The 56,547-nt window shown below is 55.2% G+C and carries 50 protein-coding genes and 1 pseudogene; 23 read left to right on the top strand and 28 right to left on the bottom strand.

What is annotated here, in order from left to right; translation table 11 throughout:
* A pseudogene (locus tag JUK32_RS04130) lies at positions 1-116 on the bottom strand (photosystem II q(b) protein); the annotation flags it as partial.
* A gap of 332 nt (positions 117-448) precedes the next feature.
* Between JUK32_RS04130 and cofG the strand changes: the two are divergent.
* Together cofG and JUK32_RS04120 are read left to right on the top strand one after the other, a co-directional pair.
* A complete protein-coding gene (gene cofG / locus JUK32_RS04125) occupies positions 449-1,453 on the top strand; it encodes a 7,8-didemethyl-8-hydroxy-5-deazariboflavin synthase subunit CofG (protein ID WP_204137582.1) in 1,005 nt (334 codons plus the stop codon).
* A gap of 71 nt (positions 1,454-1,524) precedes the next feature.
* The gene (locus tag JUK32_RS04120; RefSeq protein ID WP_204137581.1) at positions 1,525-2,175 is read left to right on the top strand and encodes a YdcF family protein; all 651 of its coding nucleotides are present in this window, start codon (positions 1,525-1,527) and stop codon (positions 2,173-2,175) included.
* A gap of 8 nt (positions 2,176-2,183) precedes the next feature.
* Here JUK32_RS04120 and JUK32_RS04115 read toward each other — a convergent pair whose 3' ends face one another.
* The 4 genes from JUK32_RS04115 to JUK32_RS04100 all read right to left on the bottom strand — a co-directional run bounded on the left by JUK32_RS04115 (position 2,184) and on the right by JUK32_RS04100 (position 7,465).
* Positions 2,184-3,509, bottom strand: a complete 1,326-nt coding sequence (locus tag JUK32_RS04115) for a DUF4335 domain-containing protein (RefSeq protein ID WP_204137580.1) — start codon at positions 3,507-3,509, stop codon at positions 2,184-2,186.
* Positions 3,510-3,574: 65 nt separating this feature from the next.
* Positions 3,575-4,141 carry a DUF3038 domain-containing protein gene (locus JUK32_RS04110; RefSeq protein WP_309224484.1) on the bottom strand — a complete coding sequence of 189 codons (567 nt, stop codon included), beginning with the start codon at positions 4,139-4,141 and terminating at the stop codon, positions 3,575-3,577.
* A 271-nt stretch (positions 4,142-4,412) separates the two neighbouring features.
* Positions 4,413-5,129 carry a phosphonate metabolism transcriptional regulator PhnF gene (gene phnF / locus JUK32_RS04105; protein ID WP_204137579.1) on the bottom strand — a complete coding sequence of 239 codons (717 nt, stop codon included), beginning with the start codon at positions 5,127-5,129 and terminating at the stop codon, positions 4,413-4,415.
* A 248-nt stretch (positions 5,130-5,377) separates the two neighbouring features.
* Positions 5,378-7,465, bottom strand: coding sequence for an acyltransferase family protein (locus JUK32_RS04100; RefSeq protein WP_204137578.1), 2,088 nt, complete (start codon positions 7,463-7,465; stop codon positions 5,378-5,380).
* Between the two features lie 275 nt (positions 7,466-7,740).
* Here JUK32_RS04100 and JUK32_RS04095 point away from each other — a divergent pair, with 275 nt between their 5' ends.
* Positions 7,741-8,244, top strand: coding sequence for a hypothetical protein (locus JUK32_RS04095; protein WP_204137577.1), 504 nt, complete (start codon positions 7,741-7,743; stop codon positions 8,242-8,244).
* Between the two features lie 26 nt (positions 8,245-8,270).
* Here JUK32_RS04095 and JUK32_RS04090 read toward each other — a convergent pair whose 3' ends face one another.
* Positions 8,271-9,080, bottom strand: coding sequence for an SGNH/GDSL hydrolase family protein (locus JUK32_RS04090; protein WP_204137576.1), 810 nt, complete (start codon positions 9,078-9,080; stop codon positions 8,271-8,273).
* Between the two features lie 413 nt (positions 9,081-9,493).
* Between JUK32_RS04090 and JUK32_RS04085 the strand changes: the two genes are divergently transcribed.
* Positions 9,494-10,102: an adenylate/guanylate cyclase domain-containing protein gene (locus JUK32_RS04085; protein ID WP_204137575.1), complete on the top strand. Its 609-nt coding sequence runs from the start codon at positions 9,494-9,496 to the stop codon at positions 10,100-10,102.
* A gap of 11 nt (positions 10,103-10,113) precedes the next feature.
* Here the strand turns inward: JUK32_RS04085 and JUK32_RS04080 are convergent, their stop codons facing one another.
* Positions 10,114-11,841 (bottom strand): ATP-binding cassette domain-containing protein, encoded by a 1,728-nt coding sequence (locus JUK32_RS04080; RefSeq protein WP_204137574.1) that lies wholly within the window; start codon positions 11,839-11,841, stop codon positions 10,114-10,116.
* Between the two features lie 208 nt (positions 11,842-12,049).
* On the opposite strand from JUK32_RS04080, the gene yidD reads away from it, so the two are divergent.
* The 3 genes from yidD (at position 12,050) to JUK32_RS04065 (ending at position 13,650) form a co-directional block, all read left to right on the top strand.
* Positions 12,050-12,382, top strand: coding sequence for a membrane protein insertion efficiency factor YidD (yidD, locus tag JUK32_RS04075; protein WP_204137573.1), 333 nt, complete (start codon positions 12,050-12,052; stop codon positions 12,380-12,382).
* Between the two features lie 66 nt (positions 12,383-12,448).
* On the top strand, positions 12,449-12,733 hold the full coding sequence (locus JUK32_RS04070) for a hypothetical protein (protein WP_204137572.1): 285 nt from the start codon (positions 12,449-12,451) through the stop codon (positions 12,731-12,733).
* Between the two features lie 179 nt (positions 12,734-12,912).
* Positions 12,913-13,650 (top strand): metallophosphoesterase family protein, encoded by a 738-nt coding sequence (locus JUK32_RS04065; protein WP_204137571.1) that lies wholly within the window; start codon positions 12,913-12,915, stop codon positions 13,648-13,650.
* 77 nt (positions 13,651-13,727) lie between these two features.
* Here the strand turns inward: JUK32_RS04065 and JUK32_RS04060 are convergent, their stop codons facing one another.
* Positions 13,728-14,921, bottom strand: coding sequence for a DNA double-strand break repair nuclease NurA (locus JUK32_RS04060; RefSeq protein WP_204137570.1), 1,194 nt, complete (start codon positions 14,919-14,921; stop codon positions 13,728-13,730).
* A 254-nt stretch (positions 14,922-15,175) separates the two neighbouring features.
* The gene (locus tag JUK32_RS04055; RefSeq protein WP_204137569.1) at positions 15,176-16,405 is read right to left on the bottom strand and encodes an HhoA/HhoB/HtrA family serine endopeptidase; all 1,230 of its coding nucleotides are present in this window, start codon (positions 16,403-16,405) and stop codon (positions 15,176-15,178) included.
* Between the two features lie 244 nt (positions 16,406-16,649).
* Here JUK32_RS04055 and JUK32_RS04050 point away from each other — a divergent pair, with 244 nt between their 5' ends.
* Positions 16,650-17,705, top strand: coding sequence for a TrkA family potassium uptake protein (locus tag JUK32_RS04050; protein ID WP_204137568.1), 1,056 nt, complete (start codon positions 16,650-16,652; stop codon positions 17,703-17,705).
* A 235-nt stretch (positions 17,706-17,940) separates the two neighbouring features.
* On the opposite strand, the gene JUK32_RS04045 is transcribed toward JUK32_RS04050, so the two are convergent.
* Together JUK32_RS04045 and rpsF are read right to left on the bottom strand one after the other, a co-directional pair.
* Positions 17,941-18,555, bottom strand: coding sequence for a DUF4231 domain-containing protein (locus JUK32_RS04045; RefSeq protein WP_204137567.1), 615 nt, complete (start codon positions 18,553-18,555; stop codon positions 17,941-17,943).
* A 295-nt stretch (positions 18,556-18,850) separates the two neighbouring features.
* Entirely contained in the window at positions 18,851-19,228 is a 378-nt protein-coding gene (gene rpsF / locus JUK32_RS04040; RefSeq protein ID WP_204137566.1) for a 30S ribosomal protein S6, read from the bottom strand.
* A 133-nt stretch (positions 19,229-19,361) separates the two neighbouring features.
* On the opposite strand from rpsF, the gene JUK32_RS04035 reads away from it, so the two are divergent.
* A complete protein-coding gene (locus tag JUK32_RS04035; protein WP_204137565.1) occupies positions 19,362-20,213 on the top strand; it encodes a fumarylacetoacetate hydrolase family protein in 852 nt (283 codons plus the stop codon).
* Between the two features lie 128 nt (positions 20,214-20,341).
* On the opposite strand, the gene JUK32_RS04030 is transcribed toward JUK32_RS04035, so the two are convergent.
* The 3 genes from JUK32_RS04030 to minC form a co-directional block, all read right to left on the bottom strand.
* Positions 20,342-20,845, bottom strand: a complete 504-nt coding sequence (locus tag JUK32_RS04030) for a Tic20 family protein (protein WP_204137564.1) — start codon at positions 20,843-20,845, stop codon at positions 20,342-20,344.
* Between the two features lie 115 nt (positions 20,846-20,960).
* A complete protein-coding gene (locus JUK32_RS04025) occupies positions 20,961-21,158 on the bottom strand; it encodes a hypothetical protein (RefSeq protein WP_204137563.1) in 198 nt (65 codons plus the stop codon).
* A 187-nt stretch (positions 21,159-21,345) separates the two neighbouring features.
* The gene (gene minC, locus JUK32_RS04020) at positions 21,346-22,152 is read right to left on the bottom strand and encodes a septum site-determining protein MinC (RefSeq protein WP_204137562.1); all 807 of its coding nucleotides are present in this window, start codon (positions 22,150-22,152) and stop codon (positions 21,346-21,348) included.
* 123 nt (positions 22,153-22,275) lie between these two features.
* On the opposite strand from minC, the gene tilS reads away from it, so the two are divergent.
* Both tilS and JUK32_RS04010 read left to right on the top strand, forming a co-directional pair.
* Positions 22,276-23,304, top strand: a complete 1,029-nt coding sequence (gene tilS, locus JUK32_RS04015) for a tRNA lysidine(34) synthetase TilS (protein ID WP_204137561.1) — start codon at positions 22,276-22,278, stop codon at positions 23,302-23,304.
* A 231-nt stretch (positions 23,305-23,535) separates the two neighbouring features.
* Positions 23,536-24,174 carry a hypothetical protein gene (locus JUK32_RS04010; protein ID WP_204137587.1) on the top strand — a complete coding sequence of 213 codons (639 nt, stop codon included), beginning with the start codon at positions 23,536-23,538 and terminating at the stop codon, positions 24,172-24,174.
* A gap of 18 nt (positions 24,175-24,192) precedes the next feature.
* On the opposite strand, the gene JUK32_RS04005 is transcribed toward JUK32_RS04010, so the two are convergent.
* Both JUK32_RS04005 and JUK32_RS04000 read right to left on the bottom strand, forming a co-directional pair.
* Positions 24,193-27,645 (bottom strand): PAS domain-containing protein, encoded by a 3,453-nt coding sequence (locus JUK32_RS04005; protein ID WP_204137560.1) that lies wholly within the window; start codon positions 27,643-27,645, stop codon positions 24,193-24,195.
* Between the two features lie 507 nt (positions 27,646-28,152).
* Positions 28,153-28,611 (bottom strand): hypothetical protein, encoded by a 459-nt coding sequence (locus tag JUK32_RS04000; RefSeq protein ID WP_204137559.1) that lies wholly within the window; start codon positions 28,609-28,611, stop codon positions 28,153-28,155.
* Positions 28,612-29,063: 452 nt separating this feature from the next.
* Here JUK32_RS04000 and JUK32_RS03995 point away from each other — a divergent pair, with 452 nt between their 5' ends.
* Positions 29,064-29,231, top strand: coding sequence for a hypothetical protein (locus JUK32_RS03995; RefSeq protein ID WP_204137558.1), 168 nt, complete (start codon positions 29,064-29,066; stop codon positions 29,229-29,231).
* Between the two features lie 148 nt (positions 29,232-29,379).
* On the opposite strand, the gene JUK32_RS03990 is transcribed toward JUK32_RS03995, so the two are convergent.
* The 3 genes from JUK32_RS03990 to JUK32_RS03980 all read right to left on the bottom strand — a co-directional run bounded on the left by JUK32_RS03990 (position 29,380) and on the right by JUK32_RS03980 (position 35,532).
* A complete protein-coding gene (locus tag JUK32_RS03990) occupies positions 29,380-30,516 on the bottom strand; it encodes a PP2C family protein-serine/threonine phosphatase (protein ID WP_204137557.1) in 1,137 nt (378 codons plus the stop codon).
* 442 nt (positions 30,517-30,958) lie between these two features.
* Positions 30,959-32,008: a hypothetical protein gene (locus JUK32_RS03985; protein WP_204137556.1), complete on the bottom strand. Its 1,050-nt coding sequence runs from the start codon at positions 32,006-32,008 to the stop codon at positions 30,959-30,961.
* A gap of 155 nt (positions 32,009-32,163) precedes the next feature.
* The gene (locus JUK32_RS03980; RefSeq protein WP_204137555.1) at positions 32,164-35,532 is read right to left on the bottom strand and encodes a response regulator; all 3,369 of its coding nucleotides are present in this window, start codon (positions 35,530-35,532) and stop codon (positions 32,164-32,166) included.
* Between the two features lie 630 nt (positions 35,533-36,162).
* Between JUK32_RS03980 and JUK32_RS03975 the strand changes: the two genes are divergently transcribed.
* Positions 36,163-36,792 (top strand): GNAT family N-acetyltransferase, encoded by a 630-nt coding sequence (locus JUK32_RS03975; protein ID WP_204137554.1) that lies wholly within the window; start codon positions 36,163-36,165, stop codon positions 36,790-36,792.
* Between the two features lie 376 nt (positions 36,793-37,168).
* Positions 37,169-38,368 carry an FtsW/RodA/SpoVE family cell cycle protein gene (locus JUK32_RS03970; protein ID WP_204137586.1) on the top strand — a complete coding sequence of 400 codons (1,200 nt, stop codon included), beginning with the start codon at positions 37,169-37,171 and terminating at the stop codon, positions 38,366-38,368.
* A gap of 220 nt (positions 38,369-38,588) precedes the next feature.
* Here the strand turns inward: JUK32_RS03970 and JUK32_RS03965 are convergent, their stop codons facing one another.
* Both JUK32_RS03965 and JUK32_RS03960 read right to left on the bottom strand, forming a co-directional pair.
* Entirely contained in the window at positions 38,589-41,042 is a 2,454-nt protein-coding gene (locus JUK32_RS03965; protein ID WP_204137553.1) for a DUF3769 domain-containing protein, read from the bottom strand.
* A 158-nt stretch (positions 41,043-41,200) separates the two neighbouring features.
* Positions 41,201-41,317 carry a photosystem II reaction center protein I gene (locus JUK32_RS03960; RefSeq protein WP_072041312.1) on the bottom strand — a complete coding sequence of 39 codons (117 nt, stop codon included), beginning with the start codon at positions 41,315-41,317 and terminating at the stop codon, positions 41,201-41,203.
* A 213-nt stretch (positions 41,318-41,530) separates the two neighbouring features.
* On the opposite strand from JUK32_RS03960, the gene JUK32_RS03955 reads away from it, so the two are divergent.
* The 3 genes from JUK32_RS03955 to JUK32_RS03945 all read left to right on the top strand — a co-directional run bounded on the left by JUK32_RS03955 (position 41,531) and on the right by JUK32_RS03945 (position 46,657).
* Positions 41,531-44,818: an alpha-mannosidase gene (locus JUK32_RS03955; protein ID WP_204137552.1), complete on the top strand. Its 3,288-nt coding sequence runs from the start codon at positions 41,531-41,533 to the stop codon at positions 44,816-44,818.
* Between the two features lie 42 nt (positions 44,819-44,860).
* Positions 44,861-45,559: a succinate dehydrogenase cytochrome b subunit gene (locus JUK32_RS03950; RefSeq protein ID WP_204137551.1), complete on the top strand. Its 699-nt coding sequence runs from the start codon at positions 44,861-44,863 to the stop codon at positions 45,557-45,559.
* A 198-nt stretch (positions 45,560-45,757) separates the two neighbouring features.
* Positions 45,758-46,657: a D-alanyl-D-alanine carboxypeptidase gene (locus tag JUK32_RS03945; RefSeq protein ID WP_239112304.1), complete on the top strand. Its 900-nt coding sequence runs from the start codon at positions 45,758-45,760 to the stop codon at positions 46,655-46,657.
* 28 nt (positions 46,658-46,685) lie between these two features.
* Here JUK32_RS03945 and JUK32_RS03940 read toward each other — a convergent pair whose 3' ends face one another.
* On the bottom strand, positions 46,686-47,264 hold the full coding sequence (locus JUK32_RS03940) for a Uma2 family endonuclease (RefSeq protein ID WP_204137550.1): 579 nt from the start codon (positions 47,262-47,264) through the stop codon (positions 46,686-46,688).
* 116 nt (positions 47,265-47,380) lie between these two features.
* Here JUK32_RS03940 and JUK32_RS03935 point away from each other — a divergent pair, with 116 nt between their 5' ends.
* The 3 genes from JUK32_RS03935 (at position 47,381) to JUK32_RS03925 (ending at position 48,947) form a co-directional block, all read left to right on the top strand.
* A complete protein-coding gene (locus JUK32_RS03935; protein ID WP_204137549.1) occupies positions 47,381-47,968 on the top strand; it encodes a Uma2 family endonuclease in 588 nt (195 codons plus the stop codon).
* A gap of 63 nt (positions 47,969-48,031) precedes the next feature.
* Positions 48,032-48,205, top strand: a complete 174-nt coding sequence (locus JUK32_RS03930; protein WP_375541550.1) for a transposase — start codon at positions 48,032-48,034, stop codon at positions 48,203-48,205.
* A 307-nt stretch (positions 48,206-48,512) separates the two neighbouring features.
* Positions 48,513-48,947: an anti-sigma regulatory factor gene (locus JUK32_RS03925; protein WP_239112303.1), complete on the top strand. Its 435-nt coding sequence runs from the start codon at positions 48,513-48,515 to the stop codon at positions 48,945-48,947.
* 65 nt (positions 48,948-49,012) lie between these two features.
* Here JUK32_RS03925 and JUK32_RS03920 read toward each other — a convergent pair whose 3' ends face one another.
* From JUK32_RS03920 to clpB, 6 genes are all read right to left on the bottom strand, one after another.
* Entirely contained in the window at positions 49,013-49,399 is a 387-nt protein-coding gene (locus JUK32_RS03920; RefSeq protein WP_204137546.1) for a hypothetical protein, read from the bottom strand.
* A gap of 346 nt (positions 49,400-49,745) precedes the next feature.
* The gene (locus tag JUK32_RS03915; RefSeq protein WP_204137545.1) at positions 49,746-51,221 is read right to left on the bottom strand and encodes a DUF2283 domain-containing protein; all 1,476 of its coding nucleotides are present in this window, start codon (positions 51,219-51,221) and stop codon (positions 49,746-49,748) included.
* Positions 51,218-51,535: a hypothetical protein gene (locus tag JUK32_RS03910; protein WP_309224482.1), complete on the bottom strand. Its 318-nt coding sequence runs from the start codon at positions 51,533-51,535 to the stop codon at positions 51,218-51,220. The genes JUK32_RS03915 and JUK32_RS03910 overlap by 4 nt, the downstream gene beginning before the upstream one ends.
* Before the next feature lie 287 nt (positions 51,536-51,822).
* Complete coding sequence (locus JUK32_RS03905) at positions 51,823-52,206, bottom strand: HEPN domain-containing protein (protein WP_204137544.1); 384 nt, start codon at positions 52,204-52,206, stop codon at positions 51,823-51,825.
* Positions 52,178-52,507: a nucleotidyltransferase domain-containing protein gene (locus JUK32_RS03900; protein WP_239112302.1), complete on the bottom strand. Its 330-nt coding sequence runs from the start codon at positions 52,505-52,507 to the stop codon at positions 52,178-52,180. The genes JUK32_RS03905 and JUK32_RS03900 overlap by 29 nt, the downstream gene beginning before the upstream one ends.
* 92 nt (positions 52,508-52,599) lie before the next feature.
* Positions 52,600-55,218 (bottom strand): ATP-dependent chaperone ClpB, encoded by a 2,619-nt coding sequence (gene clpB, locus JUK32_RS03895; protein ID WP_204137543.1) that lies wholly within the window; start codon positions 55,216-55,218, stop codon positions 52,600-52,602.
* Positions 55,219-55,448: 230 nt separating this feature from the next.
* Between clpB and JUK32_RS03890 the strand changes: the two genes are divergently transcribed.
* From JUK32_RS03890 to JUK32_RS03880, 3 genes are all read left to right on the top strand, one after another.
* A complete protein-coding gene (locus tag JUK32_RS03890) occupies positions 55,449-55,634 on the top strand; it encodes a hypothetical protein (RefSeq protein WP_204137542.1) in 186 nt (61 codons plus the stop codon).
* A gap of 2 nt (positions 55,635-55,636) precedes the next feature.
* Entirely contained in the window at positions 55,637-55,882 is a 246-nt protein-coding gene (locus tag JUK32_RS03885; protein WP_204137541.1) for a hypothetical protein, read from the top strand.
* A gap of 197 nt (positions 55,883-56,079) precedes the next feature.
* Complete coding sequence (locus tag JUK32_RS03880; RefSeq protein ID WP_204137540.1) at positions 56,080-56,436, top strand: nucleotidyltransferase family protein; 357 nt, start codon at positions 56,080-56,082, stop codon at positions 56,434-56,436.
* Positions 56,437-56,547: the final 111 nt, after the last annotated feature.

Here is a 56,547-nt window from a genome sequence, read left to right as displayed (position 1 = left end):
GGGATCATCAACACGCCGAACCAACCCACATAGAGGCGGTTTTCGGTGCTGGTCACCCACTGACAGAACTGTTCCCACAAGCTGGCGCTTTGGCGCTGCTGTAAGGTAGTTGTCATGATGAATAATTCCTTTTCCAAGGTCAATATGAACCCAGAAGTTCAAGAAATATGAACGTCTGTTGTACATATATTAACGGAATTGCTGAGTTTTGTAAAGCTGACTCATATAAAGTTCTCCTTAAAAAGGTTCGGTCGGTGAACTCTCTGAGACTTTCTCTGGAAAGGGATTGAGGGTCGATGGGAGTGGTTTGTCTTTAGTGTGCCGCGAGTCGGTTAATTCTCTGATGACCGAAAGCGACTGGTTACTTAATAAACTATCGGCGGTTTGTTACGTTCCTTAGAGGATGGTGAGCGATCGCTCCACCTCTGATCTCGAAGTTGCGACCTCTATGTCTATCGTTCCTGACCACGTCATCACTTACAGTCCGGCGCTGACGGTGGTGCCCACCTATGAGTGCTTTAACCGCTGCACATACTGCAACTTTCGGGTCGATCCGGGGCAGGATACTTGGCTGTCGCGATCGCAGTTAGCGCAGCAGCTCGCTAAGGCAAAGTCGCAAGGCTTGGTGGAAATTCTCGTGCTCAGCGGTGAGGTGCACCCCAATAGCCCCCGCCGAGCGGCTTGGTTGCGCCATATTGCAGAGATTTGCAACCTTGCCTTGCAGCAGGGATTGTTGCCGCATACCAACGTGGGGCCTTTGAGTGAAGCGGAAATGGCTCAACTCCAAACCGTGAACGTTTCGATGGGGTTGATGCTGGAGCAAATGACCCCCAGTCTGTTGCAGACAGTGCATCGACACGCCCCGAGTAAAGTGCCGGAACGGCGTCTAGCACAGCTCAACCAGGCAGGGCGGCTACGGATTCCGTTCACGACGGGGTTGCTGTTGGGGATCGGGGAATCGGCAAACGACCGGATTGAGACGCTCCAGGCGATCGCTCGAAGCCATGATCACTGGGGACACATTCAGGAAGTGATTTTGCAACCTCACCAACCTGGTAGTCGCCAGCAGCAAGCCCGAGCGGGCTTTAGTGCTGAGGCCTTAGCCGATTTTGTGAAAACGGCCAAGCAACATTTGCCCGCTGAGATTACAGTGCAAATTCCCCCGAATCTGATGGCCGATCATCAATATCTATTGACGGCGATCGCGAATGGAGCGCGTGACCTCGGCGGTTTAGGGCCTAAAGATGAGGTCAATCCTGACTATCTCCATCCCACTCCGGAGAACTTACGGCCTATTTTGTTGGAGGCTGGGTGGCAGTTACGCCCGCGTCTGCCGATTTATCCGCAGTATGATAACTGGCTCTCACCTCAGCTACGACAGACGGTTCAGGCTTGGCGCAGGCGGTTGGTTGCTGACCGGCCCAGGGAGCGGTTGGGGCAAAAGGGCTGTTAAGCGGTGATGTTAATGAAACTGCGACATTGCCTGCTGCTCGGTTGGGTGCCAATGTTCTGGAGTGAGCCGCTGTGACCATAACTATTAATGCGGTTGATGCCGTCTTGATACCGGGGGGCGGCCTGTCGGCGTCCGGTGAGGTCACACCTTGGGTGCAAGCGCGCTTGGAGCGGGCGATCGCGTTGACGCCTCAGCCCCAGTTCTTTATTCCGCTAAGTGCTGGCACCACCCATAAGCCGCCGCCGCTGAATGTTGAAGGTTTTCCGATTTTGGAATCGGTGGCGGCTGCCCATTATTTGCAACAGCGGGGCATTGAGGGCGATCACATTCTGCCGGAGACGGTGTCGCTTGACACAATTGGCAACGCTTATTTTGCACGGGTGCAGCATGTGGAGCCGCTTCAACTCAAACGCCTGCACGTCATCACCTCGGCGTTTCATCTGCCGAGAACGCAAGCGATTTTCACCTGGATTTTTTCGCTACCGCCGTTCACGGAGCCCTGGCAACTGACCTTTGAGGCGGTGCCCGACGTGGGCATGGCTGATGCTGCGTGGCAGGCCCGCTGTGATCGCGAGCACGCTAGTTTGGCAGCATTTCAGCCTCTCAAACTGCGTTTCTCAAACTTGGCAGCGGTGCATCGCTGGTTATATGCCGAGCATGGAGCGTATGCGATCGCCCAGACACCTCGACGACTCAATAACGCCGCCTTAGAGACGTACTAAACCCCTCTCTAGTTGAAGTTGGCCGATTGAAATTCCACCTCACCGTTGGGTTGGAGCAGCAACCGCACCCGCTGGGGATCCCCAGACGGGAGCCCAACCGTGCCAACGGGGGGGATGCCGGTGCGATCGCGATACTCCGCCGCTACAGCGTCGTTGGGGATGACCTCGACTAGGGTGCCGTCAGCGGCAAAGACCAGCGTATACGTCAACGTTTGGGTCAGGTCGGAGGGGGGATTCCAGCGATCGCGAATCTGCTGTACGAGGGCTGCTAATGACCCTGGTGCCGAAGTGTTTGCAGCCCTTTGCGGCGCAGCGTGGCTAAAGGGCTCAGCCGTCTCCTCCGTTAAATTTCCCGCCGCTTCAGAGTTGGCTGGTGGCTGGGCCGGCATGGCGTCGGCGGTAGCCGGGGCGGGTGGGGCGGTGGCCGTTGGTGGCTGTGACTCTGTGGCCCGTTTGGGAGGTGCATTCTCTGAGAGGGGTGCAGCTCCTTCCTCGGCTGGAGGAGTCGGCCCAGGAGTCGGTGCAGAGGGGCGCGGGGGGGGATCGGTGGCCGGGGCTGAGGCGGCGGAATTATCGTTGGTTTCAGGCTCGATACGGGGATTGACGGGAGCGATCGCCGCCGATTCAGCCGCCGCTGGCGATTCATCCGTCCCGTCAGCACTGTCCGATGCTGGCGCGTCAGTGGGGTCGTCCTTGGGTGAGGTGCGGTCTTTGGGGGATAAATCGGGGGATAATGCCGTCTCTTGGTCAGCACTCGGCACGGGCTGAGCCGTTTCCATCCCTTGCTGCGACTGGTAGCTGGGCCACAGCACAGTGGTGACGCCAACGGCGGCAACGAGACCTGCCGCTGCGGCTCCCCATTGCTGCCAAGGAAGCCGTTGACGTGCGGCAACTAAGCTAATGGGCAGCGGTCGCACAGCCTGGTTCAGATCATCAAAGACTTGTTCTAGATCGGCTAGTTGGATGGCCCCCAGGGTGACTTGGGATTGTCCAGCTGTCGTTCGATCGCGACCTAAGTGAAGGGTGTGTTGTGTGAGTCCTTGGGCTTCGAGATATGGGGCTGGGCTCGGGGCTGGGCGATCGCGATCGCCTCCGAGCTGCGCTTGCACATAGGCTTCGATCGCCTGCATAAAAGGGAGAAAAGACGCGCGATCGCCCCGAATTTCAATCGGTGTCAGCTCGCCGCTCAGATCACGAATCTGCAGTTGGTAACGCAGCACCTGCACCACTGGTTTATCTGACCATTGCGACACGGCAGCTGCTCGGGTCATCACTTCAAGCGTGACCGTAGGCGCGTCGTAGCGCAAGGGTGTGAGCTGGGTAGTTGAGGTCATCAGACAATGTGATACTGATGCGGCAAAGGCGGGTCACAGATTTCGGCAAAACTCTGGGGTGGGCATTAGCGCGATCGCTCCAGCAGGGCCAGCCAGAGTTTACGGGTGCCCCCCGCTTGACTGTAAAACAGTAAATCGACTAGGAGTTTGAGGGCTAAATCTCGAAGGATATCGGGGGAGGGTAAGTCATCGGGGGTCATGCGCTCCTCATAAAAGTTGTTGAAAGCATCCAGATAATCACCCAGCAGGGCCACTCGATGGGGGGGCTGTTGTTTGGCGGTGGTGGTTTCCAGCTTAGTGACGGCGGCGCGAATTTTGCCTTGGTGCTGCTGCGCTAAATGCACACTGACCAAAACCAAACCCCGCGCTTCATCCACATCCAGCTTTTTGCGACCCTGGCCTTTGCGGAGGGGGCTGGCCTGTCGCAAGCGCCACAGGGTGACGCGATCGCCCATCCAGGTTTGTAAACCCAGGTGGGCAGCGGCTTCCAACATGGCTTCTGAGCCCAAACCCACGAGAGATTCCAGGGCCAACAGCACCAGATCGAGTTGGGCTTTAATACTCTCCAACTGTTCGGGTGCGGGGGTTGGCCCCAAGGGAGTAGCTGGATTTGCCGACGATGAAGACTCCACAATGACTCGCCAACTCTACGGTACAGATTAACTGGAGATGTCGCGGTTGCGTTACCAGTCTTGAAACCGGATACGAGACTGCCGGGGGAGGCTAATGGCTGTATTCTCGGCAGATGCTTGGCGCAAAAGCTGCGGCAAGCCCCTCTCCGGGGTGCTGGCTTGAAAGTAAAGTACCGGCAAATTGAGTTTCGCCTCCGTTCAACTCTTGACGCTGGCCAGGGGAGCAAACCCGCAACCGATTTGCTCTGGAACCTGAGCAATCCGCAGATCCTTAATCATTTTTGATGAAGAGTTCCATGCGATCGCCGCGAAACTGGGTCACGCCGTACTCAATTACCCGGCCGCGTTGATCCACATTGATGGATTCGGATAGCAAGACGGGCTTGGTCGCAGGCATCCTCAAAATGCGGGCATCCTGGGTACTGGGTAAACGAGCCGATAACCGGGTCGAACGACGAATGTGATCGCAGTCATATTCCGTCTGAAATAGGGCTGAAACTGAATGGTAAGCCTGGCAATGCGCGGGCAAATCAGGAAAAAGCGCCTCTGGAAAGTAGCTCCTCGCGAGGCTCAATGGGGCTTGGTCGGCTAGACTCACCCGCTCATACAGGACAACGGTGGCAGCACTCGCGATTTCTAAACTTTGGGCAATGCGCGTATCAGCGGAAATCTGGGTTACCCGTAAGATTTGCCACTGCGGTTCGACCGACTGCGCCTTCAGCGATTCATTAAATCGGACGCGCTTACCGATGGCCACCGTAATCGGCGCGGCCATGACAAAAGTACCTCTGCCTTGCTCAACCCTGACCGTGCCTTCATGTCGCAACAATTCAATCGCTCGTCGCAGGGTATGGCGATTGACCCCAAACTGCTTGCTTAACTCGGTTTCTGTCGGCAGGCGATCGCCCACCTGAAACACGGCATCTTGGATATTTTGGCGCAACTTATCAGCAATCTGCTGATAAATCGGCAGGGCGTCTTGGCTCATCGTGGGCTCAGGAACAAGAGATCGGCAGCAGCCAGTGCCTACAGCTAAGCTAGCCGACTGATTCTCCCAAGACTGTACGCTAATTAGCGATCGTCGGGCGACTGGCGGGCCACGTAGGCACGGAGTCGGCCTGAAAGAAGCATCTCCCTCCCAGATTGGGACGTCACTGCTAGATTGACCAAGGGAGCCAAGATGGCAGGTGAACTGTTCGTCCGTTGCGGCTATCCGTGGCGCACTTGCAGACAGATCTATGGACTGAGAATGGTCTGGTAAAAATCATGTTCTCGACCAAGTAAAGCCGCTCCTGCTGCTGATAAATGTTGAGCGTCGCGATATAAGGGCACGTTCCCATCATAGGCCTGACAAATGCCCTCTTGGCAAAGTAAGGTTTCTAATCGCAGTACTCGAAATTGCGCTGGTAACGCATCGAGAAATTGGTAGGCTTTGACCCGCTTATCAGACATCTCCGCTGCCAAAAAGTTACAGTTTTGCTGTGAAAGTCCGAGCCACTCAGCGCGAGTAATACAGCGCCCTAAATCCAAATCGTTGGTCGGTGGTGGCGATACCACGATCGGATTAATCCCCAGCCGTTGCAGTTCCTGTAGAGTGGTTTGAAACTGCTGTAAGGCTAATTCTGGACTGGCAAGCGTGACGTCACCATTGCGCAGCAACACTTTATTTTCACTGAGCAAGTATTGACTAAAGGGTGAGGATAAAACCGCATATTTCACTGAATTTTGCTGTAGCCAATCCCTTACCTGCTGGTTAAAGGCTAAACAGTCCTCCGCCCAGCGTTTTGGATAATTAGGTTCCGCAATCGGGGCCACATCAAAAAATGGGCCGCACACGCTTTTGGTCATTTGAATCAGCTTGACCTCAGGATTAGAGGCTAGGATGCCCGGAGCGAGTTGCATCGCAAACGAGTCGCCCCACAGCAAAATTTCTGGGTTGTCATCGGTGCGACATTCGGGTGCCGCAATGGGAGCGCCATCACAGACTGAGTCTAAGCCAAAGACCTGGGCATTTGCTTGCTGTGCCTGAAATTCTGAATCGGCTGAGGCTAGCGGGATTTGTAAAATCGCATTTTCGTGCAGTAGGCGCTCGACAGAATTTTGACGAAGTTCTCTGGTAATTGGTACCGAGATGATGGGAGTGATGGTGTCTGGATGAAAAGTGCGGGCAGCGACGCGATCGCTAAAACCGGCAGTCAAATGTCCCAAAATGCCAATTTCTACAAAGACCAGAGAACCGACCAGCCAAAAGATAAAAAAGGTTTTGCGATTGACTTCGCGATGATTGCGAAATGGTTTTTCGACATATCGCCACGTCAGATATGCGAAGCCAAAGGAGGCGATCGCTAAAATCCCAATAATTGACGGTGCTGGCTGAGTGAGACTGCGATGTCGGGCAAAGACAAAGAGGGGATGATGCCAGAGATACGCGCCGTAACTCAACAAACCAAGGTTGACGAAGACCTGATTACTTAATAAGCGTCCTGTGATGGTTTGAGTGGAGGCAAAGGCCAAAATGAGGCCCGTTCCCACCGTGGGAAATAAGGCGAAAGCACTAGGAAAAGGAATGTTTCCATGCAGCGTGAGCAGACTGACAACAATCAAAATCAGACCCAACATTCCCGACAGTTCTCTCATCAGGACGGCATTGGTATTTTGATAGGAAAATAGCGGATAAGATGACGACTTGTGATTCAGCAAGGCGATGCCAATCGAGGCTCCCAGGGCTAATTCCCAAAGTCTGGAGGGTAAGAGATAAAAATTTGCAGTGGGGAAAGTGTAAGCTCCCCACTGGGCAATCACAAAGCTCAGAATCCCTAACAGGATGGTGAGGGGTAGCAACCAACGCCGACACCAGCGCCACATGAGGATCAGCAGGAGGGGGAAGGTCAGATAAAACTGGGCCTCGATCGCGAGCGTCCAGGTATGGAGTAACGGTTTGAGTTCGCTGGCGGTGTCCCAATATCCGGCTTCTGACCAATACAAAATATTGGAAACAAAGTAGGGGGTGGCGATGAGGCTGTGGGCAAAGCTTTGCATGTCGGCGGGTTGGAGCCAAAACCAGGCGAGGCTCACACAAACCAGCATCACGAGAAATAACGCGGGCAAGATCCGGCGGGCGCGGCGTTCATAAAACCCCAGCAGGGAAAATCGCTGGCGCTGCAAATCAGTCAAGATGGTGAGCGCAATCAGATAACCGCTAATGACGAAGAAGATATCCACGCCCACAAAGCCGCCCTGAAAGGATTTGACTCCAGCGTGAAAGAGAATGACAGCAACGACAGCGATCGCCCTCAGCCCATCAATTTCTGCCCGATACTGCATTCTAGTGCGTCGTTAAGTCCTGAAATATGACCTGAATCTGGGCCAGAGCCAGCGATGACCCAGGCCAAGGTCGCCCAAGTTTATCTGCCCATCATATAAGCAGATCAGGCGAGTGCAACGATTTTGGCTGGTGAAGAATTCGGGCTGAGTGGGCGACTTGGGGAGGGCAGTAACTGCCCCCGACCCAGTGGCATTGGTGAGCCCTGTATCCTAGAAACAGTTCGCCAAATTGCCGAACCAGTGTATAAAGAACGTTGTTTTGCCGTTGACTGCTAATGACAGCGGATAATCCCCGAATTGCTCAGATTCGCGACCAGCTACAGATTTATCAAGCCATTGCCCAAAGCGATTACTCGGTGCCGCCTCGGCAGGCTTTTCCCGTCGCCTCGCGGCCCGACATTGCCTTTCGCCCCAGCTGTTACCAACTTGAGCCCGTCTGGGAACCCACCCAAACGGCTTGGGTTTGGGAAGATGAGATTCTGTACCGCACGCCGGGCTCTTCGCTGGCAACGGAAGATGTCTTGACGGAGTTGGCCGCTTCGGGCGTGTGTCTCATCGGTAGCAACATCCGCAAAATTCCGATTGTGCCGACTGATGAGGTCTTTACGAAGTTTCAAGCGGCAGTGACGGCTACCCAAGTGGTCGAAGAAACTCAGCCCATGGCCCCGACGAATGCTCAACGCTGGAGTCAGCAGTGGGATCTGATTATTTGGCTGGCTTTGCCGTTGTTAGCGATTAGTGCAGTGCTGGTGGCCTTGAGTCGGCGATCGCCGGATTGATGCCAGAGCACTATGACCCTGGAACGCTAATTCAGGACGTCGCCATTGGCCGGCGGCATTGCCTCGCCATCAGGGTTGCAGCGTTCCGCGAGTAGTGTGGTAATGGCGGCGTACCAGGCATCAGCCAGCTTGTCGTAGCCGCCCGCGTTGGGATGCACCCCATCCGCTAAGTCTTCTACGTTCAACACGCTGTACATGTCTACGTAGGTGACTGGGCGACCTTGGTCCGCCCGCTGATTGACGATCGCCGCCACCTCTTGGTTAAAAAAGCGCGCGCGGTCGTCGGCGATGGGATCCTGCAAGGTGGGCACAGACGCCACAATCAGTTCGGCATTGGGGGCGATCGCGGTGATTTGCCCGACGAGAGCATTGAGCCGAGCGGTTGCTCCCGCAAAATTGTGAGCCTCGGGATACAGCACGTCGTTGGTGCCGACCATCAACAAAACGATGTGGGGACGATTGGCATAGAGCCAGCCCCGTACCCCCTCGCGAATGAACTGAATCGCTTTGCCGGGATGCCCCTCATGATTGCCATCAATGGTCACGGGGCCGTTCACCTCGGAGCCCACTAAGTCAATGTTGGGGCGATCGGTGAGCAGGCGATCCCACAGGCGAATGCGATAGCCTCCCGGTACCGTCGCGCCATGGGTAATCGAGTCGCCTAACGGCATGATGCGTAACGTCGTCGCTTCACAGACCGATTCCTGTTGCAGGCGGCTGAGCTGAAAAATCTGGGGTGAGGTGCTCAAGGCCCATCCCGCCACGGGCACCGCTGCTTTGGCAAAACAGGTGAGCCCTAGAAGCGTGAAGAGGAGTTTGGTCAGGTAAGTATTCACAACTGCCAAGAAGTCTTAATCAACGGGATGCAGGCCTCAAGATTATATAGCACACCTGAACTATCCGCGATTCTAGATGTTGCTCTGACGTGTCCTTGAGTGCCTGGGGTGTGTGACCGGGCTAGCAACCGAAAGGTTCCAAAGCTATGGAAGCTCCGCTCCACTTCTCCTGCTTTGACCGGGGTGGGTGCCCGGGCGACGAGGATCGGCATCCGCTCAAGGGATTGTCACCATCCCAAAAACTGGTATTCCCTTGCCTATTTGGGCAAGCTAAAGCTCGTTAGGGTGCGACCGATGCTAAAGAACAACTTTGTCTACTACCACCAGATTTGAGCTTGGCAGATCTGTAACTCTGTCGCCACTGGCTGAATGAGTTAAGCAAAGTTGTGATTGATCAATGCCGGAGTACACCGATGGGAAATTTTGTTGCCACGGGCCATCCTGAAGCGGACGCGCTCACCCAATTATTGCGTCAACGCCGATCGCAGCCAGCCCGGCAAGCGGCGGTCGATGCGGAGATTCGCGATCGCTTTTTGACGACCTGCGCCATTGTGGTGGTGGATATGGCCGACTTTTCGCGCCTGACCCACGCCGAGGGCATCATCGCGACCTTGCAGCAGATTCAAGCGATGCGCGATCTGTCAGTGCCGCTGATTCAAAATCGGGGTGGTCGAATGCTGAAGGTTGAGGCGGATAATCTGTATATCAGTTTTGATCATGCTGAAGCGGCGCTGCGGGCAATGCAAGAATTGAGGGCTCATCTTCAGGTGGCCGACATTGACATCAGCGTCGGTATTGGCTATGGCGAGGTCTTGCGGGTGGGCGATCGCAACCTCTATGGTCATGAGATGAATTTGGCCTCGAAACTGGGCGAAGATCTGGCTAAAGACAACGCAATTTTGCTGACAGAATCAGCCTATCGAGCGTTATCGACTGACCAGAGGCAATTTACCCGCGTCACGCAAGCCATTTCGGATGTCACCTTCACCTACTATCAGCTGCAAGAGAGCCCAGCCAGATAGTGGATCAGGTTTTAAGCCTTGGCGGCTTTGCGACCGGCGGCTTTTTCCTGTTGCTTTTCTTTTTGCCGACGGCGTTTGTCGGACTGTTTGGCCGCCCGTTCGGCTTCGGCGACTTGGCGACGGGCTTCTTCTTTTTCCGCCGCAATCTTGTCCAAATAGTAGTGGTAGTCGCCGCGATAGAGCCGCAGTTCGCCATCCCGAATTTCCACAATTTTGTTCGCCACTTGCGAGATGAAGTAGCGATCGTGGGAGACGATGAGGACAGTCCCCTCATACTGTTTGAGCGCGGCTTCTAGCGTTTCCTTGGCGGGAATATCGAGGTGATTCGTCGGCTCGTCCAGAATCAACAAATTGGCGGGTTGTACCAGCATGGCCGCCATCGCTAACCGCGCTTTTTCGCCCCCGCTGAGGGCTCCGACCTGTTTGAACACCATGTCGCCACTGAAGAGAAACTGGCCGAGCAAGGTTCTGACCTGCTCCATTTTCCAGTCGGGCACAATGTCTTGCACGGTGTCAAAAACGGTTTTATCGAGGTCGAGCGCTTCGGCTTGATTTTGCTCAAAGTATTTGGGAATCACGTTGTGTCGTCCCAGGCTGACTGTTCCTTCGGTCGGGGCTTCGCGACCGAGAATCAGCCGCAACAGCGTTGACTTGCCCGCACCATTGGGGCCGAGAAAGGCGATGCGATCGCCCCGCTGGATCTCTAAATTTGCCCCTAAAAATAGGATTTTTTCGTCGTAACAGTGGGTCAAATCGGTGATGCGTACCACCTCTTCACCACTGCGAATGGCTGGGGGAAACTGAAACTTCAGGGTCCGCACATCCGAGTCGGGGGCTTCAATGAGTGCCACTTTACTCAGCTGTTTTTCGCGGCTCTTGGCCTGGGTGCTGCGGGTGGCACTGGCGCGAAAGCGGTCAATGTAAGCTTGCTGTTGCGCAATCTCTTTTTGCTGCCGCTCGTAAGTACTTTGTTGCGCTAGGCGATTCTCGGCTTTTTGTTCCAAATACCTGGTGTAATTGCCAAGATACGTGGTGGAAACTCCGCGTTCGGTTTCCACAATCTGCGTGCAGAGGCGATCAATGAACTCGCGATCGTGGGAGACAATGACCATCGGCGTTTTTACGCCTTTGAGGTAATTTTCCAGCCATTCAATGGTTTCTAGATCCAGATGGTTGGTGGGCTCATCCAGCAGTAGAACATCGGGATCCTGCAGCAGCACCTTGCCCAGTCCCATGCGCATTTTCCAGCCACCGCTAAATTCACTAACAAAGCGATCGCCATCTTCGGGGTTAAAGCCCATTTCAGGCAAAATTTTCTCGATGCGGGCGTCGAGGCCATAGCCGTCTAACGCTTCAAACTTGCGCTGCTGGCGATCGAGTTCATGGATCAGCTTTTCTAAGGTATCGGGGTCGGCGGCTTCCATGTGATGGGGAATCTCCATCAACTGTCGGTGGAGGGTGTTGGCTTCGTGAAACACCGTCCAAAATTCGTCGCGAACGGTGCGCCCTTCCTCCACTTCAAACTCTTGGTTCAGGTAGCCAATCTTTAAGCTGGCGGGCCGGATGATATTGCCCGTCGTGGGTTCAACATCGCCGCGAATAATCTTCAACTGCGTTGATTTGCCAGCGCCGTTTACCCCCACCAAACCAATGCGATCGCCCGGTTTGACTTCCCAGTTCACATCTTTGAGCACCTCGCCCGTCGGGTAAATTTTCGAAATATTTTCCAGGCGCAACATAGTGAAGAGTCCGATTCGGCAAATAAGGTGGCCATTAGCAGCGTCAGGATGTCCATCAAGCGCAGCCGCCGCTGATCCAGCGAGTTGTGAAAGCTGAAATCTACTGCCAGCACCTTAACATTTCTTAAGGGCGGATTGCACTCCACGTGGGTATCCCCAGTGCTGTAGTCACAAGCTAGGATCAGCTATACCCGTCATTCGCTCTGCTATGAAAACGTGTCTGCTGTGGTGCATTCAAGGCTATCGGCGCTTTGTCTCGCCGCTGTTTCCACCCACCTGTCGGTATACGCCCTCATGTTCGCAATATGCGCTAGCGGCGATACAGCAATACGGAGCCGGACGCGGATCTTGGCTAGCGGGCCGCCGCATTTTACGATGTCATCCTTTTCACGCCGGGGGCTACGACCCCGTGCCCCAAGGGCTGTGGCAAGTGGGGGAGACATCGCTGGCAGAGGCAATGCAGCAGCAATCGGTTGATTCCACACCCTCCACCACGGTAGAGGGGAGAACGTCATCCTCGGCCTCCCAGCGGGAACAATAGGCTATGACGCTGGCCTCAAGAAAACGGAGGGTGCGGCTGGGTGCTTTTCATCTCTGAACAATCTCGATGGTTGAAGTTCTATTAGCGATCGCGATCTTGGGCGCGGCAATCTGGTGGTTAAACCGGCGGAAAACCGCTGGTCGTCGGTTGGTGCCGTCCCGTAGCGGGAGGATGCGTTCCCGGCATGCGGCCGTGCCGGACAAACTCATGCGGCGGCTTGATCGCTTGACCAAGGATCGACGGGTTTCGGAACGTTTAATTGAACGGAACGCCTTTAATCACCCTGATCGTTCTAAACGTTGGTGTGTCGAGAAGGCGATTTACGATATCCAGCGCGATCGCCGCAGCTAGTTGAAAATCCTGACGCTAGCCGATTTTTGCACACCGTTCATTGCCCCTGCTTCTAAGAAGATTTACGGATCCTGACGCGCTAAGTCTGTTAGCTTTAATGAAGCCTGATCACTTTGAGTCATGTGTTCGCGTCGCGCCGCCCCTCGCTCTGTTAATCGTCTGTTGCTTCCCTTTTACCTATGTCTCGACGTATTTTTATCGGCGATATTCATGGCCATTACGTGGGCCTGAGACATTTGCTCGACAAGGTTGCCCCCACGGCCACCGATCAGGTTTATTGCGTGGGTGACCTGATCGATCGGGGACCTCAAAGTGCCAAAGTCGTCAGTTACATTCGCGAGCACGAATTTACCTGCGTCTTGGGTAATCATGAGCAGTTACTGCTGGATGCGTTTGCTAAAACGCAGAACGCTGCTCATATTCTCCAGGCGTGGCTCTACAGCGGTGGGCAATCAACTCTGGCGAGCTACGATCACGATGTGGAGCTGTTGTCGGAGCATATGGAATGGTTCCGGACCCTGCCGCTGCACCTTGATTTAGGCGATATTTGGCTGGTTCATGCGGGCTTAGAGCCCACCTTGGCGATTGACGAGCAAACGGCCAACGAGTTTTGTTGGATTCGCGATGCCTTTCACAGCGCCCCAACGCCCTATTTTCAAAACAAGCTGATCATCACGGGGCACACCATCACCTTTACGTTTCCCGACATTGAGCCGGGCCAGATTGTCGAAGGGCCAGGCTGGCTAGATATCGACACGGGCGCATATCATCCACGGAGTGGCTGGCTGACTGCTCTTGATATTGATCATGAAATTGTGCATCAGTTCAACGTGTTTGAGTCGGTATACCGCACGCGATCGCTGGAAGAGGCTTGCAGCCCCTTTACCCAGGGCCGTCGCCGCGCCACGGTTTCCTAAGTCTGGCGTCAGACTGGCGTCCGTCTCGCCAGAATGGTTCAGCTACCCTCATTGCTGATCGGCTGAACTTGGCACGACTAGGCAATGCTGCCGCGTTTGCGCGCTTCTTTGAAAGAGGTCGTGACGTTTTGCAGGCCCGCGCGAATCATTTCCCGCTCCAGCAGGGCGAAAAAGCGAGTGCGATCGCCCCCTCTGACCACGGCTTGGTTGTGGGCTTCGGCCAGCGCGATCGGGTAACCGTAGCCCTTTTGCACCTGCGTAATCACCATCTCTAGCGCACTGTCGCGGAGGGGCGCACTCAACGCCACCCACTCCGGCATTTCGATCCGCGCCACCTCCGCCCCCACATGTACATAGCAAAAGTAAATATGGTGAGGCCCATAGTCATCCAAGATACCGACGGAACTGCGCCAGAGTGGCCCGCGCTGGCCGGGCTCTAGCTGGGTGGCCCCCAAGGCGACATCTCGCAAAGGAGAAAATACCTGGCAGGGGGCGCGATCGCGGTCTTCGGCACAGTGGGTCTGGCAGTCGGGCACCTCAAAGGGACAACTCTGCAACCGCAAAAAGTTCAGTGCCTCGCCACTGCGGGAGGCACTGACATACCCAACCAGGGGAATGCGCTGACCCTGTAATCGATCCCATGCGGCGAGGATGGGGGGCAGGATGCGATCGCGGGCCTCACGGGGCAACTCTTCTAAAAACCAGTAGATCAGGGAGCCATCCGTCAGAGCCAGCGTCGGTGGCTGGTCGGCTTCAGCTGGGTCAACGGGTAAGCCTGCGGCTAAGTCGGCCAGGGTCTCGGCCTCTGCCACAGTCCGGCGGTGGCCCATCCACTCTTCGGTGCTGATGCCCCACTGGCGCGAAATGTAGAGATCTTCGGGCCGATAGATCACTTCGGGCAAACTATCCAGCAGGGGAAAGCGGCTTTGCCCGTAGTGCAAAATAATGCGCCCCACGTTGAGCAGGTAGCAGTAAGCAATTTCGTGGTGGCTGGGGGAAATTTGGGAGCCGTCGGTGGCGAGCACGGTGTGGGCGTCTGGGGCCGCTTGGATGGGGAGACACGTCGCCAACGGTTCCACGGGACAGGCCATGGCAAAGGGAATGCGATCTCGCCAGGTTTCCCACAATGCCACCAGTTCGTCTTGATGGGTTTGGGCTTGGGCCATGAGTTTGCTGGCGATCGTGACGCGCCGGCCAGCGGCTTCCGCTTCGGCTTTGAGATGCTGACTAATGCCCTGCATTTGTTGGGCCAGCTTCATTAAATCCAACATGGTGATGTTTTATTCCCAAACAGGATGGGAGTTTTGGGGGGGTAGATGGGGCGATTGGAGGAAATCGCGAACGAATAATCACAGTCCACTTTAAACAGTATGCCTGAACTAAGAGCGATTCGACATCGTTTGCTGCGGTGCGTGAAGCGTTTCCCTAAGGGCAGGCGGTCAGGTTCGCCCCATAAAAAAATGGGAGTGTCGCTGCTGACACTCCCACGGTGGTGTGAGTAACACTGAAATTCGGAGCCCAGGGGTTAGCCGTTGGGCAGGGCTTCTGGCTGCACGGTGAGGGTTTCGACGCGACCGTTGCGGCGCACCTGTAGGCTCAGGTCTTGGCCCACCCCGGCGGCTTCGACCAAGTTTTGCACTTCGGCGGCTTCGGTTACGGGCTGGCCCCCGATCGAGACGAGAATATCGCCAGCCTTGAGGCCGGCGCGGGCAGCGGGGGAGTTGCTGACGACATCAGCAACCAAAATGCCCTCTTCGTCCGCTACGTCTAGGCCCGTTTGATCCGCGATCGCCTCTTTATTCTGCTCGGTCAGGGCCACCATGCGGATACCGACATAAGGGTGTGCGACTTCACCGTTAGTCACAAGCTGTTGGGCAATGCGTCCCACATCATTGATGGGGATGGCAAAGCCGATGCCCTGAGCGTTTTGGATGATGGCGGTATTCATGCCGATGACTTCGCCCCGCTCATTGAGCAAGGGACCGCCGGAGTTACCGGGGTTAATCGCGGCGTCGGTCTGGATGAAGTCAACCCGCTTGTCCGCAACGCCGATTTGTCCACTGGTGCGGCCAGTGGCGCTGACGATGCCGACGGTGACGGTATTGTCGAGACCCAGGGGATTGCCGATCGCGATCGCCCATTCTCCCGGCTGCAACTGGTTGGAGTCACTGAGGGGGACGGTGGGCAAATTATCCGCATCAATATCAATGACTGCGACATCGGTCAGCGGGTCGGTGCCGACGACGGTGCCATCCACCACGCGACCATCTTTGAGGGTCACTTGCACGGTATCAGCGCCATCCACCACATGGGCATTGGTAAAGATGGTGCCGTCCGCCGAGACGATGAAGCCAGAGCCGATGCCCTGCTCCACGCGCTCTTGACTTTCGGGTAGGTCGCCAAAGAATTCCTGAAAGAAGGGATTTTGAAACGCTGCTGGTGCGCGGCTGGTGACCGTGCGCGACGCATCAATGCGCACAACGGCTTGTCCCGCGTCTTTTACAATGTCGGCAACGAAACTGGAGGTGCTGGGAGCGTTAACACGAGGGGCGATCGCGAGGGGGTCCGCCGCTTCTTCGGGTTGGCTCTGAACCTGGGGTTCTTCTAAAAAGCTGGGCTGCATCGCTTGCAGGGCGCCCGTGCCTGCGGTGGCTAGTCCTGCACCCGCCAGCATTAACAATAAAGATTGCCCGGTACGCGAAACCCACCGAGCTGGGTGGTGTGAGGAAGCTGTCGATTTCACGTGGTCTCTCATGGGTGTCTTCCCGTTCTGTATAGGGACGTTTGCTGTCTAACACCCTTAGAGTAGACAGTCGGTGTGACAGTCCTGTTGCAGCGGTGTGATAACTCTGTGAAACTTGGCAATTTCTGCACTCAAGGGCGGTTGGGGGCGATCGCGCTGCCATCAATCGGTCGCGGAGAGATTCCGCGATCGTAGCCTGGGCTGCCTTTTTCGGGCGGCAAACTCGCCTACGATACAGGCAGTTTCGGTCACTGCCATGCAAACCTCCTTTCAGCGCATTGTTACCGGCATTGCCACCTTCTTGGTGACGGTCATTATTGCCGTTACCGGCTACGTCAGCGCTGGGTGGACGCTGCTAGATGCCATTTACATGGTAGTAATCACGATTTTTGGCGTGGGCTATGGCGAGGTGCAACCGCTCACCTCAACCACGCTTAAAGTTTTTACCATTCTCGTCATTATTGCGGGTGTCTTGTCCGTGGCCTACACCGTGTCAGGCTTTGTGCAACTCATCACCGAAGGCGAAATTCGCAAGCTCCTCAACGTCAAACGTATGAACAAAGATATTGAGCTCCTCGATGAACACGTTATCATTTGTGGCTTTGGGCGTATTGGTCAGATGGTCGCGCGGCAGCTCAAAGTCGCGCATCAGCCTTTCATAGTGGTGGATAACGACGCCGATCGCATTGAACTAGCTCGCGAACAGGGCTATCTCATGTATCTGGGCAACGCCACCGATGAAATGAATCTAGAAGCGGTGCAAATTCACAAGGCGAAGGTCTTGGCGACCGTACTGCCCAACGATGCCGCGAATGTCTTCATTACCCTCACGGCGCGGGAAATGAACTCAGATTTGATTATCCTGGCGCGGGGCGAAATCCCCTCCACGGAGAAGAAGTTGCGTCTGGCGGGAGCCAATCACGTTGTGCTGCCCGCCACCATCAGTGCGGCTCGCATGGCTCACTTAATCACCAATCCCGCAGCGGTGGATTTTCTAGCTCAACCCGATGGCCAAGCGGGCCTCAACGAACTCTTGGCAGAGCTAGACATCCAAATTCAAGAGCTCATCATTGAGGAATCGCTGGTGGGCGGCACCGTTGGCGATGTGGAAGTGCGGGGCAAAGGGACGTTCATCATTGTGGCGCTGCGCCGAGCTGAAGGCGAAGTGGTTGTGCATCCGGCGCGGAGTCTCTATCTCGCCAAAGGTGACACGCTGATGTTGATGGGGCATCAAGGCGACATGCCCAACTTTGGCCAACAAGCGGCGATGAGACGTGAAATGCGCTATCGGGGAGCGCGGTTGCGGCGGTGATGAAGCGGGGGAATGGCCCCAACCAACGTCGGCGATCGCGCCAAGATACATCCCGATCTGGAGCCAACATTCAATCCTGTTTCTGCAGTTTCCGTTGAACCAAGAGGCATCGGCTGACGAAGCGCTCAGATGAAGCGGAGATCGGTGGCATCGGGTGATCGCTCCGCCCACCATCCATGGCGGTGGGATGATGCGTCAACCCTGCATGGCTGTCGCTGGAGCAGGCGCGAACCCATTACGGTAGCGTGGGATGATCATCCCCAGTGGAGTCGGGCAAATCGTCGATATCCGTGAGGGCACCCGTGACTAATGCCGATGGCTGACTGCTCTCTTCGTCGTTCTTTGCAACTTGAGTGACATAGATCTCAACATCCCGTTGAATGACCTCTTCTACCTGATTCGCAAAGTCTTGAAACGCTATCGTATGGGTGGGGTATTTGGCGTAGCGGCCACTCAACTGCGAGAACTGCCAACCATAGGTTTTGAGCGATTCTACCGTGCGGCGATAGTGATACCAGCGCTCGCCATAGTGAAAGAACTCCTCCACCGCAGCACTCACTGCGACGATCGCGCTCAGACCAATCGTGGCATATTGCAGGGCCTTATCAACTTTGGGGTTGGGCGGATTGATGCCAATCAAGATGGGCACTAGAACACCGAGAATAATGGCTGATAATCGTAGTCGATAGTGGCGATCGCGACACTGATTGGCCTTCTTTTCCATCCACAGCACTTGATCCAACCAGCGGGAGGTCAAAAATTTCCGCTGAATCGGGGTTAATTCCATCTGACCAAATAGATCATTGAAATCTTCTTTCAGAAACTCGACATAGGGATCTTTTCTGGCCATGGTGCGCCCTCTGATTCTGTAGTAGTCGGCAGCGATTGCCACTCTCTTTTTTTAACCGGGATTTCGGTCAGAATTTCCCTTTGTGGCAAATTGTTTATGTTTGCCCGCCGATCCCATCGCCAGTATCAGTCTGCTGGCCTTGCTTTCAGGCCGATGGCAGCTGTTGACGAGACGAAAGATTCCCATCTTGCCCTGGGCACCGCGCCCATTGACACAATCAAACCGCCGCTGCTAATCAGACAAATCAACAGCGGCGGTTTGATCAAACTATGTGGGTTGACGCTTGAGCGATCGCTTAAGCTGCACCAGGCGGCGGAGCCGAAGGAGAGGCCCCAACAGCATCAGCCGTCGGCAGGCTATCAGCGTCCGAAAAGTCTTCGGTCAGAGGCACGTTCAGCGTTAGATAGCGAATGACATTTTCACTCAGACGCATGGCCCGCTCCATCGGCGCAACCACGCCGCCGGGGCCCTGATAGTTCATCTGGATGTAAATGCCTTCACGGTGGTTTTGAATTTCGTAGGCCAGACGACGCTTACCGCGATGCTGGGTTTCCAAAATCGTCGCGCCGTTCTCTTGCAAGATTTCTTGATAACGAGCAATCTCACCATCTACGACCTCTTCTTGAATATCGGGCCGCAGAATGTACATCGTCTCGTACATCATGCTTTTCATAATTATGCTCCTTGTGGACAAATGGCCTTTCCCGGTATAAATGGCCTCAAGCAATGCGCTTGTCGATAGAGCGCTGGGCTATGGGCCGAAAGGCAAGGATTTACAATCATACCACCAGTAGTTGAAGGAATCCATGGCGCAACGGTACGTTCGAGTTCAATCGCAGGCGGGGCCACTCCACTATGGTTTGCTGCAATCTGACCGCACTGTGCGGGTGCTGGATGCGCCACCGTGGCTACAGGGGGAAGTCACCGACACGGTGTTAGAGGCGGATAATTACCAGCTCTTGGCTCCCTGTGCGCCCTCAAAAATCATTGCGGTCGGCAAAAACTACGCCAAACATGCTGCCGAAATGGGGGGCGATTTGCCGGAGGAGCCGCTGCTATTTATGAAGCCGTCCACCGCCGTCATTGCCACAAATACGACTATTCTGTATCCGCCCCAGTCGCAGCGGGTAGATTACGAGGGGGAACTGGCGCTGGTGATTGGCGATCGCTGCATTGACTGCAACGAAGACATGGCCCGAGACAAGATTTGGGGCTACACCATTGCCAACGATGTCACCGCTCGCGATTTGCAAGCCCGCGATCATCAATGGATTCGCGCCAAGGGGTTCGACACGTTTTGTCCCCTCGGCCCGTGGATTGTGCGCGAACTCAACCCTGAGGCCAAATTGCAAACCTTTTTGAATGAAAATCCGGAGCCGGTGCAAAGTGGTGAAATCAGTGACATGATTTTTTCGCCGGAGGCGTTGGTGGCCTACATCAGCCAAATCATGACTTTATTGCCAGGGGATGTGGTGCTGACGGGGACTCCGGCGGGCATTGGCCCCTTGGCGATCGGCGATCGCGTGCGGGTCGAAATTGAAGGCATCGGTTCCCTGGAAAATGCCGTTCAGGCCCGTCCTGTGCCCGCCCAACTGTTCCCCATGGATTCACTCGATTCGGGCGAGGCGATGGACTCGATGGAATCGCAGAGTTGGTAATTCTCGCGGGCGCGGCCAAGAAGCCGACACAGGAAGATTTTACAGGACCAAAAAAAATGGTTCCCCCGCTGTGGAGGAACCATTTCTAACTTAGTTTTAATAGCGAAGGGCGGCGCTGCTGCTGAGACTTAACGCACTTGCATGTGGACAGCTTCAGACAGGGTCGGGATTTCGGGATATTCACCCCGAATGGACTGCACGACCGAGAAGGCGATCGCCCCGAGGATACCCAGCAGCACCACATTCAGAATAGTGTCCACAAAGAGTCCGGTTCCCAGGGTCGGTACCAGCACTAAATCCAGAATGATCTGCCCCAGAATCAACAGAATATCGAGCAGGATGGCCTGCATCGTATTGAAGCGAATGAAGTGGCTGATGTTGGTATTCCGCACGACTAGCGTCAACAGCAGAATAAACACGATCAGCCCGGCAAATGGGAAGCCAGTGTAAATGCGAATCAGAGGACTGAGGGGCACCAAAATCAGGCCTAAAGCCGGAAACTGAGAAAAGAGTCCGATCCCGGATCTGACGGCAAACGACATCCCCAGCAAAGAAACTTCGATGAGGGGCAGTAAATAGGGCAAGCAAGCAAAAAAGCGATCTTGTGCTGTGATAGTGCCACGCCAAGTCATAGAAAGCGCTCAGCCTCCGCGAACAGATAACATTACATATGCTAGCCGACAAATCGTGCGCGAGCAGAGGCAACGGCTGACTTTTGCTGAACTCTAATGCCTCAAAGTGGCTCAGTTAGCTGATATCCGCAATTTTGAAGCCCATTTGACATTCATACTGGGGCGGCTGTCCTGCTTGCAGATTTGTCAGGGAACGCCCACAGGTTAGGCGACCGTGATGAAACCGGGGTTGCCCCCCTTGGTCGGCCATGAGGCAGGTTTGGCACACAGCGTTGGGGGCAAGGAGTTGATCCTTCATCATGACAACCAACATTAGATTTGCCTCCCAGAATGCTTTAACGAGTTCTCATTAAATCTGAGTTCTCTATGGCTCTATTCTAGGCGAGGGCTCCCCGTAAGTTGTGTGCAAAAATACACACCTTAATGGCTGTTGTGCCTGATGTGGGGCAAGTCATCAGCGGGCACCAGGGGCGATCGCGCCTATTTTAGAGACTGCCAACCTATGCCTGATGCTCGGTCAGCCAGCGGGCGAACTCCTGCGCCGGGGCAATGCGAATTCCCCCCTCACCGATGTAAGCGACTTCGGGCAAATATTCAGCAGGCGGATGTTCGGGCGGACGGGCGACCTTGTCGGCAATGCGGAGCTGAGTCGGCTCCATATGCAGGGTCATGATGCGACATTGGCGATTGCCTTTGGCACCCGCGTGGGCCAAGCCTTTGAGGCGACCCCACACGACAATATCCCCTTCAGCGATGAGGCTGCCGCCAGGATTCACATCCCCCAAGATGATCACAGTGCCCGCATGGCGAATTTCCATGCCGGAGCGAATGGTGCTTTGCAGATAGAGCGGATCGTCGAGGGTCGTGCCGGGTTGGGGGGCGGCTTGGGTGAGATGGCTCAGGGAATTTTGTTGTTCAACAGAGTAGCCCAACGTGACGGCGGCGACTGCCGTTTGGCGACGGCTGGTGTAGATCCGCTTAAGCGTCAGGTTGGCCTCGGTGAGGGCGTCGGCAATGATCTGGAGCTGACGGGCATCGAGCAGGCGATCGCGAGCCATGAGATGTATGGCGGTTTGCGGTTGCCAAAATCGCTCACCCGCCGCCAACCGATGTTTGAGCTGTTCCCACATTTCTTCCCAGGGGGAAACGGTACTCTCTGTCGGTTCGGGGGGGAGCAGGAGCAAAGTTTTGCCATTTTGAGTTTTGAACCGCACCTGGAGCGCGGGGTCAACCTCAACTTTGGCGGGCTCTGGAGTGGTCTCGGTAGACTCAAGATCCACAGTCTCTGGGGTAGAATCCAAACTCATAGTTGGCGACAGCGTCACGATAGGGCAGTCTCGTCATGCCATCTTAGAGCAGGATGTCTGTACTGTGTTGCCCGATCGCAAAGTTATTGACGGCAGTTGAGAGGGGGGTGGGAGTCCACTGCTATGACGCCCTGGAGTCCTTTACATGCGCAGTTGCACCAGACCTTGCGATCGCACCGGGTCCCGCGTGAGTCGAGTCTGCATCCCATGCCTACGGGTCTGTTGCCGCAGCAGGCACGGCTATTAGTGGCGGTTTCCGGGGGACAAGATTCGCAGTGCTTGTTACGGTTACTGGTCGATTTGCAGACCCAATGGCAGTGGCAACTGCATACGATTCACGGCAATCACCGCTGGCGTGAGGATGCCGATGCCAATGCCCACTTTGTGGCACAGTGGGCGGCGGAGTTGGGCTTGCCCCACACGGAGAAGGTTGCGACCCAGCCTTTGGCAAGTGAGGCGGCGGCGCGGACGTGGCGATATCAAATGTTGGCGGAGACGGCGATCGCGTTGGGCTGTACCCATGTGGTGACGGGACACACCGCCAGCGATCGCGCTGAAACTCTACTGTTCAACCTGCTGCGCGGCAGTGGTTTGGATGGCTTGCAAGCGCTGACCTGGTGGCGATCGCTCACGCCTGAGACGCCTCACATTGCCCTGGTGCGTCCCTTGCTGGAGATCACTCGCGAGCAAACCGGCAAATTTTGCCAGGACTTCCACCTACCCATTTGGGAAGATGAGACGAATCGCGATCGCACCTTCCGCCGCAATCGCCTCCGCCTCGATGTTTTGCCAACTTTACGCACGCATTTCAATCCCCAGGTAGACGCCACGCTGGCCCAGACTGCCGAAATCTTGGCGGCGGAGGTGGCCTACCTGCAGGCGGCAGCCAGCCGGGTTTATGCGCAATGTGTGGTGGGTGAGCAGGTGCAACGGCGATCGCTGCGTACTGAGCCCCTGGCCTTGCAACGCCGCGTCATTCGCCAATGGCTCAGTGACCGGTTCGCGATTTCGCCCCAATTCGCCCATGTGGAAAAAGTGATGGCGTTGCTCACGGCCCCCAATCGCAGTCAAACCGATCCTTTTCCGGGGGGGGCGATCGCGATCGTTGATGATCCCTGGATTCGGTTGCAGCGCTCATCATCCCGTGGTTAGGGATGCGCGGGCAATTAAAGTACCGACTCCAGACCCGCACCTGACCCAGCCACCCAGCCACCCAAGCACTGCCGTTACCGGGATGTTATTTTCCCGCCGATCCCTTAGCGCTGGCGATCGCCGCCATGCCTGAGTCTAGATGCCCGCTGTTCATCCCTTCCCGGCTTGTGCCTCATGGGTGTCGCCTTAGCCCGGTATACTGACGGGGGAGACACAGGAGCACCGAAGGCTTTGGGCGTTGATCTGCGCAGCTACGTATATATCGACAATCTGCAACCGCAACACGCCGCTTTTATGGGAACGGTGTCAGTTGGTTTCTTGCCCTTGCCGGGCGATTCCTCCCTGTGGCTCGAAATTGCGCCGGGTATTGAAGTGCACCGCCTGATGGACATTGCCCTCAAGTCGGCGGTGGTGCGACCAGCGGTGCTCATGGTTGAGCGCCTGTACGGCACGTTAGAAATTCACTCCAGCAGTCAGGCCGAAATCCACGCGGCTAGTCAGGCGATGCTCGATGTTTTGGGGGTCGATCGTCGCGATTGCCTACGCCCGCAGATTAAATCGAGTCAAGTCATTCGCAATCTGGATTCGCATCATGTGCAGCTGATTAATCGCACCCGTCGTGGCAACATGATCGTGGCGGGGCAGACGCTCTATGTGTTTGAGGTAGAGCCTGCGGCCTACGCCTCGCTGGCGGCTAATGAGGCGGAAAAAGCGGCGTTGATCAATATTCTGCAAATCACCTCGGTGGGCAGTTTTGGCCGGCTGTATCTGGGGGGCGAAGAGCGGGATATTTTGGCCGCGCAGCAAGCCGTCTTAGACGTGATGGAACGGTTGCCGGGCCGCGATCCACTCAGTCTACGAAACGAATAGAGGCCGACTGCGGAACGCCTAAGTGGTACCCTGCTGAATTGGAATCGTGACGTGGAATGTGGTGCCTTGACTAAGTTGGGATTCACAGGTCAAGGTGCCGCGATGCTGTTCGGTCACGATTTGATAGCTGATGGAGAGGCCGATGCCGGTGCCTTTACCAATGGGCTTGGTGGTGTAAAACGGTTCAAAAATGCGTCGCTGCTGCTCGGCGGGAATGCCTGCCCCATTGTCAGTAATGCTGATGCGGACTTGATCGGGAGTTAATTGCGTGGTGGCGATCGCCAATTGCGGGGGCGCGAGTTGTTCACCCGCTGCCAGTTGCTCGTCCAGCGCATCGATCGCGTTACTCAGCAAATTCATAAATACCTGGTTGAGCTTGCCCGCGTAGCATTCCACCAGGGGCAGTTCGCCGTAGTGACGCGCTAGCAAAATTTGGGGGCGATCGCCGTGGGCCTTGAGGCGATGCTGCAAAATCATGATGGTGCTGTCGAGCCCGTCATGCAGGTTTACCGCTTTAATTTCGGCTTCATCCATGCGCGAAAACGTGCGCAGTGACGCCACAATACTTTTGATGCGCTCCGCCCCAATTCGCATCGATTCCAGCAGTTTTGGAAAATCTTCTGCCAAAAAATCTAAATCCACGGCGTCCATGGCTTGTTGCAAGGCGGGCGGCGGGTCAGGATAGGTTTGCCGATAGTGAGCAATCAAGGCGAGCAAGTCTGCGGTATATTCCGCTGCATGCACTACGTTGCCATCGATAAAACTCACGGGGTTGTTGATTTCATGGGCCACGCCCGCCACGAGTTGTCCCAAGCTCGACATCTTTTCCGTCTGGACGAGTTGTGATTGGGTGCGCTGCAACTCGGCCAGGGTCGCCTTGAGATCGGCGGCTTGCTGCCGGGCTCGTATCGCATTTCTGGTGGCTTGCTCATACAGATCGGCTTGACCAATCGCTAGTCCCACCTGATCGGCCAAGGCTTTCAGTAGTTCGCCTTCGCCCGTCGTCCACTGGCGCGGTTGCCGACATTCATGGGCAATCAGCAATCCCCACAGCTGTTGCTTGAGCAAAATCGGCACGATGAGATTGGCCCGCACTTGCAAGTTTTCGAGGTATTGCACATGGCAGGCTTCCAAACCGGCCTGATAAATGTCGGCAATGCTGCGTACGCGGCCCTGCATGTAATCATTGGCTAGCCCCGTGGGAAAACAGTTGTCCGTCCCCATGGCTCCCAGGGTAGAGGGCCAGGTGGGGGCGCAATCTTCGACAATGACTTCGCCTTGCCAGTCGGTGTCAAATCGATAGACGACGACGCGATCGGTCACCAGTTGGCTACGCACTGCTTCCACCGTGGTTTGCAGGAGCGGCATCAGCTCCAAAGAGTCGCGAATTTGAGTGGAGATGCGATTGATCAGTCCCTGGCGGCGGGCAAGGTCTTGCAGTTGGGTTTCCGATTCTTTGCGGCGGGTGATGTCGGTCAAGACGCCGTCAATTAATTGCACGGTGCCGGTGCTATCGGGAATGGGTTGTCCGGTCTCTAAGATCCAGCGGGTGCTGCCATCGGCATGGCCGATGCGATATTCCACTTCGAAGGGTTGGCGGCGGGCGATCGCGGCGGTGATTTCCTGGTTAACGCGCGCACGATCGCCCCCCTGAATGAGTCGCCACTCTTCTTGATGGATGGGGTGATCCACGGGATAGCCAGTGATTTCAGCGATCGCGTCACTTTGAAACAGCAGCGTCCAGTTGTTGTCGGCTTTGCAACGGTACACCGCTCCCGGAATGTTGTTAATCAACGTGCGGTTGCGTTCTTCACTCTCTTGCAGGGCGGCCTCGGCTAAGCGGCGATCGGTGATGTCGATGACGGTGCCCATGAGCCCGAGCACCGATTCATCGGGGTCGCGCCACAGGCCGCCGCGTTCTTCGACCCAGCGGCTGGTGTCGTCGCCGAGCAAGAGCCGATATTGGATTTGATACTCTTGGCCGGTGCTGACCGCTTGGCTGACCGCTTGTTGCAGCCGCTCGCGATCGCTGGGATGCACATTCTGCAAATACATATTGAACGTATCGCAAAAACTGACCGCCGACGCTTCAAACAAAGTGCCGGGTTCCGTCGTCCAGGCCATCTGATCCGTCGCCATGTCCCAGGTCCACACCCCCATGGCCGACACCTTGAGCGCCATGCGGAGCTGATGTGCGTTTTCGCGATAGGCCTCTTCGATGGTTTTGCGCTCGGTGATATCGAGCAGCACCCCACAAAAGACAACTTCGCCCAGTTCTTGCGGTACGGGCATCGCATCCAATCGCCACCAGCGGGTGTCGCCATTCAGCGCCACAATGCGCCCCTCAAACTTCCAGGGACTCAGGCTCTGAGCCGCTTCGTTAATGGTGGCTTGAAAGCGTTGGCTATCACGCGGATGGAGCCGATCTAAAAAAGTCTGAGCGTCGGCCATTAAATCGACTGGGGCCAATCCCGTGAGGGCTTGAATGCGATCGCTGACAAAATCGATGGCATAGCCGTCAGCCAGCACCCGCAGTTGCAGCAGCGCCCCAGGAATGGTTTCTGTAATGGTGCGAAAGCGGGTTTCGTTATCCGCGATCGCTTGCTCCATCACCGCTTGTTCAATGGTGGCCGCCTCGACTTGCTTGCGGCTAGTCACATCCATCATCAGGCCATCCCACACCACCGCTCCCGTGGAGCCTACTTGGGGGCGGCCCACGGTTTGTAGCCAGCCGACCTGACCGTTGGGTTTGTAATAGCGCCCTTCCCACCGCCACGCGACTAGGGTGGCGGCCGACTCCAACAACGTTTCCTGAAACCGAGGGCGATCGAGGCGATGAATGTGGTCTAACACTTGAGCGGCATTAGCCAAGATCAGGTCAGAGCCCAACCCAAATACCTCATACGCCCCCGGACTGATAAATCCAAACTGCAAGTCCCCTTGGGCAGAACGCTGGAGTTGATAAATGACCGCTGGCACATTGGCCAACAGAGCTTCTAACTGAGTATTTGGCCAGGTCGTGGGCAATCCGCCAGGGGAGACGGCGGCACTCGCCGTTACGGCCTCTAAATAACAAATCAGTGACTGCCCATCGGTGGCTAACTGAGTGCGCCGGGTGGCGGTGTAGGGCGACTGATCTGTTGGTGTCACCACGACTGTGACCGGATCGGAGCTGCCGCGTCCGTGCCAAGTAGCGCTGTCTAATGCTGCCAGACGTTGGGCGATCGCTGGAGATAACAAGTCTGCTTCGGTCGCTGCTAGCAAAGCCTGCCGGGGCTGCCCTACGAGTTGACAACAAGCCTGATTGACAAACTGCAATCGTTGTTCACGATCTTTAATGTAGATTGCCGTGGAGACTTCATCCAGGGCCTGATGCAGCAAATCTGGAGTGATGCTGATGGCCGGAGCCGCATCGGACCTTGATTTGGAATGGTGATTGACCATAGCCAGTGTGATGTCAGTTTCTGTCACCCGGAGGTTCCTCTATCGACCGGATTGATGCTCCCAACCAGCTGCCCTGTCGGCCACCGGCTCCCAGGTCGAGTGGCCTTTGCCCTAGGACATTCGCCCGGTTACTCAGGCTGAGGCGTTGCAGACGCCGCCCTTCGTTTCGTGTGAACTGGTGCCTCCCAGCCCGATCTACTGGTGCCTCCCAGCCCGCTCTAACGTCAGTTCGGGTGAAGCCAAAACCGATTTTGCTCCCCTCCCAGGAGGGCAAACACCTGTCCATTTGGGGGGATTTAGGCTGCGGATGACGCTGAAAGCGCCTCTGCATCGTCATCCCGGATTCAGATTGTCTATCTAGGCAGCAAGCACGTCTGATTACTAAGTCGATCGGGTTCTGCTTAATATCCCCAGATTTTTCCCAAAAGCTGCGATCGCGTTAGCAATCTTTGCGGCAGCGGCGGGTGGCTAAAAATTCAGTTCCCAGTCGTTGGGGGTAGCTTGTGCCCCACAAGCGTGTAACTGCTCAGCTTCCTATCCCGAAAATGAAGTAATCAAATCATCGATGAAAGGGACGACCAGCGCGGCACACTCGGCGGGGAGCTCTTTTTGCATTTCTGCTTTCAGACAGGTGTAAGCGCGAGCGGCTGAATTGCCCTTGTGGACTGCCCGGGTAATGTTTTCCATCCACAGTGAAAAGCCCTGGCGAAAAACTTCCGGATCACCCGTCAACACGGCCTTGGCGATTTCTTGCAGGGCGTAATTCATATCGCGCTTGCATTTACCACTGTGGGTTTGCACTTCTTGACGATGGGTCAGGGCTAACTGTCGCAGCGCTGCCATCACCAGTGCCTCACCTCGTTGGCTCAAAAGCTGATAAGTGGCTAAGCGAGTTCTATAAGACTGCACATACGTCTGTAAACCTCGGAGTTCTTCATCATTCAGAAAGCGACCATCAGCCTGGACTGTCGCGTTATGCAAGGTGGCTAACATGGGTAACGATTTCCTCCAAAATTGGTGTGTTGCGTGGGTGCGATCGCGGCTTTGGCTCAACGGCTGGTTACCCTCTGCACAGTTGCCCATGCCGGCAATGACCAGGCCATTTTTTCAATTGTCGCAACGACTTGCCGACAGTCTGCCCTTTACAGATTTCAGGCATCGCAATATCTCTTTAAACTTCATCAAAGTTCATGTTGGCGGAGTGTGAACTCCTCGACGACGTCGGTGGGTGGGGGAGTGCCATGGCTGAGATTCACGGAGTCAGAGCGGCGACGTGACTACCTCAGGAAAGCGATCGCCCATCATCTCGGAGTCGATCACTCATTAAGAAATGTCTCTCAAATTTAACCTTGGTTGCAGCTACCAGCCCGACCCGTAAATCCCTCGCAACGAGGTGATAGCGTGAGGGCTGCTACAGAATTTCCTTCCTACCAAGCTTAAATTTCATGTATCAAAAGCGAGAAAAAGACTGGCTCGGTTCCTTTGTGATCGCCGCCCTCGGCGCTGGCATTATTACGTCACTAGCGGTTGCCCAAGGACAAAGCCCCTGGCTAGCGATGGGGATTACTGGCTTTGCCGCGGCGTTGGCGGTCGTGATTGATCACTTTATGTAAGTTGTTCTACAGCTTATGTAGGTTGTTCTACAGCCGTTGATGTGGTGGTGCGTCCTGGGCTACCGGCGTGCTCACAGCATTGGCGATAACCCTGGCTCCTCAGCTACCTATGGCCAATTTTGGCAATCCTTGTTGTCACATCCTCGGCTCAGTCTAGGCAAACTTCTAGGAGCGAGAGGTCGTCGGAGAAGGCGCTGCGGTCTTGGGTGCGGCTATTCACCTGAGTCAAAATCTCGTCGATCGGCTGATTCAGGTTATGGGTCGATAAAATCTCGATAAAATCTTCTAGCCCCATGATGGTGTTGTCCCACTGCTTGATTTCGTAAACGCCGTCGCTGAATAAGTACAAGCGGCTGCCGGGGGGAATCTCGCAGCGGTTCCAACTGTATTGAACGTCGGGCAGCATCCCGATTGGCAGGCCTGGCGTCTTCAACGCTTCCACCAGGTGCTGCTGGCCCAGTTGCGGGGAAATCAACACTGCCGGTGGGTGCCCCGCACTCGCATACATCAGTTGGCGATTGGCGCGGTTGTAGACGCCGTACCACATGGTGAAATACTTTTCGTTCTGGTCGTTCATCTGAAACGTGTCATTTAGCGCCTGGAGCACTTTTTCGGGGCGATAAAAGTTCACATCGGGTAGCGCTTGCGATCGCAACATATTCAGCACCGATGTTGACAACAGCGCCGAGCCCAGACCGTGCCCCGAAACATCCAACAAGTAAATCACGAGATAATCGGGGTCGAGCCAGTAAAAGTCGTAGCAGTCGCCCCCCAACGAACTCGACGGAATGAAGCGGGCATTGATCGGCACCTTTTGGGTGAGGTCTTTAGGCAGCAGCGATCGCACATAGGCTTCCGCTTCCGCTAGCTCAGTCTGGAGTTGGGCTTTTTGGGCTTGCAAATCTTGACGTAGCTGCAACACTTGCTGGCAGGCCAAGAGGCGAGCCCGCAAGGTCATCTCATCCAGCGGGTAGGTGAGCCAATCATCAGCCCCCGCTGCTAGCGCTGGCACTAAGTTATCTAGGTGATCGGTCGCAATCAGCATCAGGCAAAAAATCGGGGGGGTATCAGGATGCGCCTTCCAGCCCTGCCAGGTCGATAAACAATCGCTCGCTGTGGCTTGTTGCCAGTCGCCAATGATCAACAGCGGTTCACTAAATTGCTTGAGATCGAGCGCCTGCGGGTCTTCGCCCCAAAGGGTGAGGTCATACTCGGCGGCGTCGAGCCACTGATAAAGGCGATCGCGAACGGCCGCATCTGAGTTGACCACCAGAATATGCATCATCCAGAGAAATCCTATCCAAATCGATATTGCTGAACTGCCACAGTCAAGGCGATGGCTGCTCGCTGGGACTAGTCACCCCTCTGCTTAACCAGGATGACTCGCTACCATCTGTAATGTGCCCCTAGTTGGCCCACATCTGAATATGCCGTTCACGCCTGACGATGCTCACAGATTAATCCGATTTTGCCGAAACAATCCATCCCGAAGCGCGGTTGACTGGGAGCCAGTGGCATGGAGCCCGGAGCGCTTCTATCAAACAATTTCAAATTCTGAAAATCATCAGTGTTAGTACCCCGTGATGTTGTCAATTGCGATCAGTCGTCATGACGACGATCACGTAGGGGCGATCGCTGGGCACGTGTATCATCCACCCCTAGCAGACAAAATGTCGACAAAATGTCTTTGTGGCGCTGGCCCAACCGATCGCACAGACAGTTAATGGTTACGGGGCACCGCGCAGTTCAATAACTAACACCACCGCGTCTGAAGCAATGGCGACACCCCCATCCCGCGCCGGAATGAAGGATGGTAGTCGTGGTGCCAACGTTTCCACACATTGCAAGACGGCAGCGGGAACGTTGGCATTACCCTCCCAAGGTAACAACTGCATGATCTGACCTTGGGCGTCAATCGTGGGTCGAACCGTTACCCGAACGGCTGCACCGGCTGGAATCAGACCGGCGGCGCAACCGGCACCTTGAAAGATGGCGGCGGCTTCAGCTTGCCAGCCGGGAGGCAGCTGCGGTGGCTCATCGTGAATATCGGAGCCGCCCCCCGGCACTGGCTGCAAAGACCACCAAGACTGGAGGCCTGATGCAGAGGCATCGGTCGGTGCCTCAAGCGCGGGTGGGGCATCACCATTCTCGCCATTCTCACTACCAGCGTCGCTGGGTGGACGAGTGGGCGGGATGACGGGGTTTGGCGTTGCACCACTGGGGGGCGTTGGGTTGACAGGGATGGGGGTAGGCGCTGCTGAGGGCGGTGATACGGATGACGATGGCGGTGGCGTGACGGCTGGCGGCGGGGATGGAACTGTCGGTACTGCTGGTGGTGTGACAGGCGCTGTGGGCGTCACTGATGAGGAGGATGGTGGCGTGGTGGGGGTGGACTGGGGGTGGACTGGGGCGCGATCGCCCGTGACGGTGGCTGAGTTCGTGGCCACAGGTGTCGTCGTCGCTGGAGTGGGTGCCGGGTTTGCGGATTGGCGGGCCGCGTTGCTAGCGGCGTCATTGACAGACTGATTGGTGGTCGGCTCATCTATGGCTGTGGTTGTCGCTAGGGCTGGTGCCGTCGGGGTGGGGGATAACGTCACGAGTTTGATGGGGGCCGGACTGGGCACCGCGACACGGCGTTGTTGCCAGGCCACCAGGCCCCACCAGGCCACCAGGGAATGGAGGAGAGCGGCGGCGATCGCGCTATTCACCCAGACCCAGCGCGGGGTCTGAAATTTATCTCGACTCAACACGGCTCTAGCAGCACTCTGATAGTTCATCGACACATGACTTAGCTTAGCTTTTCAAGCAATGGGCACGGCCTATGATCAACCAGTTGGCGAGATGCCACAACGCCTTCCTGCTGCCGCTGGCAACCTGGGCGATGCCTGCAGTCCAAGCTCTATTCACTAGCCCCGACGACTAGCTAGATGGGTCATAGCTGAATGCTGCAGACCTGCAGCGGGACTTGGAGGCCGCGTAGCTGCGCCGTATAGCAGGAGACTATCGTCTCTTTGGGCAAGTGCTGGGCCAGAGTCGCCGAGACCAAAACGCCATTGGGCTCGGCGACTTCTTGTAGGCGCGAGGCAATGTTGACGCAGGGGCCGATCGCCGTGTAGTCCGCCCGCGCGGCTCCCCCAAACATGCCGACGACAGCATCGCCCTGATGAATGCCATAGCGCACTCGGATTTCAGGAATATCCTGGGTTTGCCATTGCTGATTCAATTGATCCAGGGTGTCGTGCATGCAATGAACCGCCGCGATCGCCCGCCGCGCCTGTTCGTCAGGCGGCAGCTCTTCGGGAGCCCCAAACAAGGCTAAGACACCATCTCCCATGAATTTATCGACCGTGCCACCGCTCGCGAAAATGGCTTCCGTCATGGCATTGAGATATTCATTCAAGACCTGGGCCAAGCGCCGTGGCCCCAAGCGATCGGACAACGGGGTAAAGCTGACAATATCGCTAAACAGTACGGCAATCTGGCGGGGCTCGGGCTGCAAGACCAGTTGCAAATCACCGGCTGCGGCTTTGTTGACCAGTGTCTCTGGCAAAAACCGCCGCAACACCGACTCAGTCAAGTATTGATTGAGCTCTCGCACCTTTTGCTCATTTGCCTTGAGCGCTAATAAATTGCGCACTTCGGCGAGCAGTTCGCGATCGTTGAATGGCTTACCCAAATAGGCATCTGCGCCCTGTTCCACCCCTTCGATGCGGGTTTCGTCATCCACCTTAGCCGTTAGTAACACGATAGGAATACTCCGCAAAGATTCAGTTTGCCGAATCTGCCGTAACAGTTCTAAGCCGGAAATGCCGGGCATCATTAAATCGGTCAGAATCAAGTTGGGTGTAAACGTTTCGAGCATGGCCAGGGCCGCCACACCATCCTGGGCCGTGCGCACCTGATAGCCTTGGCGCTGCAAGACATTCGAGATATACGATCGCAAGTCGGAGTTATCATCCACGACTAGGATGCGCGGCATGCCGGTCAGTCCATTCGGTGAGGTGTGGGTCATCGCAGCCGCGGCCTCGTCCTCTGCCATCATCGAGATATCGGCCAGTTCCACTTCGGCACGGCTGATCTCAATGGTGGCGGCCTGCGTGACGATTTGCTCAGCGGGCAAATGGTGATGACCCGTCGGTAGCGTAATCGCAAAGGTGGTGCCCTGGCCATAGGTCGAGGCCACGTCAATGCTGCCGTGATGCAAGGACACCAGTTCTTTGACCAGGGCGAGGCCAAGTCCCGTCCCTTCATAGCGCCGATTAGTGGAGCCATCGGCCTGTCGGAATCGGTCAAACAAATGCGGTAATTGATCGGCGTGGATACCGATGCCGGTATCGCTGACCTTGACCGTGCAGTGACTATCAGTAGCTTCTAAAACGACGCTTATGGTGCCGCCTGTGGGGGTGAATTTCACCGCGTTAGACAAGAGGTTATAGAGCACCTTGTCAAACTTTTCGAGATCGAGAAAGACTATGGAATCGCCGGTGAGGTGGGTCTGTAACTGCAAACCCTGCCGCTCGCAGTAAGGCTGAAAAGCCGTCACCACGTCTTCGATGAAGGCTGCAACATTTACGGGACGAAAGGTCGGCTGCATGCGTCCGGCATCGAGCCGCTGTAAATCGAGTAGTTGATTCACTAATCGCAGTAAGCGCCGAGCATTGCGCAGGGCAACGGTGGACTCTTCTAAAGTTAATCCCCGGCCATGGCTGACGGCGGTTTCTAAGGGGCCTAAGGTCAGCGTCAGGGGGGTGCGAAACTCGTGGGAGATATTTTGGAAGAATTCGGTTTTTTGGCGATCAAGCGCCATCAGTTGTTCAGTTTGCTCGCGGGTTTTTTGGTATAAGCGAGACTGCTGCACCGCGATCGCTGCTTGGCTGGCAACCGACTGCGCCAATTCAACTTCTCCAGGTTGCCAAGGGTGGGGGCGATGAATGTGGCGTAGGGAAATGCTGCCAATGATTTGGCTTTCGGTCATCAACGGCACCACCAGCAGCGATCGCGCTCCGCCTGACCGCCGAGGTTGATCTTGCATCCTCATTTCCGGATGCTGACTCAGATCATCAATCTGGATGGGCTGCTGGGTGATTAACAGCTCTTGCAAAACCGGGTTGTGACGAATGGGGGTTTGCGATCGCGGCAACACCGGATCAGCCTCTGAGGTGTGCGGCACCGGACTGCCGTCGGGATGCGCTTCGTACAGGCCCACACACTGCATATAATCGTCCGCTGCCGTCCACAGCGACAGCACACAGCTATCGACCGATAACACCTGCCCCAGTTCCTGCGTGATGGCCGCAAAAATGGCCTGGGGCTCCAAACTCGAGCGAATGGCTTGGGTTACCGCATTGAGGAGTTGTTCGCGCCGCGCCAGGGCTTGCACCTGCTCGTAGGTCAGCGCCTGCGATAGCGCCAGAGCCGTTTGGGTCGCGACGTTGGCCAGCAGTTGGCGATCGCTCTCACCCCAGGTATCGGTAGCGCCACAGCGATGCAGCGCCAGCACCGCCAGCGGTTGCTGTTTGCTGATCAGCGGCACTAATAGACTGGCCTGCACATCTAAGTCAGCGCAGGCTGCCCCGGCTGGATGATCCTCGTTAGTGGAGATGGATCCAGCGTTGAGCGCGGTCATTTCGGTCACGGCCCAGGCCAAGTCTGACGGCAACAGCGTGGTCTCACGGTCGGTCAGCGCCGCCGCCGTGTAAATCGTGGCGGTGACCGTAGTGGCCGCTTCCCCCAGCGGCTGTAAAACGCAAATATCGGCCCCCATATGTTGACCGACGGTTTCGACCACGGTCTGCATCATCGCTTGTGCCGTGTCGGCACTACGAATGGTGTTGGTCATCGCGTTCAGCAACGTTTCTTGCTGCAAGACGCGCTCTAATTCTTCGGTGCGCGATCGCAAGAGCTGATGGGCATCCAGCGCCTGGGTGACCACCAGCTTGAGGTCATGCGCTTCCCAAGGTTTGGTCACATATTTGAAGACTTTGCCCTGGTTAATCGCCCCGACCAGATCTTCGACATCCGTATATCCCGTCAAAATAATCCGCATGATGTTGGGATACTGCACCGCTGTCTGGCGCAAAAATTCGGTGCCGCTCATGCCCGGCATCCGCTGGTCGGAAATGATGACGGCGACGTCTGGGTGCTCAACTAAGGTTGCTAATGCTGCATGTCCACTTTCTGCCCGCAGCACTGTGAACTTTCGATAAAACGTGCGGTACAGCAAATCAAGATTGTCTGGTTCATCATCAACGACCAGCAACTTGGGTTTAGTGGTGAGTTCTCGGCGCGGCTTAATAGACAACCCTCGATACCTGATACGTGACGTCCTAAAAGTTGGCTCATCATCCCTGATGCTGTAGATCAGACTTAATCATGCGGTCTCAACCTCATGACCGGGCAGACACTTCATAGTTTGCCCCAGAACCCCCGGAGAAATGGCCAAGCCAGCCTGAGTAATTTGTCTAGAGCCGACCAGGGACGACTGATCGCTGCGGCTAGGTGCTCCCACCAGAGCCCTGACTCGCGTAACTGACTCGCGGGGTTTAGATGCCATCAACGCCAGCATAGGCAAGGCTGGAGCGATATGTGAGCAGACTTTGGCTGTGGTCGTTGGCCCAGAGCTAACCCTAGACAGTCTTACTTTACCCGTGGGGAATAGTCAGGATAGTCGCTGCCCCTTTGCCCCGACCCTGGGTTGGCACAGACGCTTTCTTTTCGCGGTTGGCGATCGCCCCACTGCCCCATGGCCCCTGGCCAGATCACCCGACATCATTACAGAATTTAGGCATCGGCAGCATTCATCGATAAAACATTGAGATTAAGCAGGGTAAACTGACGAATAGTTCGATATACCGGCTTGGCACACCTCTAAGAGAATGCCCAATCCTGGTGTTACCAACACAACGCTTCTGCCACTTCGTTCCCCATGCCAGTGTCTCGATCTGCAGAATTTGAATCGGTCTCCTTCTATATCCGGCCTGCGGTGCTGACTGATTTACCGGACGTGGCCACGGTTTTAGCCAGCAGCTTTTATCCGCCTTTGGGGTGGCAGCGGTGGTTGTATCCCCTGTTTCGCTTTAGCATTCATGAAGATCTTAAGCAACGGTTACAGGGGGGCCATCCCCACTATCGGTGTTTAACGGCGATCGCCCCTGACCGCGTTACCCGCCAACCGACTGTTATTGGCACCGTCGAAGTCGCTTATCGTCAACCTCATCTATTGACCTTTAACCGTCTGCCTTGGGTCTATATCTCTAACCTTGCTGTATGCCCAGGATACCGTCGTCAAGGGGTGGCCCGTCGCCTCTTACAAGCGGCTGAGCAGCTCACCCTCGATTGGGGCTTTGGTGATTTGTCTCTGCATGTGATGGCGGATAACAACCAAGCGCGACAGCTTTATCAAGGGATGGGGTACCAGCTGCATCGGGTCGAACCGACGCTCTTTTCTCTCTTGAACTTTCAGCCTTCACGCTTACTGCTGAGAAAGGCCGTATCGCTGCCGCAGACGCCGTCGTCGATGTTCCAATGTGCTGATCCCACCGCTTCTAAGCCCTCACCCTGATGTTTGCTCAAGCCGCCCGCGGTTGCTAAAGGGATGGGTCGGGGGCAGCGACATCGCCATCATCGGCAGTAGATCGCAGTCCAGGGCTGATGGACAAGTGGCTTTCGTTTCTTCTATCTATATCAGCACGGGAGATACGGAGCGATCGCTGACTAGCGGTAGAGATTAGATGTCACAGGTTTTGTGAGGATTGGTATACTTGCCGCAGACTGCGGGCAATGTGACTAGCTAACGACACTACCCTTGGCGCAATCTCGAACAAGTGAAGGGTGTTCAGCCCACCGATAGTGTTAGTCGCCTTAGTCTAGCGATCGCTCTGTACGATGCCCTGGTCTGGCTAGCCGTGGCAATTTCTAGAAGGGAAGCTCCTGAACCCATGGCTCCTAATGCGCGTGTGAAATTTATCCGGTATCTGCTGCCAGTGATTGACCCAGCTACTCAGCACTGGTCAAGGGAGTCGCGCTTAATTCGCTGGTTGACGCTGGTGTGGTTGTCCGTGGGCTTGATCACGCTGTTCTCTGCCTCCTATCCGGTGGCCTTAGCCGAGACTGGGATCGGGTGGCGGTTTTTGGCCATTCAGCTGGTGTGGGTCTTTTTAGGGCTCAATCTGTTTAATTGGATTGTGCGGCAGCCCATTACTAGCCTGATCCGGCTGTCAGGCGTGGCTTTTTTTGTGTTGATAGGGCTGCTATTCCTGACGCTGATCCCGGCTTTGGGCGTCACGATTAATGGGGCAACTCGGTGGCTGGCCCTGGGGCCATTCTTGGTGCAACCCTCAGAACTGCTGAAACCGCTGCTGGTGTTGCAGGCGGCCCGGCTGTTTGGTCGCTGGCCGCAATTGGCATGGTCAACCCGGGGCTTATGGATTGGGCTGTTTGCGATCGCGATCGCGGCCATCTTGTTGCAGCCAAACTTAAGCACCGCCGCCATTTGTGGCTTATCGCTGTGGTTGGTGGCCTTGGCGGCGGGCTTGCCCTATCGCTTGCTGATGGGCACAGCGATCACGGGTTTAACGGCGGCCTTGGTGAGCTTGAGTGCGAATGCTTATCAGCGCGAGCGGATCACCGCTTTTCTGAATCCCTGGGCTGACCCGACGGGCAATGGGTATCAACTCATCCAGAGTTTGCTCGCCATCGGCTCCGGCGGCTGGCTGGGCAGTGGGCTGGGCCTATCCGAACAAAAACTAGACTTTTTGCCGATTCAGTACACCGATTTCATTTTTTCGGTCTACGCCGAAGAGTTTGGCTTCATTGGCGGCATTTTTTTCCTGGTGTTGCTGCTGTCTTATGCCACCTTGGCGACCTTAGTGGCGATGCGGATTCAGCATCCGATTCAACGTCTCATTGCGATTGGGGCCATGGTGTTTCTGGTGGGGCAGTCGTTATTGAATATTGGGGTGGCGGTCGGCGCTTTACCTACTACTGGCTTACCCTTGCCGTTGTTTAGCTATGGTGGCAGCTCGATGATTGCTAGTTTAGCGATCGCGGCTTTGCTGACGCGGGTGGCGCGTGAAGTCAATACCGACAATGTAGTTTCCCTGCCGCTGGGACAATCCCTGAGCCGATCCCAGTCCTAAAAACCGTTAGTAACGCGATGTGCAATTAACTTCACTTCATTCCAACCCTTCTCCCTGGGGATAAGGGCCGTCAGCGGTTTGGGTTCCTTCCTCTCGGGAGCGGGCTAGGCCGAGGAATCGATGCGTCAGGGTTTCAGGAAAGTGGCACAAGACGTTAGCAGTGATCCGAACCGGGGCTCTCGTGTGGTTTGGCCAGTTCTACCGACTGAAGTGGTGAAACTTAACGCACAACGCCACCTTCCACTTCGCCGATATCGGCTCCCCCAAATCGAGGGGCCCGTCCGGCCCAGTCAAACTCGTTGATGCGGAAGCCGAAGAACCCTGCAGACTGAGTGGGACTATAGCGGAGAAAGACGCCGTAAGTCCGGCGATTATATTCCAGGAGGTAGTCCGTATTGATAATTTCACCCGTGTCTAAGTTGACCGAAGCCTGGAATCCTAGACGAAATGGCCCGTACAGCTGCTGAATGATGCCGCCGCTGAGCCGATTGTTATCCACATTGCGATCGAAGAAAAATGGTGACGTCGCGGCATCACTCACAAATGACCGGGTGTAGGTGACGTTGAACACGGTGGAGTCGAAAAAGTCGCGCGAAAAGTGACCAAACTCGCCCGTCAGGCGTACGCTCGCCGATAAATCGTCTTGGGTATCATCGCTGGTGTAATAGGTGTAGGTGCCCCGACCAAACAACGCCAATTGCACATTGGGTAGTCGAGGAGTCGCAGTAAACCGGAGGCCTTCTTCTGGCGTGGCGGGTAAAGTTTCGCCACGCCACAGGAAAAAGCTACGACCAATGGCGACGCTCCCTTGAAATCGCCCTAAGCTGGCCCGAAACGGTGGCGTTGTACTGTTAGCCAGATCGAGTCGGTCAGTGTCGGCAGTAATGTATTGGGCGGCTACCTGATAATTGATCGCAATGCCAGTATCGCCGATCGGAATGCTAGGGGACACCAGCACCGCCCCAAGATTGCTCTGGACATCCTGAAAGCCTAAGGAACCGTTGAAGAGGCGATCGCGGTAGCTGTACTCCAAATTTAAAACGTGCGTCCCAATCAACTGACGGACTCGGACGCTGGAGCGTAGGCGATCTTCCAGGTTTTGCAGGTCGAGTCCTGAAAAGCTGGCGTTAAACCGGACACCGGTGCGTGGTCCCAGTAACCCCACCACATCGGCTTCGAGGCCCAAGTTGCTCAAAAATGACTCGTCTTCTGGGGGCGTGTCTTCGCCATTCAACAAACGCTGCACCAAGACTTGGGGCGTTATAAAGGCGCGCCAAGAGCCTGCTCGATAGACCTCAAAAGGGCGTTCAACAAACAAGCCATCGCGATCGGTGCCATCGTAACCGAAAGTCACAAACAAGGGATTAGCGCTTTGTTCGCCTCGGGTCAGCAAAATGCGATCGCGCAACAAAGGCACCGTAAAGCTTTGGTCAAAGACCAGCCGCGCATTTTCGATGTAGAGCTCGTCTTGCAGATCGGTCAACCGAGTCAGCGTGGCCGAGTTGCCGCGAAATTCTAACTCCGGCGGCGAAAATGGATCGTTGGTCAGGCTGATTTCTTGGGCGTACCACCCTTCTGCATCAAAGTCGAGCTGAGTCGCTTCGAACCGAAACCGCCGCACGGCCCCCCCGGCAGTCGGCTGCGGCAGTCCTGAAGCGCTGGAAGGAATGGTCAGTCCGGTGCCGAAGGTAAGATTGCCGGTGCCCTCAACGTTGGTGATCGGGTCAGCCGCGAGAATATCGGGATCAGCGGTGCCGGTCGTGGGGTCTCCGGCTAAATCAGTGCCGGCACTGGGGATGAATAACGTCCCTCGGGCATCAAATAACGTGCCGGCACCTTGAATTAAGTTGTATTCCCCGCGATCGGCCTCAATGACTTGCTCGCCTCGGGTAAAGAGGACATCGCCATCAACGACGACAAATCGATTGGCTAAGTTGGCCCATAATCGCTCCGCTCTCAAGACACCGTTGCCCAGCCGTAGCACCACATCCCCTTGCGCCGTCAAGATCTGAGTTTGGGGTTCAAACTCTTGATAGTCAGCCGTCAAATTCAACGGTGCCGGGGGGCGATTGGTGGGTTGAGTCGGGGTGAGCAACGTGCCGTCTACCACGGCCCCATTGGACCAGTCTCGCTCTGGCGTCGCCGCCCTGGGATAAACCGGGGCGGCTTCATCTGGCGTTACTGGAGTCTCAGCGTCATCCCCCTCCACTGTCGCCGTATCCTCGTCGCCAGCCTCTCGTTCGAGCACCGTTTGGTCGGATTCGTTCGCGTCATTCGGGGCGGCCTCGTCATCGCGATCGCTGGATTGCGCTACCCAGGGGATTCGTACTCCAGCAGGGAGCGGCTGAGCCGCCGTGCCCGTGGCCCACCCTGATCGCGGTTGCGCCGCCCCGGGGATCGCCTGGAGCAATGCGGCTTGGGTGGCTGAAAATGTGGGAGGGGGCACATCCGCCACCCTGATCACGGGGGAGGTATCCACGAACTGAGCCCGACGAGTCAACGACTCAGGCTCAGGAGGCGTCGCCCGATATGGCTGCCCCTCATCGGAGGGAGGAGTTGTCGCGCGATCGCCATGCTCAGGCGAAGATGCCACTCCGTCCGGGGTGGCCGACGCCGTTTGCACTGTCTGAACGATGGCAGGGGGAGGCAGATCAGCAGGGGGAAGAAAAGGCATAGGCGGCCAGCCAATCAAAACAAAAGCCCGGCAAGCGGGCTTTGAGATTCAGATATCAGCAGAAACCTGAGGGCAATCTTTTGTCAGCCAGGTATTGAGATTACGGTACAGCCGCATGGCTAGTTCAGCCTTGTCGGCATCACCGCGTAAATGCCTGATTATTCCATGTCGGAACGACCGGGGTTACGGGAAGGATCTCCGCTGAGGAAACCGAAAATAAATAGGCCCACAAAGAAGGCAACGACGAGATAAACAACAATCTTAAGGGTCAGCATTGCAGACTTCCCATCTTATAGACAGCAATCGGTAAGGTCTATCATATCGCCAAACGGGACATGCTCTCGCCCTAGCCTGTCATAGTCGCTATGACGGGTGGAGCGCTCGGCAAGTTCCCCTCAAGATCAAGCAAGGCACTGGCTAGAGAAATGGCAATGAATCATGGGTCCACGCGGGAGAATACATCTGATAGGGACACCATACAAATAGCCGTGCAGCGGCTCCAAGATTTGACCCAGCGATCGCTACAAGCGACCTGGCACCTGACTCCTGAGAATTTGCCTACAGCCGCCGTCCTGGCATCAGATGATTGGCGCAGCTGGCCGATCGCCCCGACCAATGCGAGGGATCACATCGCCTGGGCGCGAGGCCAAAAACCGCTGTGGCTATGTCAGCAAATTGTGGTACCAGAAACCTTGAATGGGTTGCCGCTGGCGGGGTTGACCTTGCAGTTGAGCCTAACTTGGTGGGCCGAGGTCGTCGCGATTTATATCGACGGCGAACTCCGGCAAGAAGGCGACCTGTTTGATTATTTTGGGCGCATCAAACTGAGCGATCGCGTCACTCCCGGCGACACCTTTCACGTCGCGATTTACCTCGTGAGTCCGGGGCATGATGACGGGGCTTTAGTCCGCTCCGCTGTAATGTACGAGTCGGCTGATCCAGCCTTGCCAGAGCCGGGATTTGTGGCGGATGAACTCACCGTGCTGCAAACCTATGCCGATAAACTTGCGCCGGAGAAGTTGCCGACGATGGCCGCCGCGATCGCGGCCATTGACTGGGCCACCGTCACTCAGCAAACCGCTTTTTTGCAGGAATTAGCGGCCCTGCGCGATCGCCTGCACCCCCTCAGCCCGTGGATCAAACAGCGACAAATCACCTGCGTGGGCCATGCCCATCTCGACCTGGCTTGGCTGTGGCCGGTGGAAGATACCTGGCGGGCGGCTGAGCGGACTTTTCGCTCGGTGCTGACCTTGCAGCAGGACTTTCCAGAAATGACCTATACCCATTCCAGTCCGGCCCTGTTCGACTGGTTGGAAACCCATCAGCCGGACTTGTTTCAGACGGTGTTAACTGCCGTCAAAGCAGGCCATTGGTCAATTGATGCGGGGCTGTGGGTGGAACCGGAGCTCAACACCCTCGGGGGCGAATCATTAGCGCGGCAAATTTTGTATGGGCAGCGCTACACCCAATCGCGGTTTGGACAATTGAGCGCGATCGCCTGGCTCCCCGACAGTTTTGGCTTTTCCTGGCAGTTGCCGCAGTTGCTAAAGCTGGGCGGGGTGGACTATTTCGCCACGCAAAAGCTTCGCTGGAACGAAGCCACCCCCTTTCCTCACAGTCTCTTTGCCTGGCAGGGGTTAGACGGTACGCTCATCACGAGTTTGACGTTGCCCCCCATTGGCAGCGACATCGACGCTCCGCAAATGGCGAGTCACGCAGCCGACTGGGAAGCGAAAACGGGCCTGACGGAAATGTTGTGGCTCCCCGGCATGGGGGATCATGGCGGTGGCCCCACCCGCGACATGCTAGAACGGGCGCGGCGCTGGGCCGATTCCCCTTTCTTTCCCGACTTGCGCTTTGATACGCCCCTCAATCACCTTCAGCGAGTGACGGCAGGGGCGGAGGCGATCGCTCCCCCAGCCGCCGAGCACCCCACGACCACCCGTGCGTCATCCCGACCGGCTCCGTCTGCCGCGCCAACAGCGGATCATTCCCAGCCGGGATCATCCCTCCCGATCTGGGATGATGAACTGTATCTAGAACTGCATCGGGGCTGCTACACCGTCCATGCGGATCAGAAGTGGTATAACCGCCGCTGCGAAGACGCCCTACGAGAAGCGGAACTGTATGGCGCGATCGCTCACATGATGGGCCACTTCGCCTATCCCCACGCTGCTTTGGAAACCGCCTGGAAGCAGGTGCTATTCAACCAATTCCACGATATTTTGCCCGGCACCGCCATTCCCGAAGTCTTCGCGACCACCAATCCCGATTGGCAAGCAGCGTATGATGCCGCGCGGTCAGTCCGCCGGGAGTCTCTGGCGGCGATCGCGGCGCAACTGTCCCCGAGTCCATCGCCTCACCCTGACGCGATCGCGGTCAGCCTTTTTAACTCCCTCAGTTGGGAACACACGGCTCTGGTGGAAGTGCCGTTGGCCGACTTACCCAAGCATCCGGGCTTAGGATGGCGAGTCGTTGATCCCGCAACGGGGGCAACCGTCGTCAGCCAACAAAGTGTCTATAGCGATCGCGCCGACACGCCGCCCTGTCAAGCCTCGCCGCCGATTGAAGGCGGTGACTACCTACTGTTTGAGGCGACTGTGCCCCCGGTGGGATACCGGCGCTATTGGTTGGTGCCTGAGTCTGCCGCCGCCGAGGCTGTTGGCGTTCAACGGTCGGAGCCCACGACTTTTGAATTGCAAAATGAGTTGATTAGCGCTGAGGTCGATCCTGTGAGCGGAGAGCTGCGATCGCTGATGGCAACATCGACCCAGCGATCCGTGCTGCGATCGCCCGCCAACCAACTGCAAGCCTTTCGCGATGCGGGACAGTATTGGGATGCGTGGGATATTGCGCCAGATTATCAAGATCATCCGCTACCCGCCGCCACGGTGGAATCGATCACCTGGCTGGAACATGGCCCGCTACGGCAGCGGCTGCGCGTGGTGCGTCACCTGGCCGACTCCCGGATTCAGCAAGATTATGTGCTGGAGCGATCGCAGCCCTATTTGAAAGTCGTCACAACTGCCGACTGGCAAGCCTGCCAAGTCGTCCTCAAAGCGGCATTCCCAGTCACTTTTGAGGCGGCAGCGGCCACCTACGAGATTCCGTTTGGCGCGATCGCCCGTCCCACCGATCCCACCGATCCCCATGAGCAGGCCAAGTGGGAGGTACCGGGCTATCGCTGGGCGGACTTGAGCAATGGCGACCGGGGACTCAGCGTTTTAACCGACTATAAACACGGCTTCGATGCCCAGCCCGACCAGCTCCGGCTGACCCTGCTCAAAGCGCCCCTGTGGCCGAACCCCCAGGCCGATCGCGGGCGACACCAATTCACCTATGGTCTGTATCCCCACGAGGGCGACTGGCGCACGGGCCACACTCCCCAGCACGCGATCGCTTTCAATACCCCCCTACAAATGGTGGTCAGTCAGCCTGTGAATTCTACTTCACCACTACATGTGGAAACAGCGGAGCACCAGGGTAGTCTGGTTGATTGGTCGTCAGCCACGACCCACCTCGCGGCCCTCAAGCCGTCGGAAGATGACCCGGAGCAGTATATTCTGCGTGTTTGCGATCTGTATGGACAGGCCACTCAGTTGGATGTCAACTTATTTGTTGACAGATATTTAGCCCAGCGGACGAATTTGCTGGAGGCGGCGATCGCGGTCGAGTCGCCCACGCAACTCCACCCGTGGGAAATCGCCACCTTCAAAACCCCGGCTTTCATCAACAAGTCTTGCCAGCCGCCGCCACCCGCCGCCCCACCGCAATAGCATAGAGAAAAGTCCACCACCGCCACTTCAGCGATCGCCCCTATGGAAAATACTGCCCGTCCACCCGTCCTCCTCCAGTTCTACACCTCCCCCATTGGCAAAAAACTGATCACGGGCGTCACCGGCTTGGGCCTTGTGACTTTTGTGTTGGTGCATATGGTGGGCAATCTGCTGTTGTTTGCGGGCCACGATGCCTACAATGCCTACGCCCATCACCTCGAAAGTTGGGGACCGCTGCTGTGGCTGGTGGAGTCCATCTTGGTGGTAGTGTTTGCCCTCCATGCGATCGCGGGCATTCACATTTTTGTGGGTAAGTTAACCGCCCGTCCCGATAACTACGCGACCTACGCCAGCCGAGGAACGCCGAGTCTGCAATCCCTCAGCTCGCGCACCATGATTATCACGGGGCTGGTGTTAGCCGTATTTTTGGTGCTGCACCTGTGGAGTTTCAAGTTTGGCACCTATTACGCGACCCAACTGAATGATGATAAAGTCCGCGATTTGGCCCGTCTCGTCGTGGAAAAATTTCAGCATCCCCTCTATGCCTTTGGTTACAGCGGCGTCATGTTACTACTGGGCTTTCACCTGCGCCACGGCATTTGGAGCGCGTTGCAGTCGCTGGGTCTTCAGTCCAAGGCCATTCGCTTCACTGTTTATGGCATGAGTTTGGGCGGCGCGATCGCGATCGCTACGGGCTTCGTCTTACTACCGTTGACTATCTACTTTGGCCTTTTGACTTAGCGCTAGGCCATCCGTAGATTGCGGCGCAATGACCCAACGGCGCGAACCAATTACCCTGCTGCCACGTCTCGATGACGTAGCGGACGCGCCTAGCCGACTCGGGCGAAATGTGGCCGGGAATACGGTTGCTTAGTGAGCAGTGACCTTTGATGATGATTGGGGATCACGCGCTCTCAACTCACACCCGAGGAAACCGGCATGGCAATTTTGACCCGATGGCTCTCGTCACGTCTGCACAAAGTTGTGATGATGACGGGCGTCACGCTACTCGCGGGTGGTTTTGTCCGCCCGTTGGTCGCCCCCGCAACGGCCATACCCTTCTCCCTCGATTCTCCCGTAGCAGCCCCAAGTCTGCCAATAGAAGGGGAATCGGGCGATCAGTTTTGTCCCACTGATTTGCCCGCCGCGATGGATGCCATTGTGGGGCGATCGCAGTTTGGTACTGCCGCTTGGGGCGTGGAAGTGTATGCCCTCGCCGACGGCCAGTCGCTCTATACGCACAATTCTCAGCGGCTGTTCATTCCTGCGTCGAATATTAAGTTACTCACCACTGCCGCCGCGATTTATACCATCCTGGAGCAATCTCCTGATCGGCTTTGGACGTTTCAAGATGATCTCAATTTGGTGAACCGCGACAGCCACAATGGCCGCGCTGACGAGCTACTGCGGAATATTGGCGGCCAAAGTCGGGTCAAAGCCATGCTAGAGCCGTTAGGGGTGGATCCTGACAGTTATGTGCAGGCCGATGGCTCCGGGCTATCGCGCAGTAACAAAGCCGAGCCTTCCACCTTTGTGGCGCTGCTCAAAGCCATGTATGAGACTGACGAAAGTGAACTGTTTTACAACTCTTTGCCCATCGGCGGCGTCAGTGGCACCCTGCGCAATCGCTTCAAAGGCACCGTAGTGCAGGGCAAGGTACGGGCTAAAACAGGGACGCTCAACGGGGTTAGGGCGTTATCCGGCTATTTAGAAACCGACGACTACGGCACCGTCATTTTTAGCATTATGGTCAATCAACCGGGGCAGTCAGGCCAGACGATGCTGGCGGCGATCGACGATATGGTCTTGACCATGGCTCAACTCGAAGCCTGCGATTGATAGTAACTCGACGGGAGGCCGAGTCGCTTTATGGCAGCAGGTCAGCGACGGCGATCGCAACCTCCATACCCGCAACAGAGGAAACGACTTGCGCAGACGAGTATTCCTGTTTTATGGAATAGCTAAAGCCAGACTCAGCCGCATCACCAACTTCGGGGTCAAGATAAACTTCTAGCTGGCGATTATTCAGATTCAAAATCCAATATTCGGCAATACCCGCTTTAGCATAGAGGCTGCCTTTTACCTTGCGGTCGTAGCGCAGCGAGGTATCGGCGACTTCGACGATTAGAACTGCCTCAGCAGGATGAGCGTCGGCATAGTCGCGAATGGAACCGGGAACCACAGCAATATCCGGTTCCGGTTCAGAGAGATCGCTGATGACGAAGGGCTTTTGCTGGCGAATGTAGTAGCCCTCGCGGAAAACGGATTTAAGAGCAGCGTCGATGAGGTCAATAGCGATCGCATGGGGGCTTTTCATCGCAGCCATGTCAATCACCTGCCCCTCAATGAGTTCGACCCGCCGACCTTGAAAAAAGTTGAGGTCTGCCAGTCGATAGTATTCATCCCGCGTCCACAAATGCACCTGCGGTTCTGTCGTCGAAACCATAGGCCGTCTCATCAATATTGATAAATGAAGTTTAGCGTGTGGGAGGCGGCGCTATCCTTTATAAACGGCATATGTGACGCCGATACAATGAGACCATCTGTTCTCGGATCTCTTCTATGGTTGCGCTATCTCAAACTCCCCTGACGCCTGACGAGTATTTGCAGCTCGAAGCCGAGAGCGCGGTCAAGCATGAGTATATTGATGGCGATGTGTACGCTAGGGGTGGAGCAACTGACGCCCATGTCACAGTTTCCGGGAATCTCGCAGTCCTCCTCCGCAGTCACGTGCGCGGTTCGAATTGCCGGGTTTACATTGCCGACATGAAGGCACGAATTGAGGCGCGAAATTGCTTCTACTATCCCGACGTGATGGTGACGTGCGATGCTCGCGACACGGAAACATCGACTTTCAAGCGCTTTCCTAAGCTCATCGTCGAGGTACTTTCTGACTCCACTGAAGCCTTTGACCGCGGCGATAAGTTTACCGACTACCAATCCCTTGACACGCTGGAAGAATACGTGATTATCAATACCCGACATCAGCGGGTCGAGTGCTTTCGCCGCACCCCTGACAATCTCTGGCTATTGCAGACTTATACTGCCGAAAGCGAGCAATTCAAACTCCAGAGCCTCGGGTTTACCGATGCGATCGCGGCTCTGTATGAGGATGTTGAACTGGAACCGACGCCACCCCGGGTGGAATAATGTAGAGGCGATCGCTCCACTCTGCCAATGCCCTTGACGATTGCTCCAATTCTAGTGAAGTGATTGGAGGGCGATCGCTGTATCGATACTTTGTACGGATTGCTATATTTGCCGCTTTACTCCTCGGATTTGAACCCGATCGAACATCAGTGGTTTGGTTTGAAGAACCGGATGCGGAAACAGATTCCATCGGGCGAATCGTTTAGACAGGTCGTCGACCATGCCTTCATGGCCTAAGCGGAGCTATCCGCGGATTGCTATAGCACCCGTTGTTCGCAACTCGACTACCTGTCCAATCCGTGTCGAGTTCTTTTGACTAGGGAGCCGACAGGGGCGAGACTCCTCAAGCCCGAGCGCTATTCCGTAGAATCGTTACAAGTTCTCCTCTCATGGCTGTTTTTCCCAGCTTTCTGTTACCCAATCAATGGAAATGCGTTGATGTGGGAATATTTTGAATAGCAACTATCCCGATTGTGCATCTATATTTATTTCTGCTAGCTAGATAACATGTGAATGACTCTCGCGATCAATGGTATTGACACCCTTGACTATTCTTAAGCAGAGTACCTACGAAACTGAGACCGATCCCCAAGCGTTGCCGGGGGTGTTGTCTTGGTTCGATGAGTTTCATGCTTTGCCGATGCCCCAAGAAGATTGGCTGCAATGCCAGCTCGCGCTGATCGAGGGGTTCACCAATGCGGTGCGCCACGCCCACAAAGGGTTGCCGCCAGCTACCCCCATCGCCATTACGATCACCCTCACCCACGAATATTTGGATATGAAAATCTGGGATCATGGCCCCGGTTTCGACTTCCAAGCCATGCTGGATCATAAGCTCGAAACCACCAATGCCGACTCCGAAGGGGGGCGGGGGCTGCGCATTATGTATCGCGTGGCCGACATTGTGCGCTATGAGCGCACCGCCGATGAACGGAACTGTCTACACATTCGCAAGTCATACGCGACGCCTAAGGCTTGAGTCGCAGCCCAGACCAAGAAAATTTTCCGGTCGCTTTCCAGTCTCGTCACTCATCTGTAACGTTGCTACCACAAAGCCGGAATGGCTTCTTGATCGGTGGGCGGTGGCGTCTCTGGTGCCGGAGTAGGTGGCGTCGTACTCGGCGGCACCGGCGGGGTGGCGTTAGGGTCAGTCGGACTGGTGGGCTCGGTCGCCCCCGGATTGAGGGCGGGTTGGGCAGGCGTGCCATCGGCAAGGTTGGGCAGCCGCTCGATCGCTTCTGGAGACGTTTGACGCAGCACGTTTTGCCCTGCGCTTTCTATACCGGAGAGGTTGTCGCCTTCTGCCGCAGAAGAGGGGGTAGCGGAAAGTGAGTTACGAGAGCCGCGCAGCATGTCTTGGCTATTGCTGATGCCCAACAATGTCAAAAAAGCGATCGCCCCTAACAATGCGGCCAATACGTATCGATTCATGCGGTTCCCTCCTGGCCCAACGGTTTGGTCAAGCTGGTTCCATGATAGTGCTGATTTACTGATTGGTCACGGATGCTCTGGTGTCCACATCGGTGCAGTCCCTGGTTCGCAGAATTCGGTGTATTTGGTGACTCAAATATCGCCGCATATTGGGGTCTGGCAAGCCGGCCTTAAATCGCGATCTCGCCTCCTGAGCGGTTCACAATCGTCGCGAGGCCTCTAAGTGTAGGGGATGCAGCAGGCGATCGCTCTCCCCATGATCGCCCTTCCAAACCCTTAAGCAGTCTGTTGAGTTGTCAACATGGAAATTGGCAACTCAACTTCAATGGCTTCAGAGTTTGTAGTCTTACTGTGAAGTGATTGGCCAGGTTCGACAAATACGACCATGCCTTTCTACTCCATCTTCGATTTCAACTTCATGCCTAATGTACTCCATGTAGTCACCAGAGTAATTGAGCATTGACAAGAAGGTCCTCACCAGCAAATTTGTTAATCTGCGAAGAGTATCCGCAATGTTGCTTCCATCATCTCCAACACCACCAAAGCCTTCATGCACGATATCATTTCTAACAGAAATGAATTCTCGAAGGCTGCTGAATAAATCATCGTATTCTACCGAATAAGAGTCGAGCAAAGATTCGACTCTTGCTTTATACGAGGTTAAATCAGGATCATGCGCTTTGCTGAGCGTTTCAAATACTGTACTTAAAAGCAAAAACTCTACCGAAACAGCTGCTGAATTAAAAGAGTCTAGATACCAAGAAAGAGCAAGTGCAAGCTTTTTCTCATCAAAAAGACTATCTCTAATCCTGAGGATGGATTGTTGAATGAAGCCTGGAAGATGTGGAGTTTGAATTACTTGAAGTCCTCTCCGAAGTTTACGGAGATTTACTCCCGGCCAGAACTCAAGCAGATCGCCATTTTCGAAAATAGTATGCCTATGTATCTCCTCGATATATTTTCCAGAGGCGAAAGATAGAATTAGCACAATGCGAGATATATATTTCTCTAAGGTTTTTATTGCTATAGGGGAGGAATCTTTTTTTCTTATCCTGAGTTGTGTAATTACCTGACCTCCAATGCTTTTAGGAGTATTTCCTGATCTAATAAAGTCAACTTGAAAATCAACTTCATCTATTAAAACGCTTGTGTCTCTGAAAACGTCAATTCCTGACAGAAAAATATTGATTTCTCTTGCAATTTCAGAAGTACTATAATCGCCGAGGCTTAAATCTTTCAACGAACGAAAGACTTGTGTTTCGTCAGATAGTTCACTACTTTCAGGGGCGGGAGAGAAGCCAACTTTAAAGTTCTTATCGCTAAGAATACCTGTTATTTTCCTTCCAGAAGCGTCTTCTCCAATTAAGGAATACTCGCCGTTGTAGGGTTCACTAATTTTTTCTGCATTCTGAAAACTCAAAAGATCGCTCCTATCTATATCAGAACCTCTATAGATAGGAGCAGAATCTAGGAATAATTTCTCGCTTAATAACTCTTCTTGTGATTTTGATATTCTTAGAAAAAGCCGTCCATCTTGATGCAGTTCGATTTCTCCTGTCAAATTCGCAAGGAAATCGCTTTCAGAAGAATTAGTTCTCTTGATTTCTCCTGAGAATTGGACGTTCGTCATATCACTGGAAGTAGCCTCAGAAGCATCTATACTTTGCTTTCTTTTATAGTGCTCTAAGGTAATACCTACAGCTTTTCCGTTCTCATCAAAGTCAATAATAAGGTTCTCGTCGATAGCTTCCGACTCGAAACTTGGGCTATCGTCAATTTCGATATAAAGCGTGTCTGTCTCAGGAGAATACTTTTGCTTCATGTCGGCTCCTTTCCTCTCTGCTGGCGCTTATAGAAATTTCGGTCGAAAAAGGCATTATGGATGGTTTCTCTATCTTCCAAGATGACTATTCTTAAAGCTCTACCACTTTTTTCTGGAATATTTCCCCAGCGAACAATACGACCGTCTGCTTGAATAGTTTCTTTGACTGGATTATTAAACGCTCGTTCGATCCACTCAATAGCAATGTCTGGATGTTTATTGCTGGCTTCGTTTAAGTAATAATCGGTGAATTTCAAGCTAGTGGAGTCTTGGCTTGACCCAGGTTGATCTTCTCTATTTTGCTCCTTGCTCACTGACCAAAGCCTTATCTGCTAATTATAATTATTGATGGCTTAACCTTGCGTTCATTGAAACGGCTTCAAGCTTTACAGTCGTAACATGCCTCTCGAACAGGATTCATACGCCGAGGCGAGATGTCACTGCGTCATAGAATAGCAAAAACGACTAAACCCTAGGAATTAAGAATTTCTGGGGTTTAGCTTTGTTTAGTACTACATCGTCGCGAGTTCGGGTCTTGGCGTTTGAAGACAAGGCGTTCGTTTTCCACGTCGGCGTAGATGCGATGCCCCGTTTCATGCAACTAAGATAGCGAAAGGCACTGTCGAATGCTTTGCCTGACTTGCTCACACAAACTGTAAACCTCTTCAGCAACGGCCTGATCCGCTGAGAACCCTGGATACCGCACGGCAACGGCGTAATCTGTCAGCATCCCTAAAGCAAACCGCAAGGTTTCTAACTCCGGGTCGTGGGAGCGCAACAAGTCCAACAGTGCCGTTAAATCGTGGATTTTGGGAACTGGAATGTCGGTTTCTTGCAATCTGGCTTTGAGATACTTTTCAGTGCACTGCTGAGCATGAAAGCAAACTGCATCATAGTTGGGCAACGGCTCGGCCCGTAGCTCTCGACCCGCAGTTCTAAAATCGCCCTCCGCTTTCTCAATCCATTCTTGGGTCAGTGGCTTCATAGAGCACTTTGCCCTCATCAACGATTTCTTTTATAAAAAAATCTCCCAGTTCTAGTCGCTGGCGCAACAACTCAGGGGTTCGCACTAGTAAATCTAAAGGAAATTGAGGGCGAATTTGAAACCGAATTTCAGCCGCTTTGCGAGGAGAGTGGCCCTCAAACGGCATCACCACCAGTAAATCGACATCCGAATCCGGAGTCGGTTCGCCATAAGCGTAGGAACCAAACAAGATGATGCGCTCAGGGTGAAACTGCTCCACAATTTGCTGACTTAGAGCTTCGATTTGCGACATCTCGACCATAGCGGCCTCGCAAGGATTTTCTCTATTTTGCCATTTAGCTAGGAGTTGCTCAGACCCCCGACTTTTTCAAAAAGTCGGGGGTCTTTTGGGGGCTACACTGTCGCGAGTTCGGGGGCTTGGCGTTTGAAGACGAGGCGTTCGTTTTCCACCTCGGCGTAGATGCGATCGCCGTTCACAAAATCGCCCCGCAGGATACCCTTCGCCAGAGGCGTCTCCAACTCTTTTTGGATGGCGCGCTTGAGCGGACGCGCCCCGTAAACGGGGTCGTAGCCGACGTGGGCCACCCAGTCCAGCGCCTCTTCCGAGAGCACGAGGGCCATCTTGCGATCGCCCAGCCGCTGCTCTAGCCGTTGGATTTGCAGCCTGACGATTTCCTTCAGTTGCTCCTGCTTCAAACTGTGGAAGATGATCAGCTCATCGACCCGGTTCAGGAACTCAGGGCGGAACTCAGACCGCATGGCCTCCATGACGCGATCGCGCATCAGGTCATATTTCGAGTCATCCCCCGCCAGATCCAGAATGTACTGGGAACCGATGTTGCTGGTCATAATCACCACGGAATTGCGGAAATCTACCGTGCGTCCTTGGGAGTCGGTCAGGCGACCATCATCCAGAATTTGCAACATGATGTTGAACACATCAGGGTGAGCCTTCTCGATTTCGTCGAACAAGATGACCGCATAGGGGCGACGGCGAATCGCTTCGGTGAGCTGACCGCCTTCGTCAAAACCGACGTATCCCGGCGGTGCCCCGATCAGGCGAGCGACCGCGTGCTTTTCCATGTATTCCGACATGTCGATCCGCACGATCGCGTCTTCCGTGTCGAACATGTAGGAAGCCAGTGCCTTCGCCAGTTCCGTCTTGCCGACCCCCGTGGGGCCGAGAAAAATAAAGCTGGCAATGGGCCGGTTCGGGTCGGCGAGTCCGGCCCGGCTACGCTGAATCGAGTCGGATACTGCGGTGACTGCTTCATCCTGACCAATGACCCGCTGGTGCAGTTCGTCTTCTAGGAGCAGCAGCTTCTCCATTTCCGACGCCACCAGTTTGCTAACGGGAATACCCGTCCACTTGGAGATGATTTCGGCGATGTCTTCTTCCGTCACCTCTTCCCGCAGCAGCGATTGACCGCTGGTTTGGGCGTTTTCCAGCTTCTCTTCCGCTTGCTCCACTTTTCGTTGCAGGTCAGTGAGCTTGCCGTACTTCAACTCGGCGGCGCGATTTAGGTCATAGTTGCGCTCCGCCTGCTGAACTTCGATATTCACCTGATCCAACTCTTCTCGCAGGGATTGAATGCCGTCAATCAGGTCTTTTTCCGACTGCCACTGAGCAGTCAGCCCGGACTGGGTTTCTTTCAGATCCGCGAGTTCTTTTTCCAAGCGCTCTAGCCGATCGATCGAAGCGGCGTCAGTCTCATTTTTGAGGGACAGGCGCTCCATTTCGAGCTGGAGGATCTTGCGATCGACTTCGTCCAGTTCTTCCGGCTTGGAGGTGATTTCCATCTTCAGCTTCGCGGCGGACTCGTCCACCAGGTCGATCGCCTTGTCGGGCAAGAAGCGATCGCTGATGTACCGCGTTGACAGCACCGCCGCCGCCACCAGCGCACTATCGGAAATTTTCACCCCGTGGTGCACTTCGTAACGCTCCTTCAGACCTCGCAGAATCGAGATCGTGTCCTCGATGGTGGGTTGATCGATAAAGACCTGCTGGAAGCGGCGTTCCAGCGCGGCATCCTTCTCGATGTACTTGCGATACTCGTCCAGGGTGGTCGCCCCAATACAGCGCAGTTCACCCCGCGCCAGCATGGGTTTCAGCAGGTTGCCGGCATCCATCGAACCCTGAGTCGCCCCCGCCCCAACCACAGTATGAATCTCGTCGATGAACAGCACCATCTGCCCTTCCGAATCCTGCACTTCTTTGAGAACGGCCTTCAGGCGCTCTTCAAATTCGCCGCGATACTTGGCCCCGGCAATCAGGGCACCCATGTCGAGGGCGATGATTTTGCGATCGCGCAACGACTCCGGCACGTCCTTACTGATGATGCGCTGGGCCAGTCCCTCCGCGATCGCGGTTTTGCCCACACCGGGTTCACCAATCAGCACCGGGTTGTTCTTCGTCCGCCGCGACAAAATCTGAATCGTGCGGCGAATCTCATCATCCCGCCCAATCACCGGGTCAAGCTTGCCCAACCGCGCCAGTTCCGTCAGGTCGCGGCCATATTTTTCCAGCGCTTCGTATTTACCTTCCGGGTTCTGGTCAGTCACTTTCTGGTTCCCTCGCACTTCTTTAATAATGCCTCTGAGCTTAGTTTCGTCTAAGCCAAATTCTCGCAACAGCGCCTGCCCAAAGCGATCGTCTTTGGCGTAGGCCAGCAGCAGGTGCTCGATGGAAATGTACTCGTCGCCCAAGTCTTTGCGATAGCCATCGGCGCGATCGAGCAGCTTGTCCAGGCTGTTGCCCAGGTACACTGAGCCACCCGAGTTGCTGATTTTGGGCTGTTTGCTAATGAAGTCGGTGGTGCGATCGCGCACATTCTGCACGTTCACTTCGGCCTTGTTAAATACCGAAATCGCCAGTCCTTCCTGTTCCAGCAGCGCCCGCATCAGGTGCTCGCTCTCAATCTGCTGGTGCTTGGCTTCCTTGGCAATTTCCGGCGTGCGGACAATGGCCTGCCACGCCTTCTCTGTAAATTGATTCGGGTTGGTGGGTTGCATAAATCTCTCCGGCTCGCAACATCGATACAGAAGTCAGCACTCAGAAATCAGAAGTCAGCCCTGGGTCAATCATGGGCTCATTTCTGAGTTCTGGTCTCTCACCTCTGTATCAACTATGCCGGATCGCGAAAATTTCCAGGTACGTGATGCCGTATGCCCAAAGGCGCGATCGCCCTACCCCTTTGGAAATGTCATCATATGAGTAACATGAAGCAGCTTAGCCAACGGACATGGGCAAAAGGCATCATCGGAAAGCTATCAATAGTCTTCAAGGCAGAATCCGAGAGCATGAAACCAAAATCCAACTGGAACTTGAAAAAGACATTCCTGACCAGGGACTCATCAAACACTGGCAAAAAGAAATAGCTGCCTTTGAAAAAGGAATTCAACAAGCGCAAAAGCGTTTAGGGAGATAACTATGCAGCTGCGTGAGCGATCGCTGCCCATCAACAACGCCACTTTAATGACCCTGATGCAAGAACTCGGCGATGAGTGCAGTCGAGTTTTGGAGCTAATGCATCAACTCCAGGTATCAAATCTACAAGACGACCAAAAAGCGGAGATCTTGGCTGAGATTTTGGCGTCAGTGATTCATCTGCACACCCACTGCGATGAGGATTTGCAGGGAGCGATTTCGGATGAACTGGATAGTCTGCCGGAGTGAATTTTGTGGAGAGCGATCGCCCCCAATCACTGTGCTTGGAATTGAGGCTAGCGTTGAGCGACTCGTGGAGTGGGGCGATCGCCTATCCGTCTCAGTCCTTGTATCCATTGGCTAGGGTATCTTTTGAGCGATTGCCCTCTAGCCATTCCGATAAGATCAGCACAATGGTTGAGCGGTTGGAGAATATAGTCAGAAAAATGAGAGATCGCAGCACACTACCCATTCCAATTCCTCCAGCGGCGATCGCTGATTTGTGCCAGCAGTATCACATTCGCAAACTGGCACTCTTCGGGTCTGTTCTGCGCGATGACTTTCGGCCTGACAGCGATGTTGATGTCTTAGTCGAGTTTGAACCCGGTTACATCCCCGGTTTTGCCTTTATTGATATTCAAGACCGACTCACCCAGATAGTCGGTCGCCCAGTCGATCTCAGAACCCCTCAAGACCGGAGCCAGTATTTTCGCGATACTGTGCAGGCCCAAGCTCAGACGATTTATGTTCACCCTCATGCACAACCTCGAAACCTTGCTACACCGAGCAGACGCCTCGTCTGATGCTTAGATATCTAGCAATCCGCGGATAGATTCGTTTAGGCCATGAAGGCATGGTCGACGACCTGTCTAAACGATTCGCCCGATTGAATCTGTTTCCGCATCCGGTTCTTC

The organism is Halomicronema sp. CCY15110, assembly GCF_016888165.1.
Taxonomy (GTDB): domain Bacteria; phylum Cyanobacteriota; class Cyanobacteriia; order Phormidesmidales; family Phormidesmidaceae; genus Halomicronema.
This window is presented reverse-complemented; position numbering and strand designations above follow the sequence as displayed.

Bases quoted from the DNA above. Each gene is read 5' to 3' on its own strand.
- JUK32_RS04060 (WP_204137570.1), bottom strand. From the start codon at position 14,921: ATGTTGGATTTAATGAAGCTGGCCCAACAAATGCAGGGCATTAGTCAG.
- JUK32_RS03945 (WP_239112304.1), top strand. From the start codon at position 45,758: ATGGCAATTTTGACCCGATGGCTCTCGTCACGTCTGCACAAAGTTGTG.
- JUK32_RS03885 (WP_204137541.1), top strand. From the start codon at position 55,637: ATGCAGCTGCGTGAGCGATCGCTGCCCATCAACAACGCCACTTTAATG.
- clpB (WP_204137543.1), bottom strand. From the start codon at position 55,218: ATGCAACCCACCAACCCGAATCAATTTACAGAGAAGGCGTGGCAGGCC.
- JUK32_RS04000 (WP_204137559.1), bottom strand. From the start codon at position 28,611: ATGTTAGCCACCTTGCATAACGCGACAGTCCAGGCTGATGGTCGCTTT.
- JUK32_RS03960 (WP_072041312.1), bottom strand. From the start codon at position 41,317: ATGCTGACCCTTAAGATTGTTGTTTATCTCGTCGTTGCCTTCTTTGTG.
- JUK32_RS03940 (WP_204137550.1), bottom strand. From the start codon at position 47,264: ATGGTTTCGACGACAGAACCGCAGGTGCATTTGTGGACGCGGGATGAA.
- rpsF (WP_204137566.1), bottom strand. From the start codon at position 19,228: ATGAAAAGCATGATGTACGAGACGATGTACATTCTGCGGCCCGATATT.
- JUK32_RS04065 (WP_204137571.1), top strand. From the start codon at position 12,913: ATGTCTCGACGTATTTTTATCGGCGATATTCATGGCCATTACGTGGGC.
- JUK32_RS04115 (WP_204137580.1), bottom strand. From the start codon at position 3,509: ATGACCTCAACTACCCAGCTCACACCCTTGCGCTACGACGCGCCTACG.
- JUK32_RS04070 (WP_204137572.1), top strand. From the start codon at position 12,449: ATGGTTGAAGTTCTATTAGCGATCGCGATCTTGGGCGCGGCAATCTGG.
- JUK32_RS03995 (WP_204137558.1), top strand. From the start codon at position 29,064: ATGTATCAAAAGCGAGAAAAAGACTGGCTCGGTTCCTTTGTGATCGCC.
- JUK32_RS03935 (WP_204137549.1), top strand. From the start codon at position 47,381: ATGGTTGCGCTATCTCAAACTCCCCTGACGCCTGACGAGTATTTGCAG.
- JUK32_RS03900 (WP_239112302.1), bottom strand. From the start codon at position 52,507: ATGGTCGAGATGTCGCAAATCGAAGCTCTAAGTCAGCAAATTGTGGAG.
- JUK32_RS03880 (WP_204137540.1), top strand. From the start codon at position 56,080: ATGAGAGATCGCAGCACACTACCCATTCCAATTCCTCCAGCGGCGATC.
- JUK32_RS03950 (WP_204137551.1), top strand. From the start codon at position 44,861: ATGGAAAATACTGCCCGTCCACCCGTCCTCCTCCAGTTCTACACCTCC.
- JUK32_RS04035 (WP_204137565.1), top strand. From the start codon at position 19,362: ATGGCGCAACGGTACGTTCGAGTTCAATCGCAGGCGGGGCCACTCCAC.
- JUK32_RS03985 (WP_204137556.1), bottom strand. From the start codon at position 32,008: ATGAACTATCAGAGTGCTGCTAGAGCCGTGTTGAGTCGAGATAAATTT.
- JUK32_RS03905 (WP_204137544.1), bottom strand. From the start codon at position 52,206: ATGAAGCCACTGACCCAAGAATGGATTGAGAAAGCGGAGGGCGATTTT.
- JUK32_RS04085 (WP_204137575.1), top strand. From the start codon at position 9,494: ATGGGAAATTTTGTTGCCACGGGCCATCCTGAAGCGGACGCGCTCACC.
- JUK32_RS04055 (WP_204137569.1), bottom strand. From the start codon at position 16,405: ATGAGAGACCACGTGAAATCGACAGCTTCCTCACACCACCCAGCTCGG.
- JUK32_RS04100 (WP_204137578.1), bottom strand. From the start codon at position 7,465: ATGCAGTATCGGGCAGAAATTGATGGGCTGAGGGCGATCGCTGTCGTT.
- JUK32_RS03920 (WP_204137546.1), bottom strand. From the start codon at position 49,399: ATGAATCGATACGTATTGGCCGCATTGTTAGGGGCGATCGCTTTTTTG.
- yidD (WP_204137573.1), top strand. From the start codon at position 12,050: ATGAAAACGTGTCTGCTGTGGTGCATTCAAGGCTATCGGCGCTTTGTC.
- JUK32_RS03890 (WP_204137542.1), top strand. From the start codon at position 55,449: ATGGGCAAAAGGCATCATCGGAAAGCTATCAATAGTCTTCAAGGCAGA.
- JUK32_RS04080 (WP_204137574.1), bottom strand. From the start codon at position 11,841: ATGTTGCGCCTGGAAAATATTTCGAAAATTTACCCGACGGGCGAGGTG.
- minC (WP_204137562.1), bottom strand. From the start codon at position 22,152: ATGAGTTTGGATTCTACCCCAGAGACTGTGGATCTTGAGTCTACCGAG.
- JUK32_RS04025 (WP_204137563.1), bottom strand. From the start codon at position 21,158: ATGTTGGTTGTCATGATGAAGGATCAACTCCTTGCCCCCAACGCTGTG.
- JUK32_RS03915 (WP_204137545.1), bottom strand. From the start codon at position 51,221: ATGAAGCAAAAGTATTCTCCTGAGACAGACACGCTTTATATCGAAATT.
- JUK32_RS03965 (WP_204137553.1), bottom strand. From the start codon at position 41,042: ATGCCTTTTCTTCCCCCTGCTGATCTGCCTCCCCCTGCCATCGTTCAG.
- JUK32_RS04050 (WP_204137568.1), top strand. From the start codon at position 16,650: ATGCAAACCTCCTTTCAGCGCATTGTTACCGGCATTGCCACCTTCTTG.
- JUK32_RS04030 (WP_204137564.1), bottom strand. From the start codon at position 20,845: ATGACTTGGCGTGGCACTATCACAGCACAAGATCGCTTTTTTGCTTGC.
- JUK32_RS03970 (WP_204137586.1), top strand. From the start codon at position 37,169: ATGGCTCCTAATGCGCGTGTGAAATTTATCCGGTATCTGCTGCCAGTG.
- JUK32_RS03990 (WP_204137557.1), bottom strand. From the start codon at position 30,516: ATGATGCATATTCTGGTGGTCAACTCAGATGCGGCCGTTCGCGATCGC.
- cofG (WP_204137582.1), top strand. From the start codon at position 449: ATGTCTATCGTTCCTGACCACGTCATCACTTACAGTCCGGCGCTGACG.
- JUK32_RS04045 (WP_204137567.1), bottom strand. From the start codon at position 18,555: ATGGCCAGAAAAGATCCCTATGTCGAGTTTCTGAAAGAAGATTTCAAT.
- phnF (WP_204137579.1), bottom strand. From the start codon at position 5,129: ATGAGCCAAGACGCCCTGCCGATTTATCAGCAGATTGCTGATAAGTTG.
- tilS (WP_204137561.1), top strand. From the start codon at position 22,276: ATGACGCCCTGGAGTCCTTTACATGCGCAGTTGCACCAGACCTTGCGA.
- JUK32_RS04095 (WP_204137577.1), top strand. From the start codon at position 7,741: ATGACAGCGGATAATCCCCGAATTGCTCAGATTCGCGACCAGCTACAG.